Origin of the sequence: Pseudomonas sp. St316, from assembly GCF_018325905.1 — a bacterium.
Taxonomy (GTDB): domain Bacteria; phylum Pseudomonadota; class Gammaproteobacteria; order Pseudomonadales; family Pseudomonadaceae; genus Aquipseudomonas.
On record NZ_AP021901.1, the window covers coordinates 172,489 to 227,983 of the forward strand.

At 60.8% G+C, this 55,495-nt stretch carries 58 protein-coding genes (2 of these 58 running past the window's edge); 26 read left to right on the forward strand and 32 right to left on the reverse strand.

Annotated elements, in window-relative coordinates; translation table 11 throughout:
* Positions 1-117, reverse strand: partial view of a hypothetical protein gene (locus KI237_RS00775; RefSeq protein WP_212798396.1) — the 5' portion only. It extends 411 nt beyond the left edge of the window; 117 of the gene's 528 nt are visible here — the first part of the coding sequence; the start codon lies at positions 115-117; the stop codon falls past the left edge of the window.
* 400 nt (positions 118-517) lie between these two features.
* Here KI237_RS00775 and KI237_RS00780 point away from each other — a divergent pair, with 400 nt between their 5' ends.
* A complete protein-coding gene (locus KI237_RS00780) occupies positions 518-1,198 on the forward strand; it encodes a phosphatase domain-containing protein (protein ID WP_212798397.1) in 681 nt (226 codons plus the stop codon).
* Here the strand turns inward: KI237_RS00780 and KI237_RS00785 are convergent, their stop codons facing one another.
* From KI237_RS00785 to prlC, 3 genes are all read right to left on the reverse strand, one after another.
* A complete protein-coding gene (locus KI237_RS00785) occupies positions 1,199-3,190 on the reverse strand; it encodes a M3 family metallopeptidase (protein ID WP_212798398.1) in 1,992 nt (663 codons plus the stop codon). It lies immediately after the preceding gene.
* Between the two features lie 115 nt (positions 3,191-3,305).
* Positions 3,306-3,584 carry a YheV family putative zinc ribbon protein gene (locus KI237_RS00790; protein ID WP_047230061.1) on the reverse strand — a complete coding sequence of 93 codons (279 nt, stop codon included), beginning with the start codon at positions 3,582-3,584 and terminating at the stop codon, positions 3,306-3,308.
* The gene (prlC, locus tag KI237_RS00795) at positions 3,581-5,659 is read right to left on the reverse strand and encodes an oligopeptidase A (protein ID WP_212798399.1); all 2,079 of its coding nucleotides are present in this window, start codon (positions 5,657-5,659) and stop codon (positions 3,581-3,583) included. The genes KI237_RS00790 and prlC overlap by 4 nt, the downstream gene beginning before the upstream one ends.
* Before the next feature lie 72 nt (positions 5,660-5,731).
* Here prlC and KI237_RS00800 point away from each other — a divergent pair, with 72 nt between their 5' ends.
* Together KI237_RS00800 and KI237_RS00805 are read left to right on the forward strand one after the other, a co-directional pair.
* Entirely contained in the window at positions 5,732-6,277 is a 546-nt protein-coding gene (locus KI237_RS00800; protein WP_212798400.1) for a gamma carbonic anhydrase family protein, read from the forward strand.
* Positions 6,278-6,374: 97 nt separating this feature from the next.
* Entirely contained in the window at positions 6,375-7,025 is a 651-nt protein-coding gene (locus KI237_RS00805) for an HAD family hydrolase (protein WP_212798401.1), read from the forward strand.
* A 155-nt stretch (positions 7,026-7,180) separates the two neighbouring features.
* Here KI237_RS00805 and KI237_RS00810 read toward each other — a convergent pair whose 3' ends face one another.
* The 5 genes from KI237_RS00810 to aspA form a co-directional block, all read right to left on the reverse strand.
* Positions 7,181-7,639 carry an REP-associated tyrosine transposase gene (locus KI237_RS00810; protein WP_212798402.1) on the reverse strand — a complete coding sequence of 153 codons (459 nt, stop codon included), beginning with the start codon at positions 7,637-7,639 and terminating at the stop codon, positions 7,181-7,183.
* Between the two features lie 169 nt (positions 7,640-7,808).
* Positions 7,809-8,801, reverse strand: a complete 993-nt coding sequence (locus KI237_RS00815; protein ID WP_212798403.1) for an AraC family transcriptional regulator — start codon at positions 8,799-8,801, stop codon at positions 7,809-7,811.
* A gap of 179 nt (positions 8,802-8,980) precedes the next feature.
* Positions 8,981-9,985 (reverse strand): asparaginase, encoded by a 1,005-nt coding sequence (locus KI237_RS00820; RefSeq protein ID WP_212798404.1) that lies wholly within the window; start codon positions 9,983-9,985, stop codon positions 8,981-8,983.
* Between the two features lie 135 nt (positions 9,986-10,120).
* Positions 10,121-11,572 carry an alanine/glycine:cation symporter family protein gene (locus KI237_RS00825; protein WP_212798405.1) on the reverse strand — a complete coding sequence of 484 codons (1,452 nt, stop codon included), beginning with the start codon at positions 11,570-11,572 and terminating at the stop codon, positions 10,121-10,123.
* Positions 11,573-12,059: 487 nt separating this feature from the next.
* Positions 12,060-13,484: an aspartate ammonia-lyase gene (gene aspA / locus KI237_RS00830; protein ID WP_186708252.1), complete on the reverse strand. Its 1,425-nt coding sequence runs from the start codon at positions 13,482-13,484 to the stop codon at positions 12,060-12,062.
* A gap of 180 nt (positions 13,485-13,664) precedes the next feature.
* On the opposite strand from aspA, the gene KI237_RS00835 reads away from it, so the two are divergent.
* From KI237_RS00835 to KI237_RS00855, 5 genes are all read left to right on the forward strand, one after another.
* Positions 13,665-14,582, forward strand: coding sequence for a LysR substrate-binding domain-containing protein (locus tag KI237_RS00835; RefSeq protein WP_212798406.1), 918 nt, complete (start codon positions 13,665-13,667; stop codon positions 14,580-14,582).
* A 370-nt stretch (positions 14,583-14,952) separates the two neighbouring features.
* On the forward strand, positions 14,953-15,444 hold the full coding sequence (gene purE / locus KI237_RS00840; RefSeq protein ID WP_003196369.1) for a 5-(carboxyamino)imidazole ribonucleotide mutase: 492 nt from the start codon (positions 14,953-14,955) through the stop codon (positions 15,442-15,444).
* A gap of 12 nt (positions 15,445-15,456) precedes the next feature.
* Positions 15,457-16,542: a 5-(carboxyamino)imidazole ribonucleotide synthase gene (locus tag KI237_RS00845; protein ID WP_212798407.1), complete on the forward strand. Its 1,086-nt coding sequence runs from the start codon at positions 15,457-15,459 to the stop codon at positions 16,540-16,542.
* Between the two features lie 102 nt (positions 16,543-16,644).
* A complete protein-coding gene (locus KI237_RS00850; protein ID WP_003187057.1) occupies positions 16,645-16,890 on the forward strand; it encodes a GlsB/YeaQ/YmgE family stress response membrane protein in 246 nt (81 codons plus the stop codon).
* An 89-nt stretch (positions 16,891-16,979) separates the two neighbouring features.
* A complete protein-coding gene (locus tag KI237_RS00855) occupies positions 16,980-17,516 on the forward strand; it encodes a DUF3299 domain-containing protein (RefSeq protein WP_212798408.1) in 537 nt (178 codons plus the stop codon).
* Positions 17,517-17,642: 126 nt separating this feature from the next.
* Here KI237_RS00855 and KI237_RS00860 read toward each other — a convergent pair whose 3' ends face one another.
* Complete coding sequence (locus KI237_RS00860) at positions 17,643-18,542, reverse strand: D-hexose-6-phosphate mutarotase (protein WP_212798409.1); 900 nt, start codon at positions 18,540-18,542, stop codon at positions 17,643-17,645.
* A gap of 57 nt (positions 18,543-18,599) precedes the next feature.
* Complete coding sequence (locus KI237_RS00865) at positions 18,600-19,004, reverse strand: acyl-CoA thioesterase (protein ID WP_003177184.1); 405 nt, start codon at positions 19,002-19,004, stop codon at positions 18,600-18,602.
* 374 nt (positions 19,005-19,378) lie between these two features.
* Between KI237_RS00865 and KI237_RS00870 the strand changes: the two genes are divergently transcribed.
* From KI237_RS00870 to KI237_RS00905, 8 genes are all read left to right on the forward strand, one after another.
* A complete protein-coding gene (locus KI237_RS00870) occupies positions 19,379-20,677 on the forward strand; it encodes an MFS transporter (protein WP_212798410.1) in 1,299 nt (432 codons plus the stop codon).
* 239 nt (positions 20,678-20,916) lie between these two features.
* Positions 20,917-21,915: a phosphate ABC transporter substrate-binding protein PstS gene (locus KI237_RS00875; protein WP_212798411.1), complete on the forward strand. Its 999-nt coding sequence runs from the start codon at positions 20,917-20,919 to the stop codon at positions 21,913-21,915.
* Positions 21,916-22,378: 463 nt separating this feature from the next.
* Positions 22,379-24,412 carry an ABC transporter permease subunit gene (locus KI237_RS00880; RefSeq protein WP_212800530.1) on the forward strand — a complete coding sequence of 678 codons (2,034 nt, stop codon included), beginning with the start codon at positions 22,379-22,381 and terminating at the stop codon, positions 24,410-24,412.
* A gap of 15 nt (positions 24,413-24,427) precedes the next feature.
* Entirely contained in the window at positions 24,428-26,098 is a 1,671-nt protein-coding gene (gene pstA, locus KI237_RS00885) for a phosphate ABC transporter permease PstA (RefSeq protein ID WP_212798412.1), read from the forward strand.
* Between the two features lie 167 nt (positions 26,099-26,265).
* Positions 26,266-27,099, forward strand: coding sequence for a phosphate ABC transporter ATP-binding protein PstB (pstB, locus tag KI237_RS00890; RefSeq protein ID WP_058544183.1), 834 nt, complete (start codon positions 26,266-26,268; stop codon positions 27,097-27,099).
* Positions 27,100-27,212: 113 nt separating this feature from the next.
* A complete protein-coding gene (gene phoU, locus KI237_RS00895) occupies positions 27,213-27,974 on the forward strand; it encodes a phosphate signaling complex protein PhoU (RefSeq protein ID WP_018609970.1) in 762 nt (253 codons plus the stop codon).
* A gap of 168 nt (positions 27,975-28,142) precedes the next feature.
* Complete coding sequence (locus tag KI237_RS00900; protein WP_212798413.1) at positions 28,143-29,096, forward strand: response regulator; 954 nt, start codon at positions 28,143-28,145, stop codon at positions 29,094-29,096.
* A gap of 220 nt (positions 29,097-29,316) precedes the next feature.
* Entirely contained in the window at positions 29,317-30,213 is an 897-nt protein-coding gene (locus KI237_RS00905; protein ID WP_212798414.1) for a peptidoglycan DD-metalloendopeptidase family protein, read from the forward strand.
* Between the two features lie 198 nt (positions 30,214-30,411).
* On the opposite strand, the gene KI237_RS00910 is transcribed toward KI237_RS00905, so the two are convergent.
* From KI237_RS00910 to phoB, 3 genes are all read right to left on the reverse strand, one after another.
* Positions 30,412-31,752 carry a hemolysin family protein gene (locus tag KI237_RS00910; RefSeq protein WP_003177193.1) on the reverse strand — a complete coding sequence of 447 codons (1,341 nt, stop codon included), beginning with the start codon at positions 31,750-31,752 and terminating at the stop codon, positions 30,412-30,414.
* 112 nt (positions 31,753-31,864) lie between these two features.
* On the reverse strand, positions 31,865-33,151 hold the full coding sequence (gene phoR, locus KI237_RS00915; protein ID WP_249410770.1) for a phosphate regulon sensor histidine kinase PhoR: 1,287 nt from the start codon (positions 33,149-33,151) through the stop codon (positions 31,865-31,867).
* Between the two features lie 81 nt (positions 33,152-33,232).
* Positions 33,233-33,922, reverse strand: a complete 690-nt coding sequence (phoB, locus tag KI237_RS00920; RefSeq protein WP_003177195.1) for a phosphate regulon transcriptional regulator PhoB — start codon at positions 33,920-33,922, stop codon at positions 33,233-33,235.
* Positions 33,923-34,074: 152 nt separating this feature from the next.
* Here phoB and KI237_RS00925 point away from each other — a divergent pair, with 152 nt between their 5' ends.
* Entirely contained in the window at positions 34,075-34,458 is a 384-nt protein-coding gene (locus KI237_RS00925; protein WP_212798416.1) for a COG4315 family predicted lipoprotein, read from the forward strand.
* 185 nt (positions 34,459-34,643) lie between these two features.
* Here KI237_RS00925 and ubiA read toward each other — a convergent pair whose 3' ends face one another.
* Entirely contained in the window at positions 34,644-35,534 is an 891-nt protein-coding gene (ubiA, locus tag KI237_RS00930; RefSeq protein ID WP_212798417.1) for a 4-hydroxybenzoate octaprenyltransferase, read from the reverse strand.
* Positions 35,534-36,097, reverse strand: a complete 564-nt coding sequence (locus KI237_RS00935; protein WP_249410682.1) for a chorismate--pyruvate lyase family protein — start codon at positions 36,095-36,097, stop codon at positions 35,534-35,536. The genes ubiA and KI237_RS00935 overlap by 1 nt, the downstream gene beginning before the upstream one ends.
* 176 nt (positions 36,098-36,273) lie before the next feature.
* On the opposite strand from KI237_RS00935, the gene KI237_RS00940 reads away from it, so the two are divergent.
* From KI237_RS00940 to KI237_RS00950, 3 genes are all read left to right on the forward strand, one after another.
* On the forward strand, positions 36,274-36,441 hold the full coding sequence (locus KI237_RS00940; RefSeq protein WP_003177199.1) for a rubredoxin: 168 nt from the start codon (positions 36,274-36,276) through the stop codon (positions 36,439-36,441).
* 24 nt (positions 36,442-36,465) lie between these two features.
* Positions 36,466-37,614, forward strand: coding sequence for an NAD(P)/FAD-dependent oxidoreductase (locus tag KI237_RS00945; protein ID WP_212798419.1), 1,149 nt, complete (start codon positions 36,466-36,468; stop codon positions 37,612-37,614).
* A gap of 191 nt (positions 37,615-37,805) precedes the next feature.
* Positions 37,806-38,081 carry an HU family DNA-binding protein gene (locus KI237_RS00950; protein ID WP_024616330.1) on the forward strand — a complete coding sequence of 92 codons (276 nt, stop codon included), beginning with the start codon at positions 37,806-37,808 and terminating at the stop codon, positions 38,079-38,081.
* A gap of 136 nt (positions 38,082-38,217) precedes the next feature.
* Here the strand turns inward: KI237_RS00950 and KI237_RS00955 are convergent, their stop codons facing one another.
* Positions 38,218-39,309, reverse strand: a complete 1,092-nt coding sequence (locus KI237_RS00955) for an aminopeptidase (RefSeq protein WP_212798420.1) — start codon at positions 39,307-39,309, stop codon at positions 38,218-38,220.
* A gap of 58 nt (positions 39,310-39,367) precedes the next feature.
* Here KI237_RS00955 and KI237_RS00960 point away from each other — a divergent pair, with 58 nt between their 5' ends.
* Together KI237_RS00960 and KI237_RS00965 are read left to right on the forward strand one after the other, a co-directional pair.
* Positions 39,368-39,781 (forward strand): PA0061/PA0062 family lipoprotein, encoded by a 414-nt coding sequence (locus KI237_RS00960; RefSeq protein ID WP_212798421.1) that lies wholly within the window; start codon positions 39,368-39,370, stop codon positions 39,779-39,781.
* Between the two features lie 40 nt (positions 39,782-39,821).
* Positions 39,822-40,247, forward strand: coding sequence for a PA0061/PA0062 family lipoprotein (locus tag KI237_RS00965; RefSeq protein ID WP_212798422.1), 426 nt, complete (start codon positions 39,822-39,824; stop codon positions 40,245-40,247).
* A 6-nt stretch (positions 40,248-40,253) separates the two neighbouring features.
* On the opposite strand, the gene KI237_RS00970 is transcribed toward KI237_RS00965, so the two are convergent.
* Together KI237_RS00970 and KI237_RS00975 are read right to left on the reverse strand one after the other, a co-directional pair.
* Complete coding sequence (locus KI237_RS00970) at positions 40,254-40,487, reverse strand: DUF1161 domain-containing protein (protein ID WP_003196417.1); 234 nt, start codon at positions 40,485-40,487, stop codon at positions 40,254-40,256.
* Positions 40,488-40,636: 149 nt separating this feature from the next.
* Positions 40,637-41,068, reverse strand: coding sequence for an OsmC family protein (locus KI237_RS00975; protein WP_003196419.1), 432 nt, complete (start codon positions 41,066-41,068; stop codon positions 40,637-40,639).
* 236 nt (positions 41,069-41,304) lie between these two features.
* On the opposite strand from KI237_RS00975, the gene KI237_RS00980 reads away from it, so the two are divergent.
* Complete coding sequence (locus KI237_RS00980; RefSeq protein WP_212798423.1) at positions 41,305-42,306, forward strand: LLM class flavin-dependent oxidoreductase; 1,002 nt, start codon at positions 41,305-41,307, stop codon at positions 42,304-42,306.
* A gap of 54 nt (positions 42,307-42,360) precedes the next feature.
* Here KI237_RS00980 and KI237_RS00985 read toward each other — a convergent pair whose 3' ends face one another.
* Entirely contained in the window at positions 42,361-42,582 is a 222-nt protein-coding gene (locus KI237_RS00985; protein ID WP_212798424.1) for a DUF1161 domain-containing protein, read from the reverse strand.
* A gap of 115 nt (positions 42,583-42,697) precedes the next feature.
* Positions 42,698-42,913: a dodecin gene (locus KI237_RS00990; protein WP_003196424.1), complete on the reverse strand. Its 216-nt coding sequence runs from the start codon at positions 42,911-42,913 to the stop codon at positions 42,698-42,700.
* A gap of 155 nt (positions 42,914-43,068) precedes the next feature.
* Between KI237_RS00990 and KI237_RS00995 the strand changes: the two genes are divergently transcribed.
* A complete protein-coding gene (locus tag KI237_RS00995) occupies positions 43,069-43,395 on the forward strand; it encodes an ElaB/YgaM/YqjD family protein (protein WP_003196426.1) in 327 nt (108 codons plus the stop codon).
* On the opposite strand, the gene KI237_RS01000 is transcribed toward KI237_RS00995, so the two are convergent.
* A complete protein-coding gene (locus tag KI237_RS01000) occupies positions 43,368-44,285 on the reverse strand; it encodes a LysR family transcriptional regulator (protein WP_212798425.1) in 918 nt (305 codons plus the stop codon). The genes KI237_RS00995 and KI237_RS01000 overlap by 28 nt on opposite strands.
* 112 nt (positions 44,286-44,397) lie before the next feature.
* Here KI237_RS01000 and trpB point away from each other — a divergent pair, with 112 nt between their 5' ends.
* Both trpB and trpA read left to right on the forward strand, forming a co-directional pair.
* Positions 44,398-45,630 carry a tryptophan synthase subunit beta gene (gene trpB, locus KI237_RS01005; protein ID WP_212798426.1) on the forward strand — a complete coding sequence of 411 codons (1,233 nt, stop codon included), beginning with the start codon at positions 44,398-44,400 and terminating at the stop codon, positions 45,628-45,630.
* Positions 45,630-46,442 carry a tryptophan synthase subunit alpha gene (gene trpA / locus KI237_RS01010; protein ID WP_212798427.1) on the forward strand — a complete coding sequence of 271 codons (813 nt, stop codon included), beginning with the start codon at positions 45,630-45,632 and terminating at the stop codon, positions 46,440-46,442. Before trpB ends, trpA begins: the two co-directional genes overlap by 1 nt.
* A 92-nt stretch (positions 46,443-46,534) precedes the next feature.
* Here trpA and KI237_RS01015 read toward each other — a convergent pair whose 3' ends face one another.
* From KI237_RS01015 to KI237_RS01060, 10 genes are all read right to left on the reverse strand, one after another.
* Positions 46,535-48,496, reverse strand: coding sequence for a DUF7844 domain-containing protein (locus tag KI237_RS01015; RefSeq protein ID WP_212798428.1), 1,962 nt, complete (start codon positions 48,494-48,496; stop codon positions 46,535-46,537).
* Entirely contained in the window at positions 48,493-48,813 is a 321-nt protein-coding gene (locus tag KI237_RS01020; RefSeq protein WP_212798429.1) for a DUF2388 domain-containing protein, read from the reverse strand. The genes KI237_RS01015 and KI237_RS01020 overlap by 4 nt, the downstream gene beginning before the upstream one ends.
* 27 nt (positions 48,814-48,840) lie before the next feature.
* A complete protein-coding gene (locus KI237_RS01025) occupies positions 48,841-49,149 on the reverse strand; it encodes a DUF2388 domain-containing protein (protein ID WP_212798430.1) in 309 nt (102 codons plus the stop codon).
* A gap of 106 nt (positions 49,150-49,255) precedes the next feature.
* Positions 49,256-49,573: a DUF2388 domain-containing protein gene (locus tag KI237_RS01030; protein WP_212798431.1), complete on the reverse strand. Its 318-nt coding sequence runs from the start codon at positions 49,571-49,573 to the stop codon at positions 49,256-49,258.
* Positions 49,574-49,916: 343 nt separating this feature from the next.
* The gene (locus KI237_RS01035) at positions 49,917-50,132 is read right to left on the reverse strand and encodes a DUF1127 domain-containing protein (RefSeq protein WP_003187014.1); all 216 of its coding nucleotides are present in this window, start codon (positions 50,130-50,132) and stop codon (positions 49,917-49,919) included.
* A gap of 319 nt (positions 50,133-50,451) precedes the next feature.
* A complete protein-coding gene (gene scpC / locus KI237_RS01040) occupies positions 50,452-51,945 on the reverse strand; it encodes a succinyl-CoA:acetate CoA-transferase ScpC (protein WP_212798432.1) in 1,494 nt (497 codons plus the stop codon).
* 199 nt (positions 51,946-52,144) lie between these two features.
* Positions 52,145-53,581, reverse strand: a complete 1,437-nt coding sequence (locus tag KI237_RS01045) for an NAD(P)(+) transhydrogenase (Re/Si-specific) subunit beta (protein ID WP_030139190.1) — start codon at positions 53,579-53,581, stop codon at positions 52,145-52,147.
* Positions 53,581-53,904: an NAD(P) transhydrogenase subunit alpha part 2 gene (locus KI237_RS01050; RefSeq protein ID WP_003187010.1), complete on the reverse strand. Its 324-nt coding sequence runs from the start codon at positions 53,902-53,904 to the stop codon at positions 53,581-53,583. The genes KI237_RS01045 and KI237_RS01050 overlap by 1 nt, the downstream gene beginning before the upstream one ends.
* Positions 53,905-53,919: 15 nt before the next feature.
* Positions 53,920-55,041: a Re/Si-specific NAD(P)(+) transhydrogenase subunit alpha gene (locus tag KI237_RS01055; protein ID WP_212798433.1), complete on the reverse strand. Its 1,122-nt coding sequence runs from the start codon at positions 55,039-55,041 to the stop codon at positions 53,920-53,922.
* Positions 55,042-55,475: 434 nt separating this feature from the next.
* On the reverse strand, positions 55,476-55,495 hold the 3' end of the coding sequence (locus KI237_RS01060; RefSeq protein ID WP_212798434.1) for a LysR family transcriptional regulator. The gene runs 877 nt beyond the window's last position; only the last 20 of its 897 coding nucleotides appear in the window; its start codon lies beyond the right edge, outside the window; the stop codon is at positions 55,476-55,478.

Here is a 55,495-nt window from a genome sequence, read left to right on the forward strand (position 1 = left end):
AACATTCACGTGTTGTGCGCGAGAAGTTTGGTGATCGTCTTTCGATGCCCAGCCGACTTCAATGCCTTGGAAAGAAAACGTTAGAAGTGCAGCGGAAATTTTTATAAAAATGCTCATGTAACTCTCCTTTACATTTTGCTCTGCGTTCACGCAGATATTCTTCCCTGTGCTGTCGAATCGGTTGGGGAAATAATCGATTTATATTTTAGATCGCCCAAGAGAGCGACCTGTACAAGGGGAGGGCTATGACAATTCGTATGAGCAGGCTCTGGAAAGCATCCTATGCTTGCAAGTGTCTTTGAACAATTTGGAGATTGTCACGCAATCTTTCGAGAAGCGGGTTCTAATATTACAAGGAGTTGCCCGTGCTCCAACGGAATTTCGTCAGTTGGCGGTCGGGTTAGTACAGTCCAGTTTTCCACGGCCTGCGATTTACAATTCATTCACACGCGCCTCACAGTATTTTGACTGGTTCAGGCCGAAGCTATCTGCACCCGTCCTGTTGTGATCATTGATCATGTTGAAACCCTCAGTTGTTGCCGTACTTTTCACTTCACTCTTGAGCTTGCTGGTGGTCAACCGGTCAGAGGCAGACGAACCTAGCGAACCTCGGCCTGCCGAATGGGCCCAGCCCGTGGCAAAGGACTACAACCTTTACCAGATGTCCCCCACGCTCTACCGCAGCTCCTTGCCGGACGGCGGGGCCTTGCCCTTGCTGAGCAAACTGCGGATCGGCACAGTCATCACCTTCCTGCCGGAGTCGGACAAGCGTTGGCTGTCCACCCCCGGCATCGAGCAAGTGCAATTGCCTTATCGCACCAACCATGTCGACGACAGCGACATCCTTCGGGCACTGCGCGCCGTCCAGGCCGCCGAAGCCAAGGGGCCGGTACTGATGCACTGCAAGCACGGCTCGGACCGCACCGGATTGGTGGCCGCCATGTACCGGGTGGTGGTACAGGGTTGGAGCAAGGAAGACGCGTTGAACGAAATGACCGAAGGCGGCTTTGGCGACAGCCATCACTTCAAGGACGGGGTTCGCTACATGATGCAGGCCGATGTGGAGAAACTCCGCACGGCATTGGCGAACGGCGATTGCAGCACCAGCGTTTTTGCGTTGTGTTCGCTGGAAAGCTGGGTCAATTCGACCACGACCCCTTCACACCTCGATCCGCAGGCGGCCCTTCCCAAACCCTGATCAGCGATTGCCCAGGAACGCCTGGATGGATTCAGTCAGCGGTCGCGAATCGCCCGGCCCGAATATCGTCTCGCGCAGTGCCTGGCCGGTCTTGCGATTGAACAGCCCGTCGCGCTTGAACCGCTGGAACACGGTTTTCGCCAGTTCCCTGGACCAGGCATAGGCATAGATCCCGGCGCCATAGCCGGTCACCAGGTAGTCCAGGCCATTGGGCCAGCGTTCGCTGGGCCACACGGGCAGGTGCCCGACGTCGGCGCTGACCTGATCGAATACCTGTTGGGCCGTGCGCCCGTCGCCGTGGCTGCGGTGCAACTCCATGTCGAACAGCGCATCGCGAAGGATCGCGGCGGTGTCCCAACTGGTCTGGGTGTCGAGGTAAACCAGCAACTGATCGGCGATATCGTCCGGCAACGGCTCCTCGGTCTGGTGATGTTTGGATACCCGGATCAGGCATGGCTTGGAGAAGCACCACTGCTCGAAGAGAACCCCGGCGAATTCGGCCGTGTCCCGGGACAGCTCCGCGATGCCCGAAATGTTGCGGTATTGAGCCTGGCTCAACAGGTGGTGCAGGCAGTGGCCGAACTCATGGAAGAGGATGCGCAGTTGCCGATGATCCAGCAACACCGGGTCTTTCCCTGAACCGCGCGGCAACCAGCCATGCAACACGGCGACGGGGTACCGGGGCCGGCCCTCGGCCGTGATGCGGCGGTTTCGCAGGGTGGTGGTATTCGGGAACCCGTCCTGGTTGGCTTTCTCCAGCGGGTCGAAATAAAGGTAGCCAATGAGCTCGTCCCACTCGCGGACTTCAAACAGCCGCACGTCTGGATGCCAGGTTGCTTCATCCTGGCGCTCCACGATGCTCACGCCGAACAGGTCCCTGGCCATCAGCAGCAGCTGTGAAAAAGTCGATTCCAGCTCGAACCAGGCACTGGCGGCCTGCTCAGACACGCCCGTCGTTTGCCGACGAAGCTTTTCCGCCAGGTATTGATAGTCCCAAGGCTGGAGGTCGCGCAAGCCTTGCGTCGTGGCATAGGCCTTCAGTTGCTCGGTGTCCCGGACGAATACGCTGCGCTGCTGGGCAAGTTGCCCCCGCAGGAACGACAGCACCTGCTCGGGCGACTCGGCTTGCTCGGGCTCGAGCGCCATGTGAGCGTAATTGGAATAGCCCAGCAAGGTGGCGTGCTGATGTCGGTCCCTGAGCAACTGCGCGAGGACTTCGCCGTTGTCGAACACGCCGGCCTGTGGCCCTTGGTCCGATGCGCGTGTGCTGAAGGCGATGTACATGCGTTTGCGCAACAGAGGATTGTCGGCGTAACGGCTGACGATACGAAACGACTCCTCGTTGAGCGTCAGCCGCCAGCCTTTGCGCCCGGCCTCACGCGCTTGCTCCGCCATGCGTTGCTTGAAAGAGGCCGGCAGGCCGCTCAATTGTGCCTCGTCGTCGAACCCTTGGTGCCAGGCTTTATTGGCCTCGTGCAAGTGCTCCTGGAACAAGGTCCGGGCGCCCTGGATGCGCAGTGTCAGGCTTTCCAAGTCTGGCTGTGCGCTGTGCGCCAATCCGTTCTGGCGAAACTGCCGGAGGATTTTTTCCAGCGTGCGTTTTCTGGCGGGTGTGAAATGCCTGGCGATCTGGCTGTTGGCCAATTGCTGGAAGCGTTGAAACAGTTCGCGATGTTGCGTCAACGACCGTTGGTAGGCGTGCAAGCGCTCGCTGCAGTCGAGCGAAGCCTGTGTCCAATCGGGGCCTGTCCGGGTCAAGGTCAGGCGTTCCAGCACGTAGCCGAAGCCTTTCAAGCGGGCGTGGATGTCGTCCATCGCCAGCACGAGGTCGTCCCAGGTGGGGAACGGTGCCTGGGTCTTGATGATCTCGGCCACTCGAGTGCGACTCTCGGCAATGATCTGGTCGAGGGCCGGTGAGAAATGCCGGGCTTGGATCCGGGCGAAAGGGGGCAGGTGGTGGGCCTGCAACAGCGGATTGTCATCGTTGGGCATCAGCGGTCTTCCTTGGACTGAACGAGATGGACAGTCTGGGCAGGAAGCTGAGCGGCGGGGCGATATATATGTATCGCTTCCGGGCCGGGCGGCCCGGAAGGTGATGCCGAAGATTTCAGTCGGTTTTTTTCTTCAACTTGGGGTTGGGAAAAAACTGTACCGCCTGGACCTTGGCGTCCGGCACCTTGAGCGCCGAGGTATTGACCCGGGTGCCCAATTCCTTGGGCACCGACAGGCCTTGCTCGTTGAGTGTGTCCGAATAACCGCAGGCCACACATTCACGGTGCGGCACGCCGTCTTCGTTCCACATCATCAGCTTGTCCGGCTCGCTGCAGGCCGGGCAGACTGCCCCGGCGATAAAGCGTCTCTTGGTAATCACAGGCCCCTCGCTCATGCTGCGGCGTCCTCGGTCAGGCCGCTATGGCGCAAGAGTGCGTCAATCGACGGCTCACGGCCACGGAAGTCGACGAACAGCACCATCGGTTCCTGCGAACCGCCACGGGCCAGGATGGCTTCACGGAAGGCACGACCGGTGGCAGCGTTGAGCACGCCGTCCTCTTCGAACTTGGAGAAGGCATCGGCCGACAATACTTCTGCCCATTTGTAGCTGTAGTAGCCCGCCGCATACCCGCCGGCGAAGATGTGGGCGAAGCTGTTGGGGAAGCGGTTGTAGGCCGGTGGGCGCATGACCGACACCTCGTCGCGCACGCCTTCGAGCACTTGCGCCACGCTGCGACCGTCGCCGTGGGTGGCGTGCAGTTCGAAGTCGAACAGCGAGAATTCCAACTGGCGGACCATCATCAAGCCGGACTGGAAGTTTTTCGCCGCGAGCATTTTTTCCAGCAAGTCCTGGGGCAGCGGCTCGCCGGTTTCGTAGTGACCGGAAATCAGCGCCAGGCCTTCGGGCTCCCAGCACCAGTTTTCCATGAACTGGCTCGGCAGCTCCACGGCATCCCAAGCCACGCCGTTGATGCCGGAAACGCCGGCGTGTTCGACGCGGGTCAGCAGGTGGTGCAGGCCATGGCCGAATTCGTGGAACAGGGTGGTGACTTCATCGTGGGTCAGCAGCGCCGGTTTGCCGCTGTCGGCCGGAGTGAAGTTGCACACCAGGTTCGCCACCGGGCTTTGCAGCACGCCCTCGATCGTACGGCGACGGTCGCGGGCGCCGTCCATCCAGGCGCCGCCACGCTTGTTGGCGCGGGCATAGAGGTCGAAGAAGAAGCGGCCCACGTGCTGGCCGTTCTCCTTGATTTCGAACAGGCGCACGTCCGGGTGCCAAGTGTCGAAACCTTTCAGTTCGGCAATCTCGATACCGTAGAGGCGTTGCACGATGGCGAACAGGCCGCTCAGTACTTTGTCGATCGGGAAGTACGCGCGCAGGGCTTCCTGGGCCACGCTGTAGCGCTGCTGACGCAGTTTTTCGCCGTAGAAGCCGCTGTCCCAGCTTTGCAGGTCGGGGCAGCCCTGTTCGGCGGCGAAGGCTTTGAGCTGTTCCAGGTCCAGGGCGGCGAACGGTTTGCTGCGCTTGGCCAGGTCGCGCAGGAAGCTGAGGACCTGATCGCTGGACTCGGCCATCTTGGTCGCCAGGCTCAACTCGGCGAAGTTGGCGAAACCGAGCAGTTGGGCCAATTCCTGGCGCAGGTCGAGGATCTGTTCCATCACCGGGCCGTTATCGTTCTGGCCGGCATTCGGGCCCTGGTCCGAGGCGCGGGTGCAGTACGCCGCGTAGACTTCTTCACGCAGGGCGCGGTCTTCGGCGTAGGTCATCACCGCGTAGTAGCTGGGGAATTCCAGGTTGATCAGCCAGCCGTCCAGCTCCTTGGCCTGGGCGGCCGCGGCCATTTGCGCCTTGGCCGAATCGGTCAGGCCGGCGAGGGCGGCCTCAACGGTGACGTGTTTGGTCCAGGCCTGGGTCGCGTCCAGCAGTTGGTTGGAGAAGCGGCTGCCCAGCTCGGAGAGTTTGCTCTGCACTTCGGCGTAGCGCTTCTGCTGCTCGGGCGGCAGGTCGATACCCGACAGGCGGAAGTCCCGCAGGGAATGTTCCAGGATGGTTTTCTGCGCCACGTCGAAACCCGCGGCTTCAGGGCTGCTCGCCAAGGCTTCGAAGGCCTGGAACAGTTCGCGGTTCTGGCCCAGCTCGGTGGAGTAGGCACTCAACGCCGGCAGGCAGGCCTCGTAGGCTTCGCGCAGTTCAGGGCTGTTGCGCACGGCGTTCAAATGGCTGATCGGGCTCCAGGCGGCGCCCAGGCGATCATTGAGCTCGTCCATCGCCAATACCAGGCCGGCCCAGGTAGGCTGCCGGACTTGGGTCTTGAGAAGCTCGGCGATAGCGGCACGGTTGTCAGCCAGGATCTGCTCGATGGCCGGTTGCACGTGCTCGGCACGGATCGCCGAGAATGGCGGCAGGTCATAGGGTTGTAAAAGAGGGTTGTTCACGCTCACGGTCGACACCTTGGCTGGAAGAAACATGGGCCCATCTTAATTACAATCGACGTTCACCGCAGCTAGCAGCGCCTATCACCGGATAAGAGAGAGCCTATCGTGACCCTTCGCACGTACCAGAACCACAGCCCGCGGCTAGCCCGTGGCGCTTTTGTCGACAGCACCGCGGTGGTGATCGGCGACGTCGAAATCGGCGAAGACAGCTCCGTCTGGCCGCTGACGGTCATTCGCGGCGATATGCACCGCATCCGTATCGGTGCGCGTACCAGCGTCCAGGATGGTTGCGTGCTGCACATCACCCACGCCGGACCGTTCAATCCCGATGGCTTCCCGTTGCTGATCGGCGACGACGTGACTGTCGCCCACAAAGTCATGCTCCATGGTTGCTCCGTGGGCAACCGGATCCTGATCGGCATGGGCAGCATCGTCATGGACGGCGCGGTGGTCGAAGATGATGTAATCATCGGTGCCGGCAGCCTGGTACCGCCGGGCAAACGCCTGGAAAGCGGCTTTTTGTATGTCGGCAGCCCGGTGAAGCAGGCCCGGCCACTGACCGACAAGGAACGCGCGTTTTTCACCTACAGCGCGGCGAACTACGTGAAGCTCAAGGACCTGCATCTGGCCGAAGGCTACGACCAGGTCTGACAGGTTCGTCACTGTCCTTCCTTGTTTGATTCATCGTGGCGAGGGAGCTTGCTCCCGCTGGGCTGCACAGCAGCCCCAATGACTTCCAGGAATTGCCATGCACTACCAGACTGTACTCTTCGACCTCGACGGCACCCTCACCGACCCGCGCGAGGGCATTACCCGTTCGATCCAGTTCGCCTTGAGCAAACTGGGCATCGACGAACCCGACCTGACCCGCCTTGAGCATTTCATCGGCCCACCGCTGTTGCAGGCCTTCATGCAGTTTTACGACTTCGACGAGGCGAAGGCCTGGGAGGCGGTGAACTTCTATCGTGAACGCTTCAAGGTCACCGGCTTATACGAAAATCGTGTCTTCGACGGCGTGATGCCACTGCTGGAAACCTTGGACGGCCAAGGGCGCCAGTTGTACATCGCCACCTCCAAACCCTGGGTCTTCGCCCGGGAAATCGCCCGCCACTTCGACTTCGCCCAGCACTTCAAGGTGATCTACGGCAGCGAACTGGACGGCACCCGCACCAATAAAGTCGAGCTGATCGCCCACCTACTGGCCGAAGAAGGCCTCGACCCAGCCAATACCCTGATGATCGGCGACCGCAAACACGACCTGATCGGCGCCCACAGCAATGGCTTGGATGCGGCGGCGGTGGGATATGGGTTTGGCAGTCATGAAGAACTCAGCGCCGAGGGCCCGGCGTATCACTTCGAGACGGTGGATGCGTTGCATCAGGCGTTTTTGCGGCGTTAGTCATATTGCTATCGCGGGCAAGCCTTGCTCCCACAGGCATTCCAGATGTTGCTTTTTTGAGGGAGCAAGCCTGCTCTTCATAGCACTCAAGGTGTTGCTCTGTGGGAGCAAGGCTTGCCCGCGATGAGGCGATCGTGGACGCAGCTTGAATCGAGTCAGACCCATATCGCGTCCCACAAGGGATAGTCCCCAATTTTCGTAACTAAACCGGCCCGCAACGGGTTTGCCACGATGTATCGCGCGACTTTTTGTAACTCTTCCTCCTTTCGAATGGCCCGGTCATGGAACCCATCCTGCCAAAGCGAGCCTTCCCGCTGCATCAATCGATTGAAGACAACTGTGGTCCGAGACTTCGTTCGCGCTATCAGTTTGGAGAGTCCTATACCCTGCAATTCGATCAGCCAGTGAAAATGGTCCGGCATCACCACCCAGGCTAACGAGTGGGCAAATTGCTCTTGCTGGGCCTTCCGAAAGGCATCAACCACCAAGCGCCCTGTCTCGAAGCGACTAAAAAACGGTTCGCGGTCGCGCGTATTCACTGTCAGCAAATAGATTTGCCCAGACTGCGAATAACGCCCGAAACGCAATTGATTGGAGTGAGGCAGTGTTGTCATAAGTGATCCTCCTTGATCTGTCCTTTGTCTCAAGGCTAGGACAGCTGCAACGGATCCGACATTGGAATGTTGGAGCAGAATGTGTCTGGGCAGACACCATCGCGGGCAAGCCTTGCTCCCACAGAGCTGGTCTTTAAGGATCAAGCTCCCTCGCCACAGGGGGGTGGCGTCAGGCCCTGAACTGGCTCGGCGCTACCCCACTCCAGCGCACGAAGGCATGGCGGAAGCTGGCGGTTTCGCTGAAGCCCAGTCGTTCGGCGATTCGATAGATCGGCAATTGGTCCTCGCAGAGCATCTGCTTGGCCCGTTCGAAGCGCAGTTCGTCCAGCAGTTCCTGGTAGCTGCAGCCCAGGTCCTTGAGGTGGCGCCGCAAGGTGCGGGCCGAGCAGTTCATTTGTTCGGCGAGGCCTTCCAGTCCGGGGGCGGCGTCCAGTTGGGCATCGAGCAACTGGCGGATCCGCCCCAGCCAGGCCTGGCGTCCGGTGAATTCGGTGTTCTGCCGGCGGCAGCGTTCGGCCATGGCGTGATGGGTGATGGGGTCGGCCAGGGGCAAGGGTTGGTCGAGCCAGTGACGCTCGAAAGCGAACGCATTATCGACGCTGCCAAAGCGCACCGGGCAATCGAAGAGCGCTGCGTAGCGCGCCTGGTAATCGGGCGCCGGATGTTCGAAGCGTGCCGCATGCAAGGGCAGTACATGACCAAGGAGGTCGTTACAGATTACCCTCAGCGAAACCATGCAGAACTCGGCATTGAACACTGCCAGGGCCGGATTCTCCCGATAATCGCTGGCGCTGAACCAGATGCACTGGCCGTCATCGTCCAGGTTCAGTTCGAAGAGTGTTCCCAATAGCGCCGGATAGCGCAGCGCCAGGCGCAAGGCGTCACCTAAGGTGGCACTGGTGAGCAGCGCATAGCCGAGCATCCCGTAGGACGAAACGTGCATGCGCAGGCCCAGTTCCAGGCCGATGTCGCGCTTGAGAGCCACGGCGTTGGCGCAGACCTGCATCTCCTGGTTGGTGGTGATGCGTGTATCGGCCCGGCTCAGGTCCGCCGCGCTGATGCCGCTGCCGGCCAGCAATGCCTCACTGGGCAGCCCTTGGTGCTTGAAGGTGCTCAGTACCAGAGAGACGGCGTTGAGGGTGGTGAGGTGGGAATGAAGCATGTCCGTTTCCAGCCTGGGGAAGCTGGAGACGGAGCAAGTTACATGCCGGGTGAAAATCGGACGCTCAATGAAACACCTGGGGGAGCTTGCTCGCGATGGCTGCCTACTATTGGGAACATCAAATTGAATGTCCTGCCGCTATCGCGAGCAAGCTCGCTCCCACAGGTGGTGCAGGTGTGTCAGCTCAGCTCGCCACACAGGTCCAGCTCTACCAGCCGCCGAACCTCTTCCACCGGCAGCCCGGCGCCAATCAACGCCTGCAACTTGCCGAACGCGGCTTCACGGGTCATGCCGCCGCCGGACAGCACGCCGACGCCGCGCAAGCGGCTGCCAGCCTCATACACGTCCAGCTCGACACCACCTTCATGGCATTGGGTCACCGCCACGACCACCACGCCGCTGTCCCGCGCCCGCTCGAGGCTGGCGAGGAAGGCCGGGTTGTCGCTCGGCCCGGTGCCGCTGCCATAGCACTCCAGCACCAGGCCCTGGATGCCGCTGCCCAGCAGGCCGTCCAGGATCTCGGCACTGATGCCGGGAAACAGCGGCAGCGCGGCGATGTTCGCCAGGTGCTTGGGCTGGTTGTAATTCAACTGCGCCGGCAGCGAGGAGGCTTTGACGCCGCCGCCCTGGCGTTCGAGGCGCTTGAACGGGTGGCGACCGAAGCTGCGCACTTTCGCGCAACGGGTTGGTGCCAGCAGTTCACCGTGGAAGTACAGGTGCACGCCTGGCGCCAGACCCTGGCCAAGGGCGACCAGCGCGCCGCTGAGGTTTTCCCAGGCGTCGCTGTCGGTCACGCCGGCGGGCAGCATGGAACCGGTGAAGCAGACCCGCGCATGCAGGCCCAGCAGTTGGAAACTCATCGCCGCGGCGCTGTAGGCCAGAGTGTCGGTACCGTGCAGGATCAGTACGCTGTCGCAGCCCTGCACATCCACGGCATCGACCACCGCTTCGCGCAGTTGCTGCCAGTAGGCCGGGGTCATGTTGGCGCTGTCGATCAGCGGTGACATTTCCCGGAAGCGCCATTGCGGTACGACGAGTTCGGGTTGGCTGTGCAGGTAATCGCGCATCCGCGCTTCGAAACCGGATGCCGGGGCCAGGCCGTGGGCGCTGGCCTGCATGCCGATGGTGCCGCCAGTGTAGAGCACCATGACGTGCTGGGCGCCAGGGTAGGTCGTGGAATTCATGGTTGTTCTCCGAAGACGAAAACGGCAGCTTGGGTTAGCCGCCACAGCGTAAGGTCGAGCATGACGCCGACCTTACGCTGTGTCACGCCGGGCGCAGGGGATGCGCCCGATTTTTTCCGAACAGCTTATGACCGATCAGCGTTGCGCTGCAGTCGCACCAGCAACAGCGGTGTCAGGTTTGGCAACCGGCGCCGAAGGGGTGGCTGGCCAAGCCTTGCGGTCCAGGTCCAGGTCCGGGAACTTGCTGGAGTCGAAGACTGGAGTCTTGATACCGGCCGAGCGCTGGTCATCGTAGTCACGCAGGATGCGCATGCCGACCTTGAACAGCAGGAACAGCGCGATCAGGTTCACGAACGCCAGCAGGGTCATGGTGATGTCGGCAAAGGCGAACACGGTGCCGAGGTTTTCGATGGCGCCCCAGAAAATCAGGACCAGGACCAGCGCGCGGTAGGCGATCAGGGCCTTGCGGTTTTCACCCAGTATGAAGCGCAGGTTGTTTTCGCCCAGGTAGTAGTTGTAGAGGATCGAGGTGAACACGAACAAGGACAAGGCCACGGAGATGAATACCCGGCCCCAGTCACCCACTACGGCTGCCAGGGAGTTCTGGGTCAGGGCAATGCCGTCGCCTTCGAAGCCTGGGGTGTAGAAGCCCGACAGCAGGATCAGCAGCGCGGTGCAGGTGCAGATCACGAACGTGTCCAGGAACACGCTGAACGCCTGTACCACGCCCTGGGCTACCGGGTGCTCGACCGAGGCTACGGCGGCCACGTTAGGCGCACTGCCCAGGCCGGCTTCGTTGGCGAACACGCCACGTTTGACGCCCATGACGATGGCGCTGCCGATCAGGCCGCCAAAGGCCTGGTCCAGACCGAAGGCGCTCTTGACGATGGTCGCCAGCATGGCCGGTACGTGGTCGAACTGCAGCACGATCACGTAGATGGTCACGGCGATATACGCCAGGGTCTTGACCGGTACCAGCAGGTCGGCAACCCTGGCGATACGCTTGATCCCACCGATGAACACCAGGCCCAGCAGCACTGCCAGGCCCAGGCCGGTGTAGGTGGTGTCCAAGCCAAAGGCGTTGTTCAGGGAATGGGTGACCGCGTGGGCTTGCAGGCCGTTGAAGGCGAAGCCGAAGGTGACCAGCAGCAGGAGCGCCATGATCATGCCCAACCAGCGTTTTTGCAGGCCGTGCTGGATGTAGTAGGACGGGCCGCCACGGTACTGGCCTTCGGAGTCGCAGCGCTTGTAGAGCTGGCCGAGGGAGCATTCGAAGAAGCTGCTGGACATGCCGACCAGGGCGGTCACCCACATCCAGAACACCGCACCAGGACCGCCGAGGGTCACGGCGATGCCGACACCGGCGATGTTGCCCGCGCCGACACGACCGGCCAGGCTGAGCATCAGGGCCTGGAAGGAACTGAGCTGGTCAGTGCTGCTTTTCAGGCTGTCACGGAACACCGAGAACATATGAAAGAAATGACGGAACTGGACGAAACGCGAGCGGATCGTGAAGTAGCTCCCGAGCCCGACAATGAGCACGATCAGCACTTTCCCTGAGAGGAAGTCGTTGATGACTTCAAGCATGAGTATTCCTCGCTGTTTTTTGTTTAAGCAAATGCTGGCCATTTGGAAATATCGCGTTACATCGGTCGGCGCGCGGCCCAACAGGTGAGGCGATGTTTCGTCCCGGTCCATTTTCGCGGGTTGTTATTAGTTCGGTTTTCGCATGTTTAAGGGTCACGTTGCAGACGACCACTCATGCGAAGAGGGGCGGCACTATACCTATCAGTGCGGTGCCCGTCTGCACAGTTGTGGTGCGTCCGACGAAACGAAACCTTTGAAACACCTGGCCTTTCGGTCAGGTTATTGTGGGCGCTAGCCTGCTCGTATTGGCTGGCGACGCGGTTTACAACGGGCAGCGCGTCGTCGTTTATCGCGAGCAGGTTCCTTCCCACAGATTCAGTCATCCTTTGCTGCTATCAATTAAAAAAAGGGCTTGGGGAAGATCCCCAAGCCCTCAAAAGGTGAGAGGTGTCTAGTCCCTCGACCTGGTGAGCGGTGGTTGCGTCGATCACGCTTTGAGCGGGACCAGACGCGGAGCAATCATGTTTTCCGGGCGCAGGATGTCGTCGAGCATGGCGTCGTCGAGCAAGCCTTCTTCGCGCACCAGTTCCAGCACGCCGCGGCCACTTTCCAGGGCAATACGGGCGATGCGGGTGGCGTTTTCATAGCCGATGTACGGGTTCAGGGCGGTGACCAGGCCGATCGAATGCTCGACCAGTTCACGGCAGCGCGCTTCGTTGGCGGTGATGCCGACGATGCAGTGCTCGCGCAGCATGTCCATGGCCCGTTGCAGCAGGCGGATCGAGTCGAAGATCTTGAAAGCGATCAGCGGTTCCATCACGTTCAGTTGCAGTTGGCCGCCTTCGGCCGCGATGGTCAGGGCCAGGTCGTTGCCGATAATCTGGAATGCCACCTGGTTGACCGCTTCCGGGATCACCGGGTTGACCTTGCCGGGCATGATCGAGCTGCCTGGCTGGCGGGCCGGCAGGTTGATTTCGTTGATGCCGGTGCGTGGGCCGCTGGACAGCAGGCGCAGGTCGTTGCAGATCTTCGACAGCTTGACCGCAGTGCGCTTGAGCATGCCGGAGAACAGCACGAAGGCGCCCATGTCGGAGGTGGCTTCGATCAGGTCGGCGGCTGGAACCAGCGGCTGGCCGCTGATGGTCGCCAGGCGCTGTACGGCCAGGGCCTGGTAGCGCGGGTCGGCATTGATGCCGGTGCCGATGGCGGTGCCGCCCAGGTTCACTTCGGTGAGCAGTTCAGGCGCCAGGGTTTTCAGGCGCGCCAGGTCTTCGCTCAGGGTGGTGGCGAAGGCACGGAATTCCTGGCCGAGGGTCATCGGCACGGCGTCTTGCAGCTGGGTGCGGCCCATTTTCAGGACGTGGCTGAATTCTTCACCTTTGGCCGCGAACGCCTGGATCAGGCTGTCGAGGCTAGCCAGCAACGCGTCGTGGCCCAACAGCAGACCCAGGCGGATCGCGGTCGGGTAGGCGTCGTTGGTGGACTGCGCCATGTTCACGTCGTTGTTGGGGTGCAGGTACTGGTACTCGCCTTTCTGGTGGCCCATGGCCTCCAGCGCGATGTTGGCGATGACTTCGTTGGCGTTCATGTTGGTCGACGTGCCGGCGCCGCCCTGGATCATGTCCACCACGAATTCTTCGTGGAAATCGCCGCGGATCAATCGTGCACAGGCTTCACTGATGGCGGCGTGCTTGGCTTCGCTGAGCTGGCCCAGTTCGCGGTTGGCGTCAGCGGCGGCCTGTTTGACCATTGCCAGACCGACCACCAGCTTAGGGTAATGCGAGATCGGGACGCCCGAGAGACGGAAGTTGTTTACCGCTCGTAGGGTCTGGATGCCGTAATACGCTTGCGCCGGTACTTCGAGTACGCCAAGCAGGTCTTTTTCAGTGCGGAATGATGCAGCGGAGGACATGATGGAAATCATCTCGATAAGGACCCGGTCTGAGCCGGAACGCTGTGAATCCTAGGCTCTCGAAAAAAATAGGGCCAATGCTGTTAAACACTGGCCTATGCATATTCGGCATAATGTGGGTGTGACGTCGGCGGTGCGACGAGCGTGTGACCTGTTTTGGTGCGTGTAAGGGAGGACGTGATGAATCTTGAAAGCAAATGGCTTGAGGACTTCAGTGCCCTGGCTGCTACCCGCAGTTTCTCCCAGGCGGCCGAGCGGCGCTTCGTGACGCAACCGGCGTTCAGCCGGCGAATCCGCAGCCTGGAGGCGGCGCTGGGGCTGACCCTGGTCAATCGTTCGCGCACGCCTGTCGAGCTGACGGCGGCGGGGCAGTTGTTCCTGGTGACGGCGCGCACGGTGGTTGAGCAGTTGGGTGAAGTGCTGCGTCATTTGCATCACCTGGAGGGCGGGCAGGGCGAAGTCATACAAGTGGCCGCCGCCCACTCCCTGGCGCTGGGCTTTTTCCCGCGCTGGATCGCGCAACTGCGCAACGAAGGGATGAACATCGCCACGCGGCTGGTGGCGACCAACGTCGGTGATGCCGTCCACGCCTTGCGTGAAGGCGGCTGCGACCTGATGCTGGCCTTCTACGATCCGGACTCGGCCATGCAGATGGACCCGGAGATCTTCCCGTCGCTGCACCTGGGCCAGACCGAGATGCTGCCGGTGTGCGCCGCCGATGCCAGCGGCAATCCGCTGTTCGACCTTGAAGGCGAGGCCAGCGTGCCGCTGCTGGCCTACAGTGCCGGGGCATTCCTCGGGCGTTCGGTCAACCAGTTGTTGCGCCAGCGGGCGCTGCGTTTCACCACGATCTACGAAACGGCCATGGCCGACAGCCTGAAAAGCATGGCCCTGGAAGGCCTGGGCATCGCCTGGGTGCCGCACCTGAGCGTACGCGCCGAACTGGCCCGGGGTGAACTGGTGATCTGCGGCGGCACGCAGTGGCACGTGCCGTTGGAGATCCGTCTTTACCGCTGCGCCTTGGTACGCAAGGCCAATGTGCGGTTGTTGTGGCGCAAGCTCGAAGGTGGCGTGGTGCAGGGCGCCGCCGGACTCTGATGCAGCGCAGATCCCCTTGTGGGATGCCGCTGAATCAGGGTCATCACCGAGCCCTTGTGGGAGCGAGCTTGCTCGCGATGGCGGCCTGACATTCACCGTGGCATTGACTGGCCTACCGCTATCGCGAGCAAGCACGCTCCCACAGGGATTAGTGTCGTAGTTCTGCTGACCTTGGAGTCAATAAAACCGCCACTTCATCGCAAATGACAGATGGTCGGCGAAAGTGCGTTTAACGCACCATTTTCGGTATACTGCCCGGCCTTCGGTCGGTTCGCCCGACCATCATTCGTACAACAAGCCACGCCGGTTTCCTGCGTGGCTTGTTGTTTTTTGACGCGCCTGCGGGCGCCCAGAGAGAAGAGGCACGACGATGAGTGCACTGGTTGGCGTGATCATGGGCTCCAAGTCCGATTGGTCCACCCTTAGCCACACCGCCGATATGCTGGAAAAGCTCGGCATCCCTTACGAGGTGAAAGTGGTCTCTGCCCACCGTACCCCGGACCTGCTGTTCCAGTACGCCGAAGAGGCCGAGGCGCGTGGCATCGAGGTGATCATCGCCGGTGCCGGTGGCGCCGCCCATTTGCCAGGCATGTGTGCGGCCAAGACCCATCTGCCGGTGCTGGGCGTGCCGGTCCAGTCTTCGATGCTCTCGGGCGTCGATTCGTTGCTGTCGATCGTGCAGATGCCGGCCGGCATTCCGGTCGCGACCCTGGCCATCGGCAAGGCCGGCGCGATCAACGCAGCCCTGCTGTCGGCGAGCATCCTGGGCGCCAAGCACCCACAATTTCATACCGTGCTGAAAAAATTCCGCGCTGAGCAGACAGACAGCGTCCTGGACAATCCAGACCCACGCATTGCCTGAGGTTGTTGACGAATGAAGATCGGTGTAATCGGTGGCGGCCAGTTGGGCCGCATGTTGGCCCTGGCAGGTACACCGCTGGGGATGAACTTCGCTTTCCTGGACCCGGCGCCGGACGCCTGCGCCGCGGCACTGGGTGAACACCTGCGGGCCGACTACGGCGACCAGGATCACCTGCGTCAATTGGCTGATGAAGTTGACCTGGTGACCTTCGAGTTCGAAAGCGTCCCGGCCGAAACCGTGGCCTTCCTGTCCCAGTTCGTCCCGGTCTACCCGAGCGCCGAAGCCTTGCGGATCGCCCGTGATCGCTGGTTCGAAAAGAACATGTTCAAGGACCTGGGCATCCCCACGCCAGCGTTCGCCGACATCCAGTCCCAGGCCGACCTGGACGCTGCCGTTGCCGCCATCGGCCTGCCGGCCGTGCTCAAGACCCGGACCCTGGGTTACGACGGCAAGGGCCAGAAAGTCCTGCGCAAGCCTGAAGACGTGGTCGGTACCTTCGCCGAACTCGGCAGCGTGGGCTGCCTGCTGGAAGGCTTCGTGCCGTTCACCGGGGAAGTCTCGCTGATCGCCGTGCGTGCCCGTGACGGTGAAATCCGTTTCTATCCTCTGGTGCACAACACGCACAAGGACGGCATCCTCAAGCTGTCCGTCGCCAGCACCGACCATCCGTTGCAGGCCTTGGCCGAGGATTATTCCAGCCGCGTGCTCAAGCAGCTCGACTATGTCGGCGTGATGGCGTTCGAGTTCTTTGAAGTGGACGGTGGCCTCAAGGCCAACGAAATCGCCCCTCGGGTACACAACTCCGGGCACTGGACCACCGAAGGCGCCGAGTGCAGCCAGTTCGAAAACCACCTGCGGGCGGTCGCCGGGCTGCCGCTGGGGTCGACCGCCAAGGTCGGTGAGAGCGCGATGCTCAACTTCATCGGCAAGGTGCCGGACGGCGAGAAAGTCCTGTCGATCGCTGACTGCCATTTGCATCACTATGGCAAGGCGTTCAAGGCCGGGCGCAAGGTCGGCCACGCCAACCTGCGCTGCGCCGACCGTGCCACGCTGGCCCAGCAGATCATCAAGGTCGAGACGTTGATCGCCGAGCAATAATCTGAAACAGCGGTGGAACCATTCGTCGGCTAATCTCTCTCATGGCTAAGTGCCAAAGTCTGACTAGGCTTTGGCATAGCTATCCAACCAGAGGGAAATGCCATGGGAATCATCGGAACCATTTTTATCGGCTTGATCGTTGGCCTGCTGGCACGCTTCCTGAAACCGGGCGATGACAGCATGGGCTGGATCATGACCATCCTGCTCGGTATCGGCGGTTCGTTGGCAGCCACCTACGGCGGCCAGGCCCTGGGCATCTACCAGGCCGGCCAAGGCGCAGGTTTCATTGGGGCCCTGGTGGGCGCGATCGTGTTGCTGGTGATCTACGGCCTGATCAAGAGAAACTGATCCAAATGCGACAAAGCCCCCTGCTCGCGGCGCGCGCGGGGGGCTAGAATGCCCGGCGTTTCACCACTCCTTTATTGCCGAGCCCCTTCATGCGCCGTCTAGTGTTGACCCTTCTATTGCTGGGCAGTGGCCTGGCCCACGCTGGCGAACTGCCGGAAACCGACTGGCTCGAACTGATGCCCAAGTCGGACCAGAAAGCCCTCGAGGCCATGCCCGAGATCGACCACGACTCCCCCGAAGCCAACGGCACCTTCACCGAAAAAGGTGGCTTGAAGCAAAGCAAAGGCTTGCCGGCGGTGATGTATTCGACCAAGACCGTGGCGGCGATGAACGACAAGCACATCCGCATCGGCGGTTATCCGGTGCCGCTGGAAAGCGACGCCAAGGGCCGCAGCACGCTGTTTTTCCTGGTGCCTTACCCTGGCGCCTGCATCCACGTCCCGCCACCGCCGCCTAATCAGTTGGTGCTGGTGCGCTATCCCAAGGGCCTGAAGCTGGACGACATCTATACACCGCTGTGGGTGACCGGCACGCTGAAGATCGAAAAGGTCGACAACGATCTGGCGAGTGCGGCGTATGCGCTGGAGGCGGAGAAGGTGAGGGTGGTGCAGGAGGCGGATTTGTAGGTCTGGTACGAGTCCACTGTGGGAGCGAGCCTGCTCGCGATAGCGGACCGACAGTCAATATTTGCATTGACTGATACACCGCTATCGCGAGCAGGCTCGCTCCCACATGGGGATTTTCAGTGTGTGTTAGAGCGGCTTGCTGCCGATGCTCACACCCAAGGTATGGCTGGCCTGCGGCAACAACGTCACCACATCGTCCATCACATTCGCCGTCTCGATGCACAGCATGTGCTGCCAGCCATCGTCGGCCATGTCGCTGAAGGCCTTGGCGCGTTCGGTCCAGGGGTTCCAGATCACCGCCGAGCGCGAACCGCTGCTGGTCAGCTCGATCCGGCGTGCCCACTGCGGGTCAATGATGCTCAACTTTGGCGGGGTATCGAGGTAGATGCGGTCGGTCTCGCCGCCGAAATGCAGGTTGCCGGCCTGGATGACGGTTTTCCAGTCGTCCAGGGTCTCGATGTAGCTCAAGCCATCGACCCCTTCAACCTGCACGTTGCGCACGTCGCTCACGGCAAAGTAGCTGTGCAGCGCCTGGCTGAGGCTGACGGTTTCGCTGCCACGGTTATGGCTGGTGAGACGGATGTGCAGTTGCTCGTCCATCACGATGGCCAGCGTCAGGTCGACTTGGTGAGGCCAGCCCGCAAGGCCATTCTCGGGGTAGGGCAGCACGAATTCCACCTTGAGGCTTTCGCCTTCGGCTTCGATGCCCTTCAACTCCCAATCCATCGCCCGCACCAGGCCGTGGGCGGTGGCCGGGTCGTTGCTTACGCGCATGGCCTGGACGCTGTCGGGGTTGCGCGTCAGGTTGCCGAACCACGGCCAGCACACCGGCACGCCCGCGCGAATGCTCTTGCCGGCCTTGAACGTGGCCTGGTCGTTTAGCCAGATCAGCGGCGGCTGACCGTCCACTTGATAACTGAGGATATGCGCGCCTTGTTGGGCCACCAGCAACTCGGCCTGACCGTGGCGGATGCGCCAGGCGTTCAGTTCATCCAGTTTGACGGCTTCGACGTTGGGCGTAGGCATGTTGCAAATCTCGCTCGGGAACAGGGACTGCAATGGACCGCAAAACGGCCGCCGTGTTTAACGGGCGCGCGGCGGAACCGAGCGGGTGCGACCGCTGCCGTCGATGGCGACGAAGACAAATACCGCCTCGGTCACCTTGCGCCATTCACTGGACAGCGGGTCGTCGCTCCAGACTTCGACCATCATCTGAATCGAACTGCGGCCGATTTCCAGCGCCTGGGTATAAAAGGAAAGCTGCGCCCCCACTGCTACCGGCACGAGGAACGCCATGCGATCGATCGCCACGGTGGCCACGCGTCCGCCCGCCACTTTACTGGCCATGGCAGTGCCAGCCAGGTCCATCTGGGACACCAGCCAGCCGCCGAAAATATCGCCGAAGCCGTTGGTCTCGCGAGGGAGCGCGGTGATTTGCAGGGCCAGGTCGCCTTGCGGGATTGGATCTTCTTGTTCGAGCTCTATCATGCCGGGGGGCCTCTGACCCGTAACGCTGTCTTGTACTTCAGGTGAATAGCCGTCTTTGTAAAAAACGATTCAGCCCGAACATGCTGCGTTCGTCACGTTTTTCGTAAAGGCGTGCCAAAGGGAAACTCTGCGAAACCGGCTGGTTCTGGTACTACGCCACCAACGACGTTTTCGCACAGCAACCCCTTACAGAGTACTGCAAGGTTGCGAGTATATCGGGCGATAGACGTCGAGACGACCACTCGGTTCTGATTTTGACTATCAAATGCACACCTCTATGTGCTTTTTCGAACAATTTGCTATCGTGCCGGACCTGCCCAGGCCCCCAACCCGTTGCCAGGGTTGCAGAACCGACTATAAGAGAAGCCCTTGCCATGACCACTGCGCCTTCGAGCACGGCGACGCCCGCACAACCTGCACGTCCATTGACCCGTAACGATTACAAGACCCTGTCGCTTTCTGCCTTGGGCGGTGCGCTGGAGTTCTACGATTTCATCATTTTCGTGTTCTTTGCCACCGTGGTCGGCAAATTGTTCTTCCCTGCCGAAATGCCCGAGTGGCTGCGCTTGATGCAGACGTTCGGCATTTTTGCCGCCGGTTACCTGGCCCGGCCGCTGGGCGGGATCGTCATGGCCCACTTCGGCGACCTGCTGGGGCGCAAGAAGATGTTCACCCTGAGCATTTTCATGATGGCGGTGCCGACCCTGATCATGGGCCTGCTGCCCACTTATGCACAGATCGGCATGTGGGCGCCCATCCTGCTGTTGCTGATGCGGGTGATCCAGGGCGCGGCCATCGGCGGGGAAGTGCCGGGCGCCTGGGTATTCGTTTCCGAACACGTTCCGGCGCGCCACATCGGCTATGCCTGCGGCACGTTGACCTGCGGCCTGACGGCGGGGATTTTGTTGGGTTCGCTGGTCGCCACGGCGATCAACAGCCTTTATACACCGGTGGAAGTGGCCGATTACGCCTGGCGGATCCCCTTCCTGCTGGGTGGCGTGTTCGGGCTGTTTTCGGTGTATCTGCGACGCTGGTTGCACGAAACCCCGGTGTTCGCCGAGCTGCAACTGCGCAAGGCCCTGGCCGAGGAAGTGCCGCTGCGGGCCGTGCTGCGTGATCATCGCGGTGCCATCGCCATTTCCATGCTGTTGACCTGGCTGCTGTCGGCCGGCGTCATTGTGGTCATCCTGATGACACCGACCGTGCTGCAGGCGGTGTACCACTTCAGTCCGACCACCGCGTTGCAGGCCAACAGCCTGGCGATCGTGTTCCTGAGTTTCGGTTGCATCGGTGCAGGTGTGCTGGCCGACCGTTTTGGTGCTGGCCGGGTGTTTGTCTTCGGTAGCGGTTTGCTGCTGATCACGTTCTGGACCTTCTACCACTGCCTGTTCGACCACCCCGAGTGGCTGTTCCCGCTCTATGCGTTGAGTGGCCTGCTGGTGGGTACCATCGGCGCGGTGCCTTATGTCATGGTCAATGCGTTTCCGGCCGTGGTGCGCTTCAGCGGCTTGTCGTTCTCCTACAACCTGGCTTATGCAATCTTCGGCGGGTTGACGCCGATGATCGTGACCCTTCTGTTGAAAGAGAGCTCGATGGGGCCGGCGTATTACGTGGCGGCCATCTGTGGGATCGGGGTTGTGGTGGGCGGTTATCTTTGGAAGAAGGGGCGCTAGGGTCGAATCTTTCACTGACCGCACTGGCCTCATCGCGAGCAAGCTCGCTCCCACAGGGGATTTGCGGTGAACGCAGAATCCATGTGGGAGCGAGCTTGCTCGCGATTGGGGCCACATGAATCATCTTGTAAAACTCGATGCTGGCCTTTCATCCAATTGTCATATTTCAGCCATAGAGTGTTCACACGGCTTACCGATACTTGGCCGACTTAACACACCCTATCTGCTAGGAGTAAGGCATGAAACTGAAGCGTTTGATGGCGGCAATGACTTTTGTCGCTGCTGGCGTTGCGACTGCCAACGCGGTTGCCGCTGTTGACCCTGCGATCCCGAGCTACACCAAGACCACTGGTGTGTCGGGCAACCTGTCCAGCGTCGGCTCCGATACCCTGGCGAACCTGATGACCTTGTGGGCCGAGAACTACAAGAAGGAATACCCGAACGTAAACATCCAGATTCAGGCCGCCGGTTCCTCCACCGCGCCGCCCGCACTCACCGAAGGCACCGCCAACCTGGGCCCGATGAGCCGCAAGATGAAGGACAACGAGCTGCAAGCCTTCGAACAGAAGTACGGCTACAAGCCCACCGCTATCCCGGTTGCCGTGGACGCCCTGGCGGTATTCGTACACAAGGACAACCCGATCCAGCACCTGACCATGGAACAGGTCGATGCGATCTTCTCGTCCACTCGCCTGTGCGGCGCTAAAGCCGACGTGAAAACCTGGGGCGACCTGGGCGTGACCGGTGACCTGGCCAACAAGCCGGTCCAGCTGTTCGGTCGTAACTCGGTATCCGGCACCTATGGCTACTTCAAGGAAGAAGCCCTGTGCAAAGGCGACTACAAGCCAAACGTCAACGAACAACCAGGCTCGGCTTCGGTCGTGCAGTCGATCAGCTCTTCGCTGAACGGCGTTGGTTACTCGGGCATCGGCTACAAGACCGCCAGCGTGAAGACCGTGGCCCTGGCCAAGAAAGGCAGCACTGAGTTCATCGAAGACACCGAAGAAAACGCCCTGAACGGCAAGTACCCGCTGTCGCGCTTCCTCTACGTTTACGTCAACAAAGCACCGAACAAGCCTCTGGCTCCGCTGGAAGCCGAGTTCGTGAAGCTGGTCCTGTCCAAGCAAGGCCAGGAAGTCGTAGTCAAGGACGGTTACATCCCGTTGCCAGCCAAAGTAGCCGCCAAGGCACTGGCTGACCTGGGTCTGTCGGAAGGCGGCAGCGTCGCCAAGCAGTAACGGTCCGGCCTAGCCTGGGCCCCCTGTGGGAGCGAGCTTGCTCGCGATAGCGATGAGTCAGTCGACGTTGATGTTGAATCTGACGACTCTTCGCGGGCTAACCCGCCCCCACAGCCCAATTTCCTGTCCGCTGCCGGTTTCCACGGGCGGCGGATTTGTTGCGTCACTGCATTGTCATCTTTCTGTCATACAGGATCGCTAGGGTGTGCGCATGAATGATCTGGCCAATTCCACAATGACTACGACTTCCCCTCCCAAGCGCATTGACTTCAATACGCCTGAGCTGCAACGCAAGCGCCGTATTCGCGCGCTCAAGGATCGCCTGACCCGCTGGTACGTGCTGGTCGGCGGCCTGGCTGTCCTCGCTGCCATTACGTTGATCTTCTTCTTCCTGGCCTACGTGGTTCTGCCCCTGTTCCAGGGCGCGGACCTGACCGCCAAGGACTCGATCACCCCGGCCTGGATGCAAGACGCCGGTAAGCCCTTGATGATCTCCATCGAAGAACAGAACCAAGTCGCCATGCGTGTTTCCGACAAGGGCCAGGCGCTGTTCTTCGACATCAACAGTGGCGCCGAACTGCGCCGTGTCGACTTGCCGATCCCGGCCGGGGCCAGCGTGACGTCCATTGGCAAAGACCAGCCCGGCAGCCCATTGGTGGCAATCGGTCTGTCCAACGGCCAAGCCCTGGTATTCCGTCACACCTATAAGGTCACCTACCCCGACGGCAAGAAAACCATCTCGCCTGCCGTCGAATACCCTTACGGCGAGACGCCGATCGCGTTGAACGAACAGGGCGCGGCCCTGGAACATGTCAGCCTCAACGCCACCGATTCGACTCTGCTGCTGGCCGGTTCCAGCGGTGCCCAGCTGCAAGTGCTGTCGCTCACCAGCGAAGAAAACATGATGACCGGTGAGGTCACCAGCGAGCAGACCCGCATCGACCTGCCGCAGATGACCGAGCCGGTGAAGAACATCTTTGTCGACCCGCGCCAGCAATGGCTGTATGTGGTCAACGGACGTGCCCAGGCCGACGTGTTCAGCCTGCGGGACAAGAGCCTCAACGGCCGCTACAAACTGCTTGAGAACGCCGACGCCCAAGTCACCGCCGCCACCCAGCTGGTGGGCGGGATCTCGTTGATCATCGGCGACTCCAAGGGTGGCCTGGCCCAGTGGTTCATGGCTCGCGATCCGGATGGCGAGTTGCGTTTCAAACAGATTCGTACTTTCCAGATGGGCACCACGCCGATTGTTGAAATCACCGCCGAAGAGCGTCGCAAGGGCTTCGTGGCCCTCGACGCGGCCGGCAAGCTTGGCGTATTCCACAGCACCGCCCACCGTACCCTGCTGGTGGACCAGGTGGTCGACGGCCAGGGCTTGTTCGGCATGTCGCCACGGGCCAACCGCCTGATCGTCGAGCAGGGCGGCAAACTGCAACCGCTGACGCTGGACAACCCGCACCCGGAAGTTTCGTGGAGCGCGTTGTGGAGCAAGGTCTGGTATGAAAACTACGACGAACCCAAGTACGTCTGGCAATCGACCGCCGCCAACACCGACTTCGAACCCAAGCTGAGCCTCTCGCCGCTGACCTTCGGCACCCTGAAAGCGGCGTTCTACGCGATGCTGCTCGCCGCGCCACTGGCGGTTGCCGCAGCGATCTACACCGCCTATTTCATGGCCCCGGGCATGCGCCGCAAGGTCAAGCCGGTGATCGAACTGATGGAAGCCATGCCGACGGTGATCCTCGGCTTCTTCGCCGGCCTGTTCCTGGCGCCGTACGTCGAAGGGCATCTGCCGGGTATTTTCAGCCTGCTGATGTTGCTGCCGATTGGCATCCTGGTGGCCGGTTTCGTCTTCAGCCGCTTGCCGGAGTCCATTCGCCTGAGAGTGCCGGACGGTTGGGAAAGCGCCCTGCTGATCCCGGTGATCCTGTTCGTGGGCTGGCTCTCGCTGTACATGAGCCCGTACATGGAGGCCTGGTTCTTCGGCGGTGACATGCGCATGTGGATCTCCCATGACCTGGGCATCACTTACGACCAGCGTAACGCCCTGGTGGTCGGCCTGGCGATGGGCTTCGCGGTGATCCCGAACATCTACTCCATCGCCGAAGACGCCGTGTTCAGCGTGCCCCGTGGCCTGACCCTGGGCTCCCTGGCCCTCGGTGCCACGCCGTGGCAGACCATGACCCGCGTGGTCATCCTCACCGCCAGCCCGGGCATCTTCTCGGCCTTGATGATCGGCATGGGCCGCGCGGTGGGCGAGACCATGATCGTGCTGATGGCCACCGGTAACACCCCGGTCATGGAAATGAACCTGTTCGAAGGCTTGCGCACCCTGGCGGCCAACGTGGCGGTGGAGATGCCCGAGTCGGAAGTTGGCGGCAGCCATTACCGCGTGCTGTTCCTGTCGGCCTTGGTGCTGCTGTTGTTCACCTTCGTCATGAACACCCTCGCCGAGCTGATCCGTCAGCGTCTGCGCAAGAAATATTCGTCGCTTTAAGAAAGGTAGAAGTCTGTGAAACAGAACTCCCTGAAAGGATGGTTCAAGAGCGGCGCCCCCGGCGTCTGGATCAGCGGTGGCGCGGTGTCCATCGCGGTCATCATGACCATTGGCCTGCTGGCGGTGATCGCCGTGCGCGGCCTGGGCCACTTCTGGCCGGCGGACCTGGTCCATGCCAACTACAACGTGCCAGGCATGCCTGCGCACCTGGTGGTCGGCGAAGTCGTGCAGAAAGAAGAAGTGCCCCGCGAGCGCCTGAAAAGCGCTGGCCTGCCGGTGCCCGACGAAGGCCCGGAGTTCATGACCCGCGAACTGATCAAGGTCGGCAACCGGGACCTGAACGGCACCGACTTCACCTGGATCGTCGGCGATTGGCTGAGCAACCAGACCACGCCGCCGGAACTGATGGCCATCGAGCGTCGTGAGTGGGGCAACTTCTACGGCTACCTGGTCAACGTCAAGGAAGACGGCAAGGTCATCGCCGAGGGCGAGGCCGCCTGGCCGCAACTGCAAGCTCGCGTAAAGCGAGTCAACCAGTTGGCCGCCGAGCTCAAGACCCTGGAAAAAACCGATATCGGCGCGATCAACGCCGGCCTGGAACGTATCCGCCTGCACGGTCGCAAACTGGAGCTGGACGGCAAGCTCGATGCGGCTGCACAAGCTGACCTGGAAAGCGAACGCGCCGAACTCAATGCCCGTTACAAGGACATCGAAGTCCGTCTGTCTGACCTGCATGCACAGTTCAACCGAGACAGCCTGACCGCCCGCGATGCCAACGGCAAGGAAGTGGAAATCGGCATCGGCAAAGTGGTGCACGCCTACCAGCCGAACGGCATGGGTACGTTCACCAAGCTCGGTTTCTATTTCAGCAAGGTCTGGGAATTCCTCAGCGACGATCCTCGTGAAGCCAACACCGAAGGCGGGATCTTCCCGGCGATTTTCGGCACCGTGATGATGACCCTGATCATGGCGATGATCGTGACGCCGTTCGGTGTGCTGGCGGCGGTCTACCTGCGTGAGTATGCCCGCCAAGGCCCGATGACCCGCCTGATCCGTATCGCGGTGAACAACCTGGCCGGCGTTCCAGCCATCGTCTACGGTGTGTTTGGCCTGGGCTTCTTTGTCTACGTGCTGGGTGGTTCGGTCGACCGCTTGTTCTTCCCCGAGGCCTTGCCGGCGCCGACCTTCGGAACCCCGGGCCTGCTCTGGGCATCCCTGACCCTGGCACTGCTGGCGGTGCCGGTGGTGATCGTGGCCACCGAAGAAGGCCTGGCGCGGATCCCGCGTACCGTGCGCGAAGGCTCCCTGGCCCTCGGCGCGACCAAGGCCGAGACCCTGTGGAAAATCGTCCTGCCCATGGCCAGCCCCGCGATGATGACCGGGATGATCCTCGCCGTGGCCCGTGCCGCCGGTGAAGTGGCGCCGTTGATGCTGGTAGGCGTGGTGAAACTGGCCCCGTCGCTGCCGCTGGACGGCAACTACCCGTACCTGCACCTGGACCAGAAGATCATGCACCTGGGCTTCCATATCTATGACGTGGGCTTCCAGAGCCCGAACGTCGAAGCGGCGCGACCGCTGGTGTACGCCACGGCGCTGCTGCTGGTGCTGGTGATCGCCACGCTCAACCTGTCGGCGGTGTGGATCCGTAACCACCTGCGCGAGAAGTACAAAGCACTGGATAGCTGATTACACATTGATTTCCTGTGGGAGCGAGCCTGCTCGCGATGGCATCACCTCGGTTCAAAGCCAACCGAGTCGCCTGAATCGCGAGCAGGCTCGCTCCCACAAGTACACCGAATGGCATTGCCGCTCAGCGGCCAACGAACCGAATTTGTTAGCACAGGGAGCCTCCCATGCAACACGAAGCACATACACACGGCATCAACATGTCGGCCCTGGGCCGCGACAAGCAGAGCCTGGACCTGGCCCAGGAAACCGTCGCCATCGAAGTGCCCGGCCTGAGTCTGTTCTACGGCGAGAAGCAGGCGCTGTATGACGTCAGCCTGAATATCCCGAAACAGCGCGTCACCGCGTTCATCGGCCCGTCGGGCTGCGGCAAGTCAACCTTGCTGCGTACCTTCAACCGCATGAACGACCTGGTGGACGGCTGCCGCGTCGAAGGGGAAATCAACCTCTACGGCAACAACATCTACCGCAAGGGCGAGGACGTGGCCGAGCTGCGTCGTCGCGTGGGCATGGTGTTCCAGAAGCCCAACCCGTTCCCGAAAACCATCTACGAGAACGTGGTCTACGGCTTGCGCATCCAGGGCATCAACAAGAAGCGCATTCTTGACGAAGCCGTGGAATGGGCGCTCAAGGGCGCCGCATTGTGGGATGAGGTCAAGGACCGCCTGCATGAGTCGGCCCTGGGTCTGTCCGGTGGTCAACAGCAGCGTCTGGTGATCGCCCGCACCATCGCCGTGGAGCCGGAAGTGCTGCTGCTCGACGAACCCTGCTCGGCCCTGGACCCGATCTCGACGCTGAAAGTCGAAGAACTGATCTACGAGCTCAAGTCCAAGTTCACCATCGTCATCGTGACCCACAACATGCAACAGGCGGCGCGGGTTTCCGACTACACGGCGTTCATGTACATGGGCAAACTGGTGGAGTTCGGCGACACCGACACCCTGTTCACCAATCCGGCCAAGAAGCAGACCGAAGACTACATCACCGGTCGCTACGGCTAGCCGTAGAGCCGCGAGCGTCAAGCTGCACGCGGCAAGTAAAAGCGATCCGAGTAACGACACACATCAGCTTGCAGCTTGTAGCTTGCAGCTCACAGCTTTTGCGGAGCAAAACCATGATTTCGAAGGAAGGCCTCACCCATCACATTTCCGCACAGTTCAACGCTGAGCTTGAGGAAGTGCGCAGTCACTTGCTGGCCATGGGCGGGCTGGTGGAAAAGCAGGTCAACGATGCGGTGACCGCGCTGATCGAGGCCGACTCCGGCCTGGCCCAGCAGGTACGCGAAATCGATGACCAGATCAACCAGATGGAGCGCAACATTGACGAGGAGTGCCTGCGTATCCTGGCCCGTCGTCAGCCGGCAGCTTCCGACCTGCGCCTGATCATCAGCATCTCCAAGTCGGTGATCGATCTTGAGCGAATCGGCGACGAAGCCACCAAGATCGCCCGTCGTGCCATTCAGTTGTGCGAAGAAGGCGAAGCGCCGCGCGGTTACGTCGAGGTTCGCCACATTGGCGACCAGGTGCGCAACATGGTTCGCGATGCACTGGACGCCTTTGCCCGCTTCGACGCCGACCTGGCGTTGTCGGTGGCCCAGTACGACAAGATCATCGACCGCGAATACAAGACCGCCCTGCGCGAGCTGGCGACCTACATGATGGAAGACCCGCGCTCCATCTCGCGGGTATTGAGCATCATCTGGGTGCTGCGTTCTTTGGAGCGTATCGGCGATCATGCGCGCAACATCTCGGAACTTGTCATCTACTTGGTGCGCGGCACCGACGTCCGGCATCTGGGGCTCAAGCGCATGAAGGAAGAAGTTGAGGGCACCCCGTCCGAAACCGCTAATGTTCCGGGCGAAACTGACGATAAGTAAGATTGCCAAGAAAAGCGCCCGGCCTTCTGGTCGGGCTTTTTTTTTGGGTTTTTTTTAATCGAAAGCAGCACCCCGCGAACGAAAAGTCCCGGCGTGACTGAAGGTTTTTGGCAATATGCCATCAGTAAAAGCGGTATGCTTGCCGGGATTTTTTAGAGGTGTATCTGGATGAGTAAGGTCAGTGTGTTGGTCGTGGACGATGCTTCGTTCATTCGTGACCTGGTGAAGAAGTGCCTGCGCAACTACTTCCCGGGCGTGCGCATCGAAGACGCGGTGAACGGCAAGAAAGCCCAAGCCCTGCTGGCTCGTGAAGCGTTCGACCTGGTGTTGTGCGATTGGGAAATGCCGGAAATGTCCGGCCTGGAACTGCTGACCTGGTGTCGCCAGCAGGACAACCTCAAGGGCATGCCGTTCGTAATGGTCACCAGCCGCGGCGACAAGGAAAACGTGGTCCAGGCGATCCAGGCCGGCGTTTCCGGCTACGTCAGCAAGCCGTTCACCAACGAACAGTTGCTGACCAAGGTCAAGCAGGCCCTGCATAAGGTTGGCAAGCTCGACACGCTGATGAACAGTGCGCCGACCAAGATGAACTCGGCGTTCGGCAATGATTCCTTGAGCGCACTGACGGGCGGTAAGGCTCCGATTGCGGCTGTTGCTTCGGCACCTGTGGCGAACCCTTTTGCCAAACCCGCCGTCGCTGCCGCCGCGGCCCCGGCTGCCGCCCCGGCCCGTGGCCTGCTCAACAGCCCACCCGTCAAGGCCCCGGCGGCCTCCGCTCCGACCGCCAACCGTGGCCAAGGCCAGTTGCGCCTGTCCAGTGGCACCCAGCAATGCGTGATCAAGGCCCTGAGCCTCAAGGAAGCGCTGTTGCTGGTCAAACGCACAGACACCCTGCCACAAGTGCTCGAAAGCGCGGTGTTGGACATGGAACAGGGCGATAACGCCGAAACCGCTCGCCTCAATGGTTACCTGCACGCCATCGTCGCCCATGAGCAGACCCCCGACAGCGAATGGCTGCAACTGACCTTCCGCTTCGTCGACAAAGACCCGCAGAAACTCGACTACATCTCCCGCCTGATCGCCCGCGGCACCGCGCAGAAGCACTTCGTCCCGGGCGCCTGATACGGCGGCGCCGTTCAGTCAGCCATCGCGAGCAGGCTCGCTCCCACACTCGATCCAGTGAACACTGAAGATCCTATGTGGGAGCGAGCCTGCTCGCGATAGGGTCATGAGATCCAACCCCCATCGCTGATCCAATTTTGAAACATCCGTCGACTACGCTGGTCCATCCCAGCTGCTAGGCTGCTGTGCAGGCCTTCATTTTTCGACAGAACCCTTACCCATGCTCGCACCCTTGCTGTTTGCCTGCGGTCTTGTCCTGGCCTCCACCTCGGCCATGGCCATGACCATCTACAAGTCCACCGATGCCAATGGCGTGGTGTCCTACAGCGACCGCCCAAGCCGAGGCGCCCAGGTGTTCGTGTTCCGCGACCGCATGGTCGAGCGCCTGGAGCGACAGGTGTTTCTCGATATCAAGAAGCAGAATGGCGCGGACGCGGTGTTCGTGCGCAACGACCTGTACGCGCCGGTGGAGATCGAGTTGAGTTTCGCCGGGCTGCGCAACGTCAGCGGGGCGCCGAGCCGACCGATTCGTCGAGTGCTGCCAGCGCGCAGCAATCTGCGCCTGGCGCTGCTCACGGCCACTCGGCCGGGCAGGCCGCTGGCCTACACCCCAAGGTTCGAATACTCCCTGGGCGACCCTGCAGGCGCGGCACAGGCCTATCAGTACCCGTTGCCGTGGCGTGGCGGGCCGTTCCGGCTGAGCCAGGGTGCCAACGGCCAGTACAGTCATTATGGCCCGAAGAACCGCTACGCCATGGACGTTGCCATGCCCGTGGGCACGCCGATCATCGCCGCGCGGGGCGGCGTGGTCATCAAGACCGAAAACGAGCAGACCGGCCGTGGGGATGACCCTTCAGGCAACTTCGTGCGGGTGCTGCATGATGACGGGACCATGGGCGTCTACCTGCACTTGCAGAAAGGTTCGGTGAGCGTACGGGAAGGGCAGCGGGTCGGGGTGGGCACGCCGTTGGCGTTGTCCGGCAATACCGGCAACAGCTCAGGCCCGCACCTGCATTTCGTGGTGCAGCGCAATACCGGGTTGGGGCTGGTGTCGATTCCCTACCAGTTCAATCAGCCGGTGGGCGACCTGCCCAACTTTGCGTTGGGCAAGCAGTAGCGCCGAGGCGTGATGAAGATTCTTTTGTGGTGGAGGGATTTATCTGTGGGAGCAAGGCTTGCCCGCGATGAAGGCGACGCGGTCTTTCAGCTCTTTAGGCGCTGGCGAAGGCTCGGGCCGCGTTCGGACGATCTGTTGATCTGCCGTGAAAAGATAGCAGCCTCGCTTCGCTCGTCAGCGCCTACAGACGGTTGACACTCAATCGAGCATCAATACCTTCGCCAAAATGATCTTCGGCCCTTTCATCTTCTTGATGATGATCCGCAGGCCTTCGACTTCCAGCACTTCTTCCTCTTCCGGCACACGCTTGAGGGTTTCATAGACCAACCCGGCCAGAGTTTCGGCTTCGACGTGGTCCAGGTCGATGCCCAGCAGGCGCTCGACCTTGAACAGCGGCGTATCACCGCGTACCAGCAGCTTGCCCGGCTGGTAGGCCAGGATGCCGCGTTCGGCCTTGCGGTGTTCGTCCTGGATGTCGCCCACCAGTACTTCCAGCACGTCTTCCATGGTCAGGTAGCCGATGATGTTGCCGTCCGCCTCCTCGACCACGGCGAAGTGCGAGCCGCCCTTGCGGAACTGCTCCAGCAATTGCGACAGCGGCATGTGCCGCGACACGCGCTCCAGCGGCCGGGTCAGTTCGGCCAGGTTGAACGACTCGGGAATGTGATCCAGGGCCGCCAGTTCCAGCAGCAGGTCCTTGATGTGCAGCAGGCCGACGAACTCCTGGCGCTCGCTGTCATACACCGGGTAACGGCTGAACTTGTGGCGACGGAACATCGCCAGGATTTCCTTGAGCGGCGCGTTGAACTCCAGCGTCACCAGGTCTTCCCGGGAGTTGGCCCAGTCCACCACTTCCAGCTCGCCCATTTCCACGGCCGAGGCCAGCACGCGCATGCCTTGGTCGCTCGGGTCCTGGCCACGGCTGGAGTGCAGGATCAGCTTCAGTTCTTCGCGGCTGTAATGGTGTTCGTGATGCGGGCCGGGCTCGCCTTGGCCGGCGATGCGCAGGATGGCGTTGGCGCTGGCATTGAGCAGGTAGATCGCCGGGTACATGGCCCAGTAGAACAGGTACAGCGGCACGGCAGTCCACAGCGACAGCAGCTCGGGTTTGCGAATGGCCCAGGATTTGGGCGCCAGTTCACCAACCACGATGTGCAGGTACGAAATGATGAAGAACGCGGTAAAGAACGACACGCCCTTGATCACTTCCGGCGACTGTACGCCGACCGCGCCCAGCAGCGGCTCGAGGATGTGGGCGAACGCCGGCTCACCGACCCAGCCCAGGCCCAGGGAGGCCAGGGTGATACCCAGCTGGCAGGCCGACAGGTAAGCGTCGAGCTGGCTATGGACGGTGCGCAGGATGTGCCCGCGCCAGCCGTTCTGCTCGGCAATGGCCTCGACCCGGGTCGAGCGCAGCTTGACCATGGCGAATTCGGCCGCAACGAAAAATCCGTTGAGCAAAACCAGGATCAGAGCAAAAAGAATCATGCCGAATTCGGCGAAGAGTGTAACGAGGGACAAGCCAGGGGAAGGGTCCATGATGGAGTTTTGCGGGTTCCGTAAAGTCGTGGAATTAAAAATGAGCGCCTGAAAAGGCAGGCGCAAGTCAGTCAATGTAGCGGCTGGCTCGGCGATTGCCTAGGGGGCGAGCTTAATCAGCGGGGCGGGCGAGGCGTGCGCGAACCACTTGGGTCGGAGCGAAATGGCAGGTAAAGGTGCTGCCATGGCCGGGTACGCTGCTGATTTCCATGCGGGCGCGATGGCGTAGCAGGACGTGTTTGACGATGGCCAGGCCCAGCCCGGTGCCCCCGGTATTGGAGTTGCGGCTGGAGTCGACACGGTAGAAGCGTTCAGTCAGGCGCGGCAGGTGTTTGCTGTCGATGCCAATGCCCGAATCGCGCACGCTCAGGTGCGCGCCTTGCTCATCGCCCCACCAACGCACATGGATCCGGCCTTGTTCCGGCGTGTATTTGACCGCGTTGAACACCAGGTTGGAAAACGCACTGCGCAGTTCCGCTTCGCTGCCTTTGAGCTGCACGGCCGCTTCGGCTTCCAGGGTGATGGTCTGCTGCTTGGAGCCGGACAGTTCCTGCGCGTCTTCGACAATGGTTTGCAGCAGGTCGTCGATGGGCACTGGCTGGTTGTCCGACGGGTAATCGGTGGCTTCCAGCTTCGCCAGCAGCAGCAAGTCGTTGAGCAGGGTCTGCATGCGCCCGCTCTGCTGGTGCATCTGCTGCAGGGCTCGGGTCCAACGCGGGTTCACCTCCTCGACGTTGTCGAGCAGGGTTTCCAGGTAACCGCAGATCACCGTCAACGGCGTGCGCAATTCATGGGAAACGTTGGCGATGAAGTCTTTGCGCATCTGTTCCAACTGGTGGATGCGCGTGACGTCGCGCACCAGCATCAAGTGCTCGTTGTTGCCATAGCGGGTGATGTACAGCTGGATGCGTAGCCGATCATTGGTGGGCGATGGGATCTCCAGCGGCTCGGCGTAACTGGCCTGCTCGAAATACTCCTTGAAGCGCGGATGGCGCACCAGGTTGGTCACCGGCTGGCCGCTGTCCTGTGGCGTCTTGAGGCCCAGCAGGGTTTCGGCGGCGCGGTTCCACCACTCCAGGTTGCCGTCGCTGTCGAGCATGATCACCGCGTCTTTCAGCGCGGCAGTGGACTCCTGGACCCGGTCGATAACGGCCTGCAGGCGCCCGCGAACGCGCTGGTCGCGCCGTTGCAGGTGGTAGATGCTGTCAAACACCTCACCCCACAGGCCGTAGCCGTCGGGCGGTGCTTCGTCGGGTTGGTGCAGGCGCAGCCATTCATGCAGGCGCAGCAATTGCTTGAGTGTCCAGGCCAGGTAAAGCCCCAGGCCCGCAGCCAGGCTCCAACCGTAATAACCACTGATCAGGCCGATCAGCAAACAGCCGGTCACCAGCAACAACATGTGGCGAATCAGGGTGCCATGCCAGTTTTGGTTCACGTGACGCGCGTCCTTGTCAGCTTTGTCGGGCGGTAAGGGCTCGGATCAGGCCTTTGTCGAAAAACGATAACCGGTGCCGCGCACGGTTTGTACCAGATTTTCATAGGCATCGCCGAGGGCCTTGCGCAGGCGCCGGATGTGCACGTCCACGGTGCGTTCCTCGACATAGACGTTGCCGCCCCAGACCTGGTCCAGCAGTTGTCCGCGGGTGTAGGCACGTTCCTGGTGAGTCATGAAGAATTGCAGCAGGCGGTATTCGGTCGGGCCCATCTCGGCGGGTTTGCCGTCGATGGTCACGCGGTGGCTGATCGGGTCGAGCAGCAAGCCACCGACTTCGATAGGGGCTTCGCCATCGGTCGGCCCGGCGCGCCGCAGCACGGCCTTAAGGCGCGCCACCAGCTCCCGTGGGGAAAACGGCTTGGTGATGTAGTCGTCGGCGCCGACTTCCAGGCCCTGGATCTTGTTGTCCTCTTCGCCCTTGGCGGTGAGCATGATGATTGGAATATCACCGGTCAGCTCGTCGCGCTTGAGGCGCCGCGCCAGTTCAATGCCTGATGTGCCGGGCAGCATCCAGTCCAGCAGGATCAGGTCGGGCTTGCGGTCGACGATGATGGCGTGGGCCTGTTGAGAGTTTTCTGCTTCCATGCAGTCATAGCCGGCCATCTCCAACGCAACGGCGATCATCTCGCGGATGGGCGCCTCGTCGTCGACGATCAGAATGCTCCTGCCAACCATGGGGTAATCCTCTTGTCATTTAACTGTCTTGCGCCGCATTAGATAACGGAATTATTGCAGTCGTGTGACAGTTATTTCGTTGGCCGGCAGCGTGGGGGATTCTGGACTAAGCTTTTCAGTCCGAATCCTGACAACCACAAAAGAAGGTTTCCATGAATTACTTCACCCAATCCATCCATGCACTGGCGGTAACGGCGGCCCTGGCGCTACCAGCGTTGGCGTTCGCGGCGGAGCCGGCGATGAAAAAAGACGGCATGTGGACTGATCACCAAGCGATGACGTTGTACACGTTTGCCAAAGACTCGAGCACCAAGTCGATGTGCAACGACAAATGTGCGGTCAACTGGCCCCCGCTCATGGCTGAAGACGGCGCCAAGCCCGAGGGCAAATGGACCATCATCGACCGCGAAGACGGTAAGAAGCAGTGGGCCTACGATGGCAAGCCGCTGTACACCTTCGTCATGGACAAAAAGGCCGGAGACATGACCGGTGACGGCAAAATGGACGGTGCCTGGAAAGTCGCCAAGCCCGATTGACAGGGGTCACAGATCATCTGTGGCGAGGGGACCCATGTGGGAGCAAGGCTTGCCCGCGATGAAGGCGCTGCGGTCTTTCAGGAATCGAGGCGCCTGTTTCGCGAGCAAGCTTTGCTCCCACAGCAAGCGGGGATGAATCCCCTCGCCACAAGACCACAAGATTGCTGGTGGCCAGTCGATCAGCCTCAGCGCAACGCGTAATCCAGCACGATCCCCACAAAAATCGCCAACCCGGCCCAGTGGTTGTGCAGGAATGCCTGGAAACAGCGCATTCGGTCCCGGCCACGGGTGTACCAGAACTCCCAGGCGAAGCACCCGGCAGCGGCCACCAGCCCCAGGTGGAACCAGCCGCCGAGTTGGAATTTCGACCCGGCCAACAGCAGGCAGACCAAGGCCAGGCCTTGCAGCGTCAGGATGATCGCCCGGTCGGCATCGCCAAACAGGATCGCCGTGGACTTCACGCCAATGCGCAGGTCATCGTCCCGGTCGGTCATCGCGTAATAGGTGTCGTAGCCCACCGTCCACAGCAGGTTGGCGATGTACAGCAACCAGGCGGCCGCCGGCAGATGACCGGTTTGGGCGGTGAACGCCATCGGCATGCCCCAGGAAAACGCCGCGCCCAGCACCACTTGCGGGTAGTAGGTATAGCGCTTCATGAACGGGTAACTGAACGCCAGCGCCAGGCCACCGAGGGACAGCAGGATGGTCGGTGCATTGGTGCACAGCACCAGCAGGAAGCTCACGCTCATCAGCACGGCGAAGAACACCAGTGCCTCTTTTGAACTGATCTTGCCGCTCACCAGTGGGCGCTGCTCGGTGCGCTTGACGTGGCCGTCCACCTTGCGGTCGGCCCAGTCATTGATCACGCAGCCGCCAGCGCGGGTCAGTACCACGCCGAGGACGAAGATCACCACGTTGGCGATGGACGGCGAGCCTTCACCGGCAATCCACAACGCCCACAACGTCGGCCACAGCAGCAGGTAGATGCCGATGGGCTTGTCCATGCGGGTCAGTTGCACGAAGTCCCAGGCCCGTGGGTTCAGGCGATTCAAGGATTTGAGCAGTTGCACGTACATCAGCAATTCTCCGAATAGGCGCGGGCGACGGTCCACAGGCGCGGCAGGAAAATTTCCGCCACCAGTACGCTCAACGCGCCGCGATCGAAACGTGAACGGCGACCCCACAGCCCGCTGGCGCGCACTTCTTCCGGTAACCCGGCGTCGGGGTAATGGCAAACTTCGATGGCTCGGCGCTGGAACGCCTGGTCGCAAAACAGCAACTCCCCAAGGGAACGGCTGCCCAGTTCGTCCATCTGCAAGCCGTCACCCTGCAAGGCGCTGCGCGCCGCCACACTGCGGGCGAACACCCACGGCTGGTCATGGCCGCGCAGATACACCTCGCGTACCCAGCCCTCGCTGTCCTCGGTCAGGTCCAGGGCGGCGCATTCGTCGGCGCGCAATGGCTGCCAGCCTTCGAACAACGGCGTCACGCTGAAATGGCCGTTCGACAGGAGCGTGAGGCGCCGGGTCAGGGAGCCTTCGTCGAACAGCCAGTCAAGCACGCCCGCATCGGGGCGGGGCGACAGCAGGTGCTGGGGCAGCCATTGGAGTGTAGGAAATATCGAATTTGTATGCGGCACAGAGGTCTTGAATGGCAGCAAATGAGGGCGCGAGCTTACCATGTCGGTCGGTGATTTTGACTGGCCGGGCCTGCCGCCTCGCCGATCATGCTTGCATCTGTCGCAACCGATCAGTACAAAACGGCCCTGAGCCGGAAAATACCGGCCAACGCCTGACATCTTGAGGAAGTAACGGAATGAAGAAGTGGCAATGTATCGTTTGCGGCCTGATCTACAACGAAGCTGACGGCTGGCCTGACGATGGCATCGCGCCCGGCACTCGCTGGGAGGACGTACCGGCAGACTGGCTGTGCCCGGACTGTGGTGTCGGCAAAATGGATTTCGAAATGATCGAAATCAACTGATCGTTTCATCAAATGGAGAGCAACATGAGTGCACCTGTCGTTATCGTCGGTACTGGGCTGGCCGGTTATAACCTGGCCCGGGAGTTTCGCAAGCTCGACAGCGAAACCCCGTTGCTGCTGATCACCGCGGACGACGGTCGCTCGTATTCCAAGCCGATGCTCTCCACCGGCTTTGGCAAGAACAAGGACGCTGACGGCCTGAGCATGGCCGAGCCGGGGGCCATGGCCGAGCAACTCAAGGCCCAAGTGCGTACCCATACCCGCATCAGCGGCATCGATCCGGGCCACAAACGACTGTGGATCGGCGAGGAGGCGGTGAACTACCGCGACCTGATCCTGGCCTGGGGCGCCGAAACCGTACGCGTGCCGGTACAGGGCGATGCGGCGGACCTGATCTTTCCCATCAATGACCTGGAGGACTACGCACGCTTCAGGGCTGCGGCAGCCGGCAAGCGCCGGGTATTGCTGCTGGGGGCCGGGCTGATTGGCTGTGAGTTCGCCAACGACCTGAGCCTGGGTGGCTACGAAGTACAGCTGGTGGCGCCGTGCGAGCAAGTCATGCCGACGCTGCTGCACCCGGCCGCTGCGGCAGCGGTCCAGGCCGGGCTGGAAAGCCTCGGTGCGCGCTTCCACCTGGGTCCTGTGCTCAACCGCTTGCAGAAGGTCGCCGACGGGCTGGAGGCGCACCTGTCCGACGGCCAGGTGATTGCCTGCGATCTGGTGGTCTCGGCCATTGGCCTGCGCCCGCGCATCGACTTGGCCGCCGCGGCCGGCCTGGTGGTCAACCGTGGCGTCGTGGTCGACCGTCACCTGAAAACCTCCCACGCCAACATCTACGCCCTGGGCGACTGCGCCGAGGTCGACGGCTTGAACCTGCTGTATGTCATGCCGCTGATGAGCTGCGCCCGGGCCCTGGCACAGACCCTGGCCGGCAACCCGACGGCCGTCAGCTACGGCGCCATGCCGATTACCGTAAAAACCCCGGTGTGCCCACTGGTGGTGTCGCCACCGCCGCGAGGCAGCGAGGGCGTGTGGAGCGTCGAAGGACAGGGCGCGGACATCAAGGCGCTGTGTCGCGACGCTCAAGGCAATCTGCTGGGCTACGCCCTGACAGGCACAGCGGTGATGGAGAAACTGGCACTGAACAAGGAACTTCCACCCCTGCTGGCGTAAATACTGGTCGTTCTGTCGCAAAAACCCTACTTTTGGTCCCACAAAGGTCGCCCGGACACTGGCGCCGTTTTCGGCACCGTGCCATCCTCACTCCCGTCTGCCGCAGAGTAGAGCCTGCGGCGCCTTAGGGGCCGTTCCAAAGAGAACGGCACGGACATAACAACAAAAAAACCGTCAAAGGGGCTTCATTCATGCGTAAACCAGACCTCGCCGCCGCCATCGCGGAAAAAGCAGACCTCACCAAAGAACAAGCCAACCGCGTCCTCAACGCCGTCCTCGAAGAAATCACCGGCGCCCTGCACCGCAAGGACAGCGTCACCTTGGTGGGCTTCGGCACTTTCCTGCAACGGCACCGCGGCGCCCGCACTGGCAAAAACCCACAGACCGGCGAGCCGGTGAAGATCAAGGCCAGCAACACCGTTGCCTTCAAACCAGGCAAGTTCTTGAAAGACAGCGTCAACCCGTAATTGCTGCGAGTACCTCAGCCAGGGGGAAGAAAGCGGCAATCAAAGGGGCATACCGATGAATCGGTATGCCCCTTTTTTGTGCTGGCCGTGGCGAGGCCTTCAATGTGGGAGCGAGCCTGCTCGCGATGACGTCCGCCTATCCAGCAGGCCTCTTCGGCTGCGCCAATACCTTCAAGGCCGCCTTGCGTTCGTCGATCGGCAATTTGCCGAGCTTTTCCACCTCCGCGTAAAACCCGAGCCAGTCCCCGCCCTCCCGCCGGAACAGCGCCGCAAACGCCGGCACCCACTGGTCATACAGCCCGAACGGCAGCAACCGCGCATTGTTCAGTGGGGCATAGACCCAGGCATCGTAGCGTTTGTCGCCGGCCCATTGAGTGTCGCGCAACTGCCCATAGTCGGTGCGCAGGCGTTCGAATTCCTTTGCTTTGCGCTGACGCATCTGTTCGGTCGGCAGGGGTTGGGTGTAGAGCTTCTCCAGGCGCTGGCGGGTGTCGAGGATCAATTGGATGAATTGATCGCGCTGGCGTACCTGCTTGCCGTTATCCGGTGCCAGCCCGCGACTGGCGCGCCATTGCCGGGTGCCTTCCTGCTCGACGAAGGTGGCGAAAGACTCATTGAATTCGGTGTCGTCCTTTACATAAAAGCGCTGGTGCGCCAGTTCATGAAAGATCAGCGTCGCCAGGCGTTCGTCGCCCCAATGCATCATCGAACTCAGGATTGGATCGTTGAACCAGCCCAGCGTCGAATAGGCCTCTACACCGCCAATCGACACGTCCATGCCCTGCAAGCGCTGCAACGCCGCCTCGCCTCGGGCGGCGCCCTGGCTGTAATAACCGCGATAAGCCACGCAACCGGCAATGGGGAAACAATGATTGTGCGGCGCCAGGGAAAACTCTGGCGTGGCGAAGACATTCCAGACTACGAACGGCCGGCCAATGTCCGCATACAGGCGATAGCTTTGATTGTCCGGTAGATGCAGCTGATCACTGGCAAACGCCCGTGCTTCGCGCGCCTGGGCCAGGTGCACCTTCAGTTGGGCATCGCGAGCAGGGTCGGCAATGACCTGGTCGATAGGCTCCCGGGCCTGCAACAACCGCAGTTGCCCGCCGACGAGCTGGCTGTAGTAACCGGCGCTTGTGCAACCGTTGAGTAACAAAAGCAGGAGGCCTGGAAACAAAATCCGGAAAACACGGTCGAGTAACCGATGGCTTGAACGCGGCCTGATCAATTGGAATCACCCTGGGAAGTCTGCCCACAAGACTATCTCGCTTGCCTGGAGCTTCGCTATGCGTGTGTTGATGCTGACGAGCGGCCTGTTGCTGCTGACCGGCTGCGCCGGTTTGCCTGATCCTGATCCCTCCCAAGCGTGGATTGACCTGGGAAACCAACAGGACACCGCGCTTCAAGCGCTAGAAGTCGATGACAAGACGTCCATCGACCGGCGCTATTTCGAAGTGCAACCCGGTAGCCATGAACTGACGGTGCGTTATCAATTTGCCGTCGAACCGGGCAACATCGGCCCGGATGCCGAGCCGCTGTGGCGTGATTGCCGGTTGAACGTGAAATTCAAGGACTTCAACGCGGGCCAACGTTACCAGTTGCAGGCCGGCAGCATCGGTTTCCGGCCATGGGCCAAGCTTTACGACCAGCAACGCAAAGTGGTGGGGCAAGGTACGTCGGCGGGCTGCCAACAAACTTGATTAGCGCTATGCTCAATGCCTGATTTTCAGGAAACTCACCATGCGCTTACCTCTGCTGTTACTGGCCCTGGTCTCCATGAGCGGTTGTGCAACGAGCCCGTTGCCTCAGGTCGACCCGAGCATGGCGTGGGTCGATTTCGCTACCCCCATGCCGGGCGGCAAAATGCTGATGGCTGAGGGGCTGGATGGCCAGCGATTGCGAGACGGACGGTTCTTTCAGGTTTCGCCGGGCAGCCACGAACTGAAAGTGCGCTTCGACTTCGAGGTGTTTAGCGGTGGTGGGTTGGGTATGCAAGCCGAACCGCAGGAGCGACTGTGCTACATGCTCGTGCGTTATGACCATTTCGAGGCCGGTCAACGCTATCGACTGGAGGCTCGCAACCTGGCGTTCACGCCCAGCGCCCGGCTCTATGATGCCAAGCGTCAAATCGTGGCCGAAGAGCGACAAGTCAATTGCGTCCCATAGAGCGTCCTAGCGGTCGTTCTTCTGGTAGATGATTTTCTTCGTGCCGTTTTCGCAAGTGCCCACCACCATGTTCTGGTCGTGGACTTCGTCGTTGGTGACGATTTCCAACGTGTAGGACGACACGTTATTGGCCTGGATCTTCGCTTCGATTTCCGCTTTCAGCTCTTCGCAGGATTTGGGGGCGGCAAGGGCTGATGCAGCGAATGCGCAACCGATGACCACCAGGGCTGATCGTTTCATGTTCGAATTCCTCATGGCAGCGCGCACTGCCTGTGCGCTGAAACTGCAGGCTTCATTCGATCATAATTGCGCCAGGGTAAACAGCTCGACCGTACTCAAGAAATCGCAGCCCTCGGCAACGCCTGCGAAGGCTGCGACCCTTTCATGCGTCAGTTCACCAACGTCGCATCCAGGGTGATCTGGGCGTTCAGTACCTTGGAAACCGGGCACCCTTCCTTGGCCTTCTTGCTCAGTTCGTCGAATTGCGCCTGGCTGGCGCCGGGGATTTTCGCCTTGAGCACCAACTTGACTGCTGTGATCGCGAAACCGCCATCGACCTGGTCCAGGGTCACTTCAGCGTTGGTGTCGATGCTGTCGGCCTTGAGCCCGGCATCGCCGAGGATCATCGAAAAGGCCATGGAAAAGCAGCCGGCATGAGCTGCGCCGATCAATTCCTCTGGGTTGGTGCCCTTGCCGCCTTCAAAGCGCGCCTTGAAGCCGTAGGGCGCTTCGCGCAGCACACCGGTTTCCGTGGAGATGGAGCCGATACCGGTTTTCAGGTCACCTTCCCAATGAGCCGATGCTTTCTTGATGATAGCCATGTCTGCCTCCTGAAGATCCGGCGCGAGAGACGCGCCTGGTGTTTTTTAATTGTCTGGATTGTGAGGATAGACCGCCCGGAAAAGTTCACCTTGTCGATTAGCCGACGAATTTAGTAGGAAAATTCTTCGCAGCTATTGAAACTCGGGTATATGCCCACATTGCATGGAACACACCTTTAGAAACGGCAGGCTTTTGCCCTCGGGAAAGCCCGGAACGCCGTTGGAGATCCCGGCCCATGAAACAGCTGTCCGAAGTGAAATTCTCAACCCTCGACCTGGTGCCTGTGCGCGCCGATGGCAATGCCGCCCAGTCCTTGCGCAATTCGCTGGACCTGGCGCAGCACGTGGAAAAATACGGCTACACCCGTTTCTGGGTGGCCGAGCACCACAACATGGATGGCATCGCCAGTTCTGCGACGGCGGTGTTGCTGGGTTATTTGGCGGGGGGGACTTCGACCATTCGTGTCGGCTCCGGCGGTGTCATGTTGCCCAATCACGCGCCGTTGATCATTGCCGAACAGTTCGGCACGCTGGAAAGCCTCTACCCGGGGCGAATCGACCTGGGGTTGGGGCGTGCGCCAGGTTCCGACCAGATGACGGCCCGGGCGCTGCGTCGCGAGCGTTCCGGTAGTGCGGACGATTTCCCCGAAGACGTGGCCGAGCTGATGCGCTATCTGGGCCCGCGCACCCCTGACCAACGCATCATCGCCATGCCCGGCACCGGCACCAACGTGCCGGTATGGTTGCTGGGGTCGAGCCTGTTCAGTGCGCAATTGGCCGGTGAGCGCGGTTTGCCCTACGCGTTCGCGTCCCATTTCGCTCCGCGCTACATGCACGAAGCCATTCGCATCTACCGCAACCATTTCAAGCCGTCGGCAGTGCTCGACAAGCCTTATGTGATGCTCGGCGTGCCGCTGGTCGCAGCCGACACCGATGAACAGGCCGATTACCTGGCGACGTCGGTGTACCAGCGGATCCTGGCGCTGATGCGCGGCCAGAGCCTGGTGCAGCGTCCGCCGGTCGAAACCATGAACGGCCTCTGGTTGCCCCATGAAAAAGAGGCGGTAGGCGATTTCCTTGGCCTGGCCATGGTCGGCAGCCCGCAGAAGATTCGCGCCAAGCTGCAAGTGCTGATCGAGCAAACCCAGGCCGATGAGCTGATTTTCACCAGTGACCTGTACGAGCATGCCGATCGCTTGCACTCCTACGAGTTGCTGGCGCAGGTCATGAAAGGCTGAATGACGCGCATAAAAAAGCCGACGCATTGCGTCGGCTTTGACGTTCGAAAAGAATCACTTTTTATAGACGATTTCTTTCGTACCGCCTTCACAGGTGCCTACGACTTTTCCGTCAGACGCTGCGCCTTTATCGACGATTTCCAGCGAATAACCTGACACGCCCTTGCCATCCAGCTTCGCTGCGATTTCGCTTTTCAGTTCTTCGCAGGGTTTGCCGGCCGCAAACGCACCACCGGCAAGGCTTAGCAAACCCAGGGCTACCATCAACTTTTTCATCGCTCGCACTCCTTGGTCGGATCAAATAGGGCAGGTATTGGTAAAACAGAATGCGCATACCATAGCGCATCGCCATTCCCTATGGCACTCCGCCAGCGTGCAAGTTCATCGATCCTCAGCTATTCACGATTCTGAACCCGACTTTGAGGGTGACCTGAAAGTGCGCGGCCCGGCCGTTTTCGATGTGTCCGCGGGTTTCCGTGACTTCGAACCACTCCAAGTGCTTGAGGCTTTTGCTGGCCTCGGCCAGGGCGTTATTGATGGCGTCTTCAATGCTGGTGGGAGACGAGCCGACCAGCTCGACTTTTTTGTAAGTGTGATGATCACTCATGAGGTTCTCCTTGGTTGTTTTTAACAGCCTAGCAGCGATTTTTCGTCATACGTGTGTCGCCGTTTGCGCGCTGAAGTTCAGATTTACTGCACTTTCAGAAACGACCGGAGTCCCAATTCACACACGCCACTCAACCACTGCAGGAGAGAGCCACCATGGCCAGCAATTCGTTACGCAAAGCCTCGTTGCAAAGCATGGAAGCGGAGATCGAGAGTCTGCTCAAGTCGTTGGAAAGCCTGAAGGACGATGCTTCGGACGAGTCGCGTAAGACCCTCAAGTCGCTCAAGGCCAATGCCGAGAACGCCCTGAAGCATTCTCGTCATCTGCTCAGCGACGCGTATGAAGAGGTCAAGGTGAAAACCCGTGAAACCGGGATCGCCACACGCGACTACGCGCAGGAGCACCCATGGACCACGGCCGGCGTTGCGGTCGGTGCGCTGGGTTTGCTGGCGGCTTACTTGCTGTGCAAACGCGGAGACTGAGTCGGTTGGCTCAGCTCATGCCTGAGCCACTGGGCCAGTTGCCGAGCGCGTCCGTCTGCGGCGCGCTTGGGTAGCCACAACGCCAGGCGCGCCGCCGTTTCATCGAAACCCCACGGCGCGACCAGGCGACCGGCGCGCACGTCCTCAGCCACCAGCGGCTCGGGCGCGATCGCCACGCCGAGCCCCGCTACGGCGGCCTCCAGCAAATAATACAAATGCTCGAATCCTTGCCCGAACTTCAATGCCCGGGGATCAAGGTCGTTTTGTTGTGCCCAGGTCGGCCAGGCCTGTGGGCGGGAGGTGGTGTGCAGCAACGATTCGTCCAGCAGCGCGCTGGCCGATGCGGCCTGCAAGCGGGCGAATCCGGCGTAGTGCGGGCTCATCACGGGGCCGATCCGCTCGCTCACCAGTTCATACACCTGCATGTCGGCCGGCCAGGGTGGTTCGGCGAATACCAGCAAGGCGTCCAGCCCCGGTCGCCTGGGGTCCAGGTCGCCCTCGCCGGCGGACAGGTGCAGGCGCAAATCCGGCAGGTCGGCATTGAGCCTACCCAGGCGGGGAATAAACCAGCGTGCCAGTAAGCTTCCCGAGCAGCCCAGGACGAACGGGGCATCGGCCGTACTTTGCGTCAGTTCCGCGCACACGCTGCGTAACCGTTCGAACGCGTCAGTGCTGGCATCACGCAGGCGCATGCCGGCATCTGTGAGTTTCAGGCCGCGCCCGTCCTTGATGAACAGGCTGATGCCTAAATGCTCTTCCAGTACCTTCAACTGTCGACTTACAGCGCCATGGGTGACGTGCAGCTGTTCGGCCGCCTGGCTTACGCTGTTCAGGCGGGCGGTGGCCTCGAAGGCGCGCAAGGCATTGAGGGGGGGAAGGTCGTGGCTCATGTTATCTGTGAGTTTTTCTGACAGGTTGTGGCGATCTTATCGGTTTTCAGTCGGGGATGTCAGGGGTAGAGTGAACCTCATTGTCTTTCAACGCATTTGCTTGGAGCGCCCGATGACCCAGTCCACGACCCCTTTCAACCTGCGCAGCGGTCCCGATGCCAACGGCCTGTTCGGGGCGTTCGGTGGCCGCTATGTGGCCGAAACCCTGATGCCGCTGATCCTTGATCTGGCCCGCGAATACGAAGTGGCGAAGGAAGATCCGGCGTTCCTGAAGGAATTGGCCTACTTCCAGCGTGACTACGTCGGACGTCCGAGCCCGCTCTACTTCGCCGAGCGCCTGACCGAATACTGTGGCGGCGCCAAGATCTATCTCAAGCGTGAAGAGCTGAACCACACCGGCGCGCACAAGATCAACAACTGCATCGGCCAGATCCTGCTGGCGCGGCGCATGGGCAAGAAACGCATCATCGCCGAGACTGGCGCCGGCATGCACGGTGTGGCCACCGCCACCGTGGCCGCGCGTTTTGGCCTCGACTGCGTGATCTACATGGGCACCACTGACATCGAGCGCCAGCAGGCCAACGTATTTCGCATGAAGCTGCTGGGCGCTGAAGTGATCCCGGTGGTCGCTGGCACCGGCACCCTGAAAGATGCAATGAACGAGGCCCTGCGCGACTGGGTCACCAACGTCGACAGCACGTTCTACCTGATCGGCACCGTGGCTGGCCCGCATCCGTATCCGGCGATGGTGCGCGACTTCCAGGCCGTGATCGGCAAGGAAACCCGCGATCAACTGCAAGCCCAGGAAGGTCGCCTGCCGGACAGCCTGGTGGCGTGCATCGGCGGCGGCTCCAACGCCATGGGCCTGTTCCACCCGTTCCTGGACGACAAGAGTGTCGAGATCATCGGCGTCGAAGCCGCCGGTTATGGCATCGAGACCGGTAAGCATGCGGCGAGCCTGAACGGCGGCGTCCCCGGTGTACTGCACGGCAACCGCACCTTCCTGTTGCAGGACGACGACGGTCAGATCATCGACGCCCATTCGATTTCCGCAGGTCTCGACTACCCCGGTATCGGTCCGGAACACGCCTGGTTGCACGACATTGGCCGCGTCCAGTACACCTCGGTGACCGACGCCGAAGCCCTGGAAGCCTTTCACAAATGCTGCCGACTGGAAGGGATCATTCCCGCATTGGAAAGCGCCCATGCCCTGGCCGAAGTGTTCAAACGCGCACCCAACCTGCCGAAAGATCACCTGATGGTGGTCAACCTGTCCGGCCGTGGCGACAAAGACATGCAAACCGTTATGCACCATATGGAACAGTCCCAGCAGGAGAAACACTGATGAGCCGCCTGCAAACCCGTTTTGCCGAACTCAAGGAACAGAACCGCGCCGCCCTGGTGACTTTCGTCACGGCTGGTGACCCGGACTACGACACGTCGTTGGCAATCCTCAAGGGCCTGCCAGCGGCCGGTGCCGATGTAATTGAGCTGGGCATGCCGTTCACCGATCCGATGGCCGACGGCCCGGCGATCCAGTTGGCGAATATTCGTGCCTTGGGTGCCCAGCAGAACCTGGCGAAAACGCTGCAGATGGTTCGTGAGTTCCGCGAAGACAACAGCGAGACACCGCTGGTGCTGATGGGGTACTTCAACCCGATCCACCGTTACGGCGTGCAGCGTTTCATTGGCGAGGCGCTGGAATCTGGCGTGGATGGCCTGATCGTTGTGGACATGCCGCCCGAGCACAACAGCGAACTGTGCGAACCGGCCCAGACAGCTGGCCTGGACTTTATCCGCCTGACCACGCCAACCACCGATGACGTGCGTTTGCCGACGGTGCTCAATGGCAGTTCGGGTTTTGTGTATTACGTGTCGGTAGCGGGTGTGACCGGTGCCGGTGCCGCGACGCTGGAGCACGTGGAAGAAGCCGTGGCGCGCTTGCGTCGCCACACCGATTTGCCGATCAGCATTGGTTTCGGTATTCGTACGCCGGAGCAGGCGGCGGCCATCGCACGATTGGCTGATGGGGTGGTGGTCGGCTCGGCGCTGATCGACCATATCGCCAATGCCGATACGTCGGAGCAGGCGATTGATGGTGTGTTGAGCTTGTGTGCCGCCCTGGCTGACGGTGTGCGCAAAGCGCGTGTCAGCTGATTGTTGATTCGACTCGCCACGAAAAAAGGGGTTCGGAACTGGGTTCTGAACCCCTTTTTTATGGCCTTAGCGCTGCTCTTGTGGCGAAGGGGTCAGGGCAACTCCAACCCGCCCCCCGCCTTGTGCAACTTGCGCAAATGCTCGCCGATTGCTTTCACATTGGCCTCGCTCGCCGCAATTTCAGCGGCGCGGCTCGGCTCAAGCAGCGCCCGGACTTCCTTGTCCAGGTCGCCTGTCAGCGTTTGAAGCTGCTTCTGACGCAAGCTGCTTTCTGATTCCAAGCGTTGCCACTCGCTGGGTTGCGGCAAGCCGTAGCCGCTGCTGCCCAGCAGTTCCGCCGGGCGGCTCAGGAAACCGCTGTTGGCGAGGATTTGCTGCAGCGTGGCGTTAGCCCTTTCCATGCCGCCATTCTGCAATTCACGGGCTCCGAGGTAACGCTGTTTGACTTCATCCTGCGCCAACAACAGTTGCCGACGATAACTGGCCTGTTCCAGCAGCAACAGCGCCGCGCTGGTGCGCAGGTCGGCCTGTTCGAACCAGGCGTGGCGTTCATCGGCGTCCAGAGCCAGCCAGTCTTCCACCGTTTGTTGCTTGATCGGCAGATACTTCTTCAGCACATCGAACATCGCCTGGTATCGCTCGCGGAATGAGTCGAAGCGGTAGCCCAGGCGCAAGGCTTCCTTGGGATCATCCAGCACGCTGGTATCCGCCAGGCCCCGACCCTTGAGTACTTCCAGCAGGCCGTTGGGCATGATGCTGTCCAGGCCGTTCAGCTGCGCGTTATTGCTGCCGCTGCGCAGCAGCTTCAAGCTTTCCACGGCGCAGTTGTTGGACAGGAAGTAATAGTTGCCGTCGTAGCTCCAATGCATTTCGGCGGCATGCTCGACCGTCTCCTCGATCTCGGTGCGCGACAGGTTCAGCGGTACCGATGCCAGGCTGCGCAGTTCGGTCTTGGTGTATTCATCGATCACCTGGGCCAGCGGCAATACGAACAGGCGCGACGGGTATTTGCCGACCAGCCCGTCCCAACTCGATAGCTGCACATCGCCGACGAACGCGCGGTACGACAGCACCAGGTGTTGGTCCAGATCCAGTCGGCAGTCCGGGCCACGTGGGCGACCCGGTGCACAGATCACCAGCCGGAGCATGCTGTGGCCCCAGCGGCTCACCCAGTTCTGGTTGGCTTCGGCCAGCAGGTAATCAATGGCATAGACCCGCTCTGGATCAACCTTGCCCAGTGGCGTCTTGGCGAAGTCATTGCCGGCGTTGAGGAACGCGAACGATTTGGCGCAGGTGTCCTTGGCGGCGGGTGCCCAGCCGAAGTGTTCCTGGTAATAGCGATACAGGGCGGGGCGTCGGCAGGCGTAGCTCGGGTCGAGGAGAAAGTACTCCATGTTGACCGCGACGAACTCCTTGGGGCTGCTCGTTTCGTAGAGATCCGGGCTGCGGGCGACTTGGCGGTTGTGCTGTTCCCGCTCACCGCGCCGGCCGACATATTGTGGCCAGCCAGCGAGGTCCAGCAAGCGCGGATCATCGCTAAGGGTGAAGCGGCGGTCGTTCTCGCCCCGGCATTCATCGGGAAGGCCGATCAACCCGGCGCTGCTGTTACGTCGAGTACAACGCTGGATCAACGTACGCTCGGCATCTGGCCATAGACGCGAGCGGTCATAAATGTGGGTCAGTTCGTGCACGACGGTGGCGAGCATTTCCCGTCGTACGGTGCCGTGGGGTCGATGGGTCTTTTGCGTTGCGGCGCTGCCATCGACAAGGCTGTCGAGCAGGTTGCTATTGAGGTCCAGTTGCGACACCAGCGAGGCCTGGCCGTAGGCGTTGGCCGGCATCTGGTCGGTCCAGCCGACATCGATGCGTCGATCCAGTCGCTCAATGAAGCGCGGCGGCAGAGCCTGCATGGCTTCATCGAGCAGCGCCTGGCTGGCCTGCTGTTGCGCCGGGTTCAGTCCTTCGACGTTGAGGTGCAGTTGCAGGCCGGCCTGGGCCATGCTGCCCGTGAGCAGCAAGACCCCGGCCGCCAGCCAGGCGGCGAACCGCCTCACAATGCGAGGATGGCTTCGGCGAGAACCTGGTCACTGGCGTCGCGTGCTTCCGGCACGCGGGCGCGCAAGGTGTCGAAGGCGGCCTCGAGATGAGCGCCACGAATTTCACCATTGCTGGCGACAAAACTGGCCGCATCGTCGTGGGCTTCGCGGACGATTTTCGAATCACGGATGGAGGTGGTGGTGTCGGAAGTGAAATCAATCGTGCGCTGGGAAGCGCGAACGATGATGTTACTGGTGGCTACCAGGGTATGTGCCTGGGCCACATCGGCCAACACCAGCAGGCTTAGGGCGGCAGCAATCAGCGGGCTACGCATGGAACGACTCCGGAGAAATAAGGATAACTATTGGACGAGAATTGCCTGTGCCAGTTCAAGGTCGCTGACGTGAAGTTTTGGCTGGGCCCGGCGTAGGTAATCCAGGGCCGACTCCAATTGTGCACCTCGCAACTGCCCGTCGCTGGCAATGAAGGCCGCAGCGTCATCGTGAGCGGCGACGATCAGTTTATGGTCGAAGGGCGCAGAGGTCACCATGCTTGTGGCATAGCCGCTGACCACCACCTGCTGGGTGGACACATCGAAAGCATGGGCCGGAACAGACCAGCAAAAAACTACGAAGAAAGACGCGATAAACAGATCTGAGTAAAAACGCATGGGACTCGACGGTTGATGGCGAGCCTAAAGGCTAGCGCAAACCTGCGGGCCAGAGCCAGTGCTGAAACATCGGAACACCATTTGGTGCCCGATGTTTCATGTTGCATCAGATCACCAGAATGGCCTGGGCCAGCTGTGCATCGGTGGCGTTGAGCTGTGGTGCCTGCTGGCGGATGTAATCCAGGGCGCTTTCCAGTTTCACGCCACGGATGGCCCCTTCGCTGGCCACGAAGCTGGCGGCGTCATCACGGGCGGCTTGAACGATCTTGTTGTCCCGCAGTGACGAAGTTGCGTCGGAAGTCGCGTCGGACGAGGCCTTGAGTGCACCGACGATGGAGTCAGTGGTAACGATAAAGCTGCTGGCGTTGGAGTGGGCGGCTACGGCCAGCAGGGCAACTGCGCTGAGCAGGCGAAGACGGATCATGAGGAAACTCCTTGAAGAATGAGGTAATGCCGGTGCGTGTAGCTGGAAGAAGAGACGCATGCTCGACTCGCTTCGCCACGCTCGCATCGATATTAGGGTAGAACGCGTTGGCCGACAGCCCTTTCGACAGTCATTGGCTGCATGATGCCCGCATTGGGCGCTACGGCTCAAGATAAAATGTACTGGTGTGTTATAGATTATCTGAAAACTGTTATATCTCTCCGGTCATCCAAAAAACGGAGCCGGAAACGACAAGACCCGTCGCGGTTTCCCGCGACGGGTCTTGTTTTGTTCAATTCGGTGCTGGCGGTGGACCCGGTGGGTCAGGGCCAGCGACGCTAAGTTAGCGCCAGAACGGCTTGCTCAGCTCTTCGTAACGTTGTGCTTCGCTGATACCGGCGTCAGCCAGCAGGCGCGAATCCAGACGAGCCAGTTGGTGGCGGCTGGCGATGCGGCGCTGCCACAACATCAGGTTAGCGATAACGCGAAGAGGCAGGGAAGCCTGGTTTTTTTCAGCTTTGTCTTCGAAAAACAGCTCGGAACTGAGTGTACGTTCCATGGTTGACATCCTTCCGCTTGTGGCGGGATTAGGTAGTGGTTTAACTGGTGCCCATGATCCTCTCGTTTGGCCAGTCTCTCTAGATACAGTTCACCTGTATTGTGAGAGACCAGTTAACTGTTAAAGAGCGGTGTACTGGTCGATATTGAAGCAACTGTACCTGTTCGCACGATATTGGTGCATTTTAGGTGGCTGTCGGGTGTTTCGTGGGAAAAGACTGTAAGAAAACACCGGTACAGCAGTACAGTTTTTGTCGGTTCAGGCTCGGACGCCAGCCTTCAATCAAAACTGTATTTGCGATAGCCGTGATCCAGCTGTATCAGACGGCCAACATGCGCCCGGTTTCTTCCAGGTTGACGTGCCAACTCAGTGCATCGCGCAGGATATGCGGGGTATGCCCACCCAATGCGCACGCTGCTTCGAAATAATCATTCAACGCTTGGCGGTAGGACGGGTGCACGCAGTTGTCGATGACCACTCGTGCCCGCTCCCTTGGCGCCAGGCCACGCAGGTCGGCCAGGCCGATCTCGGTCACGAGGATGTCGACATCGTGTTCGGTATGGTCCACATGGCTGACCATCGGCACGACACTGGAAATGGCGCCGCCCTTGGCAATCGATTTGGTGACGAAAATCGCCAAGTGGGCGTTGCGGGCGAAATCCCCCGAACCGCCAATGCCATTCATCATCCGAGTGCCGCAGATGTGGGTGGAGTTGACGTTGCCGTATAGGTCGAACTCCAGCGCGGTGTTGATACCTATGATGCCGAGGCGGCGTACGACCTCAGGGTGGTTGGAAATTTCCTGCGGGCGCAGGACCAGTTTCTCCTTATACCTTTCCAGGTTTCCGAACACATCGGCGTTGCGTCGACTCGACAACGTGATAGAGCTGCCGGAGGCGAAGCTCAGCTTGCCGGCGTCGATCAAGTCAAATGTCGAGTCCTGCAGGACCTCGGAGTACATGGTCAGGTCTTCGAACGGGGAGTCGATCAACCCGCACATCACGGCGTTGGCGATGTTGCCAATCCCGGCCTGCAATGGCCCGAGCTTGTTGGTCATGCGCCCGGCCGCAACTTCCTGCTTGAAGAAGTCGATCAGATGATCGGCGATGGCCTGGGTGTCGCTGTCCGGTGACGCGACGGTCGAAGGCGAGTCCCCTTGATGGGTGATGACAATGGCGGCAATTTTTTCCGGCGGGATCGGGATGGCGGAGCTGCCAATACGATCGTCGACTTTCACCAAGGGGATTGGGGTGCGGGTCGGGCGATAGGTCGGGATATAGATGTCATGCAGCCCTTCCAGGTTCGGGTTGTGGGCCATGTTGATCTCGATGATCACTTGCCGGGCGAAGATGGCGAAACTGGCCGAGTTACCTACCGATGTGGTCGGTACGATATGCCCTTGCTCGGTGATGGCCACCGCTTCGATCACGGCAATGTCGGGCAGCTTGAGCTGGCCGTTGCGCAGTTGTTCAACGGTTTCCGAGAGATGCTGGTCGATGAACATCACCTCGCCTGCGTTGATCGCCTTGCGCAACGTGCTGTCGACCTGGAATGGCATACGTCGCGCCAGCACGCCGGCTTCGGTGAGTTCCTTGTCGAGGTCATTCCCCAGGCTCGCACCGGTCATCAAGCTGATTTTCAGCGGAGTGACCTTGGCGCGCTCAGCCAGGGCGTGGGGCACTGCTTTCGCTTCTCCGGCGCGGGTAAAGCCGCTCATGCCGACGGTCATGCCGTCCTGAATCAACAAGGCTGCCTCGGCAGCGCTCATCACTTTATTCAACAACGAAGGCAAGCGGATGCGATCACGGTACATAGGTTGTTATCTCGGGCTGGAAAGCAAGATGCGCAGTCTAGTGAATTCGCGCTGTGCCCGACCCGCTACAAAGGTCGCATTTAAGGCCTCTATTACGGGCGTTTCAGGCAAAACATTATTACCGGATCGGTAACGTTCGGCCTTGATACAAATCAAAACGCCCCGACAAGTCGGGGCGTTGATGGCGAAGCGGTGAGGCTTACTCCACTGCTTTGACCATGTCTTCGATGACCTTCTTGGCGTCACCGAACACCATCATGGTCTTGTCCAAATAGAACAACTCGTTGTCCAGACCCGCGTAGCCGCTGGCCATGGAGCGCTTGTTGACGATGATGGTCTTGGCCTTGAACGCTTCGAGGATCGGCATACCGGCAATCGGCGACTTCGGATCGTTCTTCGCCGCCGGGTTGACCACGTCGTTGGCGCCCAGCACCAGCACCACGTCGGCCTGGCCGAACTCGGAGTTGATGTCTTCCATCTCGAACACCTGGTCGTAAGGCACTTCGGCCTCGGCCAGCAATACGTTCATGTGCCCGGGCATGCGACCGGCCACCGGGTGGATCGCGTATTTAACGGTCACGCCGTGGTGAGTCAGCTTCTCGGTCAGCTCTTTCAGCGCGTGCTGCGCCCGCGCCACCGCCAGACCATAGCCTGGGACGATGATCACCGTGTCGGCGTTGGTCAGCAGGAAAGTCGCATCGTCAGCCGAGCCGGATTTCACTGGGCGGGCTTCTTTGGAGCCTGCCGGGCCTGCGGCATCCGCGGTGTTGCCGAAACCGCCAAGCAGCACGTTGAAGAACGAACGGTTCATCGCCTTGCACATGATGTACGACAGGATCGCACCGCTCGAACCTACCAACGAACCGGCAATGATCAGCATCGAGTTGTTCAGAGAGAAGCCAATACCCGCTGCGGCCCAACCGGAATAGCTGTTGAGCATCGAGACCACCACCGGCATGTCGGCGCCACCGATCGGGATGATGATCAGCACACCCAGCACGAACGCCAGGGCCAGCATCAAGGCGAACGCGCCCAGGTTGCCGGTGAACATAAAGGTCAAGCCCAGGCCCAGTGTGGCCAGGCCCAAAATCAGGTTCAACTTGTGCTGGCCACCAAACTGTACTGGTGCGCCCTGGAACAGACGGAACTTGTACTTGCCCGAGAGCTTGCCGAAAGCGATCACCGAGCCGGAGAAGGTGATTGCACCAATGGCCGCGCCGAGGAACAGCTCCAGACGGTTACCGGCCGGAATCGAATCGCCCAACTGCTTGACGATACCCAGGGACTGCGGCTCGACTACCGCCGCGATGGCAATGAACACCGCCGCCAGGCCGATCATGCTGTGCATGAACGCCACCAGCTCCGGCATCTTGGTCATCTCGACACGCTTGGCCATGATCGAGCCGGCGGTGCCGCCGATCAGCAGGCCGACGATGACGTAGCCGATGCCGGCAGTGGCCAGCTCAGCCCCGAGCTTATAGATAAGGCCTACGGTGGTGAGCACCGCCAGCGCCATGCCGAGCATGCCGAACAGGTTCCCACGGCGAGAGGTGGTGGGGTGCGACAGGCCTTTGAGGGCCTGGATGAAGCAGATCGACGCGATCAGGTAGAGCGTCGTTACCAGGTTCATGCTCATTACTTGGGCGCCTCTTCTTTTACGGCTTTCGGGGCCTTTTTCTTGAACATCTCAAGCATGCGGCGCGTCACCAGGAAGCCACCGAATACGTTGACCGCGGCCAGTGCCACGGCGAGGGTGCCCATGGTTTTGCCCAGAGGCGTTACGGTCAGCGCGGCGGCGAGCATGGCGCCGACGATCACGATCGCCGAAATGGCGTTGGTCACCGCCATCAATGGCGTGTGCAGCGCAGGTGTAACGTTCCAGACCACGTGATAACCGACATAAATTGCCAGCACAAAGATGATCAGGTTGTAGATACCGGGGGAGATAAGCTCTTCCATTGTCTGAATCCCTGCTTAGGCGTTTTTACGGATGACTTGGCCGTCGCGGCACATCAGGCACGCGGCGACGATGTCGTCTTCCAGGTTCACGTCGAACTGACCTTCCTTGGTGAAGACCAGCTTCAGGAAGTCCAGCAGGTTGCGGGCGTATAGCGCCGAAGCGTCGGCCGCGACCTCACCGGCCAGGTTGGTCGGGCCGCAAATGGTCACGCCATTCGCGATCACGACCTGGTCGGCCACGGTCAATGGGCAGTTACCGCCCTGGGCTGCCGCGAGGTCGATGACCACCGAGCCCGGTTTCATCTGCGCGACGGTTTCGGCGCTCAGCAGCGTCGGAGCCTTGCGTCCCGGGATCAATGCGGTGGTTATGACGATGTCTGCCTGCTTGGCGCGCTCGTGCACGGCCTGGGCCTGGCGCTGCATCCAGCTGGCTGGCATGGGCCGGGCATAACCGCCCACGCCGACAGCGCATTCACGCTCTTCGTCGGTTTCATAAGGCACGTCGACGAACTTGGCGCCGAGGGATTCGATTTGTTCCTTCACTGCCGGACGCACATCCGAAGCCTCGATCACAGCGCCCAGGCGCTTGGCCGTGGCAATCGCCTGCAACCCGGCCACGCCCGCACCGAGAATCAGCACGCGCGCCGCTTTCACGGTGCCTGCGGCGGTCATCAGCATCGGCATGAAGCGCGGGTAGTAATGGGCGGCCAGCAGCACGGCTTTATAGCCGGCAATGTTCGCTTGAGACGACAGCACATCCAGGCTCTGGGCACGGGAGGTCCGTGGCGCGGCCTCAAGGGCGAAAGCGGTAATGCCGCGTTCGGCCAACTTGGCGATGGTTTCGTTGTTGAACGGATTGAGCATGCCCACCAGAACGGTGCCGCTCTTGATCAGCGTCAGTTCGCTGTCGCTGGGGGCGACCACCTTGAGGATCAGTTCGGCCCCGAATGCATCATTGGCACTGCCAATGGTTGCGCCCGCTGCCTCATAGGCACTGTCGATAACGCTGGCCTTGATGCCGGCGCCGCTTTGAACAGTGACTTCATGGCCTTGGCCGATCAGCTTCTTGATGGTTTCCGGGGTAGCAGCAACCCGTGTTTCACCCGTTTGGGTTTCGAGGGGAACACCAATGTGCACGTCAAATCTCCTGCGTGATCTTATTGAGTAAACCCAGGCACTTCGGATGGTGCGGCTGGGGCGGCCGATCAGCACGATCCCGCCAAACCAGGCGGGGCGCGGCATTTTGCAGGCGAAAATTCAGCCCTTCAAGGGATTATGACGGGTGACGGAAAATTAACTACAAGTCACCCTGTGACCGAATGTCGCAATTATCGATCGGAGCCCTTTGTAGGCGGTGCTTTCCAGGGATTCAGGTTCAAATTGACAATTTTTCCCATCGGCCAGATGAATAGGCCCCGATGCGCTACGGAATATGGCTCAAAGCCATGTATTTAAACGCTTTGGAGACTAATGCACGGGTTTCATAACAGATTGACTGAATGCGACATAAACTTATATCTGTAGCGTCATATGTTAGTTTACTACCTAACTCCTTTTTAGGTTTTTCGTTATTAATCAAGATGATAGTTGT

Excerpts from the sequence above, each read along its gene's own strand:
- KI237_RS00780 (WP_212798397.1), top strand. The coding sequence starts at position 518 with ATGTTGAAACCCTCAGTTGTTGCCGTACTTTTCACTTCACTCTTGAGC.
- KI237_RS00785 (WP_212798398.1), bottom strand. The coding sequence starts at position 3,190 with ATGCCCAACGATGACAATCCGCTGTTGCAGGCCCACCACCTGCCCCCT.
- KI237_RS00790 (WP_047230061.1), bottom strand. The coding sequence starts at position 3,584 with ATGAGCGAGGGGCCTGTGATTACCAAGAGACGCTTTATCGCCGGGGCA.
- prlC (WP_212798399.1), bottom strand. The coding sequence starts at position 5,659 with ATGTTTCTTCCAGCCAAGGTGTCGACCGTGAGCGTGAACAACCCTCTT.
- KI237_RS00805 (WP_212798401.1), top strand. The coding sequence starts at position 6,375 with ATGCACTACCAGACTGTACTCTTCGACCTCGACGGCACCCTCACCGAC.
- KI237_RS00810 (WP_212798402.1), bottom strand. The coding sequence starts at position 7,639 with ATGACAACACTGCCTCACTCCAATCAATTGCGTTTCGGGCGTTATTCG.
- KI237_RS00815 (WP_212798403.1), bottom strand. The coding sequence starts at position 8,801 with ATGCTTCATTCCCACCTCACCACCCTCAACGCCGTCTCTCTGGTACTG.
- KI237_RS00820 (WP_212798404.1), bottom strand. The coding sequence starts at position 9,985 with ATGAATTCCACGACCTACCCTGGCGCCCAGCACGTCATGGTGCTCTAC.
- KI237_RS00825 (WP_212798405.1), bottom strand. The coding sequence starts at position 11,572 with ATGCTTGAAGTCATCAACGACTTCCTCTCAGGGAAAGTGCTGATCGTG.
- aspA (WP_186708252.1), bottom strand. The coding sequence starts at position 13,484 with ATGTCCTCCGCTGCATCATTCCGCACTGAAAAAGACCTGCTTGGCGTA.
- KI237_RS00835 (WP_212798406.1), top strand. The coding sequence starts at position 13,665 with ATGAATCTTGAAAGCAAATGGCTTGAGGACTTCAGTGCCCTGGCTGCT.
- purE (WP_003196369.1), top strand. The coding sequence starts at position 14,953 with ATGAGTGCACTGGTTGGCGTGATCATGGGCTCCAAGTCCGATTGGTCC.
- KI237_RS00845 (WP_212798407.1), top strand. The coding sequence starts at position 15,457 with ATGAAGATCGGTGTAATCGGTGGCGGCCAGTTGGGCCGCATGTTGGCC.
- KI237_RS00850 (WP_003187057.1), top strand. The coding sequence starts at position 16,645 with ATGGGAATCATCGGAACCATTTTTATCGGCTTGATCGTTGGCCTGCTG.
- KI237_RS00855 (WP_212798408.1), top strand. The coding sequence starts at position 16,980 with ATGCGCCGTCTAGTGTTGACCCTTCTATTGCTGGGCAGTGGCCTGGCC.
- KI237_RS00860 (WP_212798409.1), bottom strand. The coding sequence starts at position 18,542 with ATGCCTACGCCCAACGTCGAAGCCGTCAAACTGGATGAACTGAACGCC.
- KI237_RS00865 (WP_003177184.1), bottom strand. The coding sequence starts at position 19,004 with ATGATAGAGCTCGAACAAGAAGATCCAATCCCGCAAGGCGACCTGGCC.
- KI237_RS00870 (WP_212798410.1), top strand. The coding sequence starts at position 19,379 with ATGACCACTGCGCCTTCGAGCACGGCGACGCCCGCACAACCTGCACGT.
- KI237_RS00875 (WP_212798411.1), top strand. The coding sequence starts at position 20,917 with ATGAAACTGAAGCGTTTGATGGCGGCAATGACTTTTGTCGCTGCTGGC.
- KI237_RS00880 (WP_212800530.1), top strand. The coding sequence starts at position 22,379 with ATGCAAGACGCCGGTAAGCCCTTGATGATCTCCATCGAAGAACAGAAC.
- pstB (WP_058544183.1), top strand. The coding sequence starts at position 26,266 with ATGCAACACGAAGCACATACACACGGCATCAACATGTCGGCCCTGGGC.
- phoU (WP_018609970.1), top strand. The coding sequence starts at position 27,213 with ATGATTTCGAAGGAAGGCCTCACCCATCACATTTCCGCACAGTTCAAC.
- KI237_RS00900 (WP_212798413.1), top strand. The coding sequence starts at position 28,143 with ATGAGTAAGGTCAGTGTGTTGGTCGTGGACGATGCTTCGTTCATTCGT.
- KI237_RS00905 (WP_212798414.1), top strand. The coding sequence starts at position 29,317 with ATGCTCGCACCCTTGCTGTTTGCCTGCGGTCTTGTCCTGGCCTCCACC.
- KI237_RS00910 (WP_003177193.1), bottom strand. The coding sequence starts at position 31,752 with ATGGACCCTTCCCCTGGCTTGTCCCTCGTTACACTCTTCGCCGAATTC.
- phoR (WP_249410770.1), bottom strand. The coding sequence starts at position 33,151 with ATGTTGTTGCTGGTGACCGGCTGTTTGCTGATCGGCCTGATCAGTGGT.
- phoB (WP_003177195.1), bottom strand. The coding sequence starts at position 33,922 with ATGGTTGGCAGGAGCATTCTGATCGTCGACGACGAGGCGCCCATCCGC.
- KI237_RS00925 (WP_212798416.1), top strand. The coding sequence starts at position 34,075 with ATGAATTACTTCACCCAATCCATCCATGCACTGGCGGTAACGGCGGCC.
- ubiA (WP_212798417.1), bottom strand. The coding sequence starts at position 35,534 with ATGTACGTGCAACTGCTCAAATCCTTGAATCGCCTGAACCCACGGGCC.
- KI237_RS00940 (WP_003177199.1), top strand. The coding sequence starts at position 36,274 with ATGAAGAAGTGGCAATGTATCGTTTGCGGCCTGATCTACAACGAAGCT.
- KI237_RS00945 (WP_212798419.1), top strand. The coding sequence starts at position 36,466 with ATGAGTGCACCTGTCGTTATCGTCGGTACTGGGCTGGCCGGTTATAAC.
- KI237_RS00950 (WP_024616330.1), top strand. The coding sequence starts at position 37,806 with ATGCGTAAACCAGACCTCGCCGCCGCCATCGCGGAAAAAGCAGACCTC.
- KI237_RS00960 (WP_212798421.1), top strand. The coding sequence starts at position 39,368 with ATGCGTGTGTTGATGCTGACGAGCGGCCTGTTGCTGCTGACCGGCTGC.
- KI237_RS00965 (WP_212798422.1), top strand. The coding sequence starts at position 39,822 with ATGCGCTTACCTCTGCTGTTACTGGCCCTGGTCTCCATGAGCGGTTGT.
- KI237_RS00970 (WP_003196417.1), bottom strand. The coding sequence starts at position 40,487 with ATGAAACGATCAGCCCTGGTGGTCATCGGTTGCGCATTCGCTGCATCA.
- KI237_RS00975 (WP_003196419.1), bottom strand. The coding sequence starts at position 41,068 with ATGGCTATCATCAAGAAAGCATCGGCTCATTGGGAAGGTGACCTGAAA.
- KI237_RS00980 (WP_212798423.1), top strand. The coding sequence starts at position 41,305 with ATGAAACAGCTGTCCGAAGTGAAATTCTCAACCCTCGACCTGGTGCCT.
- KI237_RS00985 (WP_212798424.1), bottom strand. The coding sequence starts at position 42,582 with ATGAAAAAGTTGATGGTAGCCCTGGGTTTGCTAAGCCTTGCCGGTGGT.
- KI237_RS00990 (WP_003196424.1), bottom strand. The coding sequence starts at position 42,913 with ATGAGTGATCATCACACTTACAAAAAAGTCGAGCTGGTCGGCTCGTCT.
- KI237_RS00995 (WP_003196426.1), top strand. The coding sequence starts at position 43,069 with ATGGCCAGCAATTCGTTACGCAAAGCCTCGTTGCAAAGCATGGAAGCG.
- KI237_RS01000 (WP_212798425.1), bottom strand. The coding sequence starts at position 44,285 with ATGAGCCACGACCTTCCCCCCCTCAATGCCTTGCGCGCCTTCGAGGCC.
- trpB (WP_212798426.1), top strand. The coding sequence starts at position 44,398 with ATGACCCAGTCCACGACCCCTTTCAACCTGCGCAGCGGTCCCGATGCC.
- trpA (WP_212798427.1), top strand. The coding sequence starts at position 45,630 with ATGAGCCGCCTGCAAACCCGTTTTGCCGAACTCAAGGAACAGAACCGC.
- KI237_RS01020 (WP_212798429.1), bottom strand. The coding sequence starts at position 48,813 with ATGCGTAGCCCGCTGATTGCTGCCGCCCTAAGCCTGCTGGTGTTGGCC.
- KI237_RS01025 (WP_212798430.1), bottom strand. The coding sequence starts at position 49,149 with ATGCGTTTTTACTCAGATCTGTTTATCGCGTCTTTCTTCGTAGTTTTT.
- KI237_RS01030 (WP_212798431.1), bottom strand. The coding sequence starts at position 49,573 with ATGATCCGTCTTCGCCTGCTCAGCGCAGTTGCCCTGCTGGCCGTAGCC.
- KI237_RS01035 (WP_003187014.1), bottom strand. The coding sequence starts at position 50,132 with ATGGAACGTACACTCAGTTCCGAGCTGTTTTTCGAAGACAAAGCTGAA.
- scpC (WP_212798432.1), bottom strand. The coding sequence starts at position 51,945 with ATGTACCGTGATCGCATCCGCTTGCCTTCGTTGTTGAATAAAGTGATG.
- KI237_RS01045 (WP_030139190.1), bottom strand. The coding sequence starts at position 53,581 with ATGAGCATGAACCTGGTAACGACGCTCTACCTGATCGCGTCGATCTGC.
- KI237_RS01050 (WP_003187010.1), bottom strand. The coding sequence starts at position 53,904 with ATGGAAGAGCTTATCTCCCCCGGTATCTACAACCTGATCATCTTTGTG.